Annotated in this window: 40 protein-coding genes (1 of these 40 only partly in view); 23 read left to right on the top strand and 17 right to left on the bottom strand. The window is 72.0% G+C overall.

Annotated features, from left to right (window positions below):
• Positions 1-92: 92 nt before the first annotated feature.
• A complete protein-coding gene (locus AC3A3J_RS03235) occupies positions 93-3,560 on the bottom strand; it encodes a bifunctional proline dehydrogenase/L-glutamate gamma-semialdehyde dehydrogenase (protein ID WP_487670914.1) in 3,468 nt (1,155 codons plus the stop codon).
• 131 nt (positions 3,561-3,691) lie between these two features.
• Here AC3A3J_RS03235 and AC3A3J_RS03230 point away from each other — a divergent pair, with 131 nt between their 5' ends.
• Together AC3A3J_RS03230 and AC3A3J_RS03225 are read left to right on the top strand one after the other, a co-directional pair.
• Positions 3,692-4,582 carry a LysR family transcriptional regulator gene (locus tag AC3A3J_RS03230; protein WP_487670919.1) on the top strand — a complete coding sequence of 297 codons (891 nt, stop codon included), beginning with the start codon at positions 3,692-3,694 and terminating at the stop codon, positions 4,580-4,582.
• Positions 4,583-4,689: 107 nt separating this feature from the next.
• Entirely contained in the window at positions 4,690-4,884 is a 195-nt protein-coding gene (locus AC3A3J_RS03225) for a CsbD family protein (protein ID WP_487670913.1), read from the top strand.
• 79 nt (positions 4,885-4,963) lie between these two features.
• On the opposite strand, the gene AC3A3J_RS03220 is transcribed toward AC3A3J_RS03225, so the two are convergent.
• The gene (locus tag AC3A3J_RS03220) at positions 4,964-5,128 is read right to left on the bottom strand and encodes a hypothetical protein (protein ID WP_487670912.1); all 165 of its coding nucleotides are present in this window, start codon (positions 5,126-5,128) and stop codon (positions 4,964-4,966) included.
• Between the two features lie 121 nt (positions 5,129-5,249).
• Between AC3A3J_RS03220 and AC3A3J_RS03215 the strand changes: the two genes are divergently transcribed.
• From AC3A3J_RS03215 to AC3A3J_RS03205, 3 genes are all read left to right on the top strand, one after another.
• Positions 5,250-5,516, top strand: coding sequence for a DUF7218 family protein (locus tag AC3A3J_RS03215; protein WP_314649561.1), 267 nt, complete (start codon positions 5,250-5,252; stop codon positions 5,514-5,516).
• Positions 5,517-5,526: 10 nt separating this feature from the next.
• Complete coding sequence (locus AC3A3J_RS03210) at positions 5,527-6,603, top strand: carboxylate-amine ligase (RefSeq protein ID WP_487670911.1); 1,077 nt, start codon at positions 5,527-5,529, stop codon at positions 6,601-6,603.
• A gap of 105 nt (positions 6,604-6,708) precedes the next feature.
• Entirely contained in the window at positions 6,709-8,097 is a 1,389-nt protein-coding gene (locus AC3A3J_RS03205) for an MFS transporter (RefSeq protein WP_487670910.1), read from the top strand.
• 199 nt (positions 8,098-8,296) lie between these two features.
• Here the strand turns inward: AC3A3J_RS03205 and AC3A3J_RS03200 are convergent, their stop codons facing one another.
• Both AC3A3J_RS03200 and AC3A3J_RS03195 read right to left on the bottom strand, forming a co-directional pair.
• Positions 8,297-10,483 (bottom strand): glycoside hydrolase family 10-like protein, encoded by a 2,187-nt coding sequence (locus AC3A3J_RS03200; protein ID WP_487670918.1) that lies wholly within the window; start codon positions 10,481-10,483, stop codon positions 8,297-8,299.
• Positions 10,484-10,614: 131 nt separating this feature from the next.
• Complete coding sequence (locus AC3A3J_RS03195; RefSeq protein WP_487670909.1) at positions 10,615-11,184, bottom strand: NADPH-dependent FMN reductase; 570 nt, start codon at positions 11,182-11,184, stop codon at positions 10,615-10,617.
• A 230-nt stretch (positions 11,185-11,414) separates the two neighbouring features.
• Here AC3A3J_RS03195 and AC3A3J_RS03190 point away from each other — a divergent pair, with 230 nt between their 5' ends.
• Positions 11,415-12,182, top strand: a complete 768-nt coding sequence (locus AC3A3J_RS03190; protein ID WP_487670917.1) for an endo alpha-1,4 polygalactosaminidase — start codon at positions 11,415-11,417, stop codon at positions 12,180-12,182.
• Between the two features lie 77 nt (positions 12,183-12,259).
• Positions 12,260-12,442 (top strand): hypothetical protein, encoded by a 183-nt coding sequence (locus AC3A3J_RS03185; protein WP_487670908.1) that lies wholly within the window; start codon positions 12,260-12,262, stop codon positions 12,440-12,442.
• 132 nt (positions 12,443-12,574) lie between these two features.
• Here AC3A3J_RS03185 and AC3A3J_RS03180 read toward each other — a convergent pair whose 3' ends face one another.
• Entirely contained in the window at positions 12,575-12,787 is a 213-nt protein-coding gene (locus AC3A3J_RS03180; protein WP_314649580.1) for a DUF6458 family protein, read from the bottom strand.
• A 176-nt stretch (positions 12,788-12,963) separates the two neighbouring features.
• On the opposite strand from AC3A3J_RS03180, the gene AC3A3J_RS03175 reads away from it, so the two are divergent.
• The gene (locus AC3A3J_RS03175) at positions 12,964-14,094 is read left to right on the top strand and encodes an iron-containing redox enzyme family protein (protein WP_487670907.1); all 1,131 of its coding nucleotides are present in this window, start codon (positions 12,964-12,966) and stop codon (positions 14,092-14,094) included.
• Positions 14,091-14,306, top strand: a complete 216-nt coding sequence (locus tag AC3A3J_RS03170) for a CDGSH iron-sulfur domain-containing protein (protein ID WP_487670906.1) — start codon at positions 14,091-14,093, stop codon at positions 14,304-14,306. The genes AC3A3J_RS03175 and AC3A3J_RS03170 overlap by 4 nt, the downstream gene beginning before the upstream one ends.
• Before the next feature lie 220 nt (positions 14,307-14,526).
• Here AC3A3J_RS03170 and AC3A3J_RS03165 read toward each other — a convergent pair whose 3' ends face one another.
• The 3 genes from AC3A3J_RS03165 to AC3A3J_RS03155 all read right to left on the bottom strand — a co-directional run bounded on the left by AC3A3J_RS03165 (position 14,527) and on the right by AC3A3J_RS03155 (position 16,792).
• Complete coding sequence (locus AC3A3J_RS03165) at positions 14,527-15,111, bottom strand: TetR/AcrR family transcriptional regulator (RefSeq protein ID WP_487670905.1); 585 nt, start codon at positions 15,109-15,111, stop codon at positions 14,527-14,529.
• A 4-nt stretch (positions 15,112-15,115) separates the two neighbouring features.
• Complete coding sequence (locus AC3A3J_RS03160; protein WP_487670904.1) at positions 15,116-15,664, bottom strand: hypothetical protein; 549 nt, start codon at positions 15,662-15,664, stop codon at positions 15,116-15,118.
• Between the two features lie 186 nt (positions 15,665-15,850).
• Positions 15,851-16,792: a LacI family DNA-binding transcriptional regulator gene (locus AC3A3J_RS03155; protein ID WP_487670903.1), complete on the bottom strand. Its 942-nt coding sequence runs from the start codon at positions 16,790-16,792 to the stop codon at positions 15,851-15,853.
• Between the two features lie 113 nt (positions 16,793-16,905).
• On the opposite strand from AC3A3J_RS03155, the gene AC3A3J_RS03150 reads away from it, so the two are divergent.
• From AC3A3J_RS03150 to manD, 4 genes are all read left to right on the top strand, one after another.
• The gene (locus AC3A3J_RS03150; protein WP_487670902.1) at positions 16,906-18,441 is read left to right on the top strand and encodes a mannitol dehydrogenase family protein; all 1,536 of its coding nucleotides are present in this window, start codon (positions 16,906-16,908) and stop codon (positions 18,439-18,441) included.
• Positions 18,441-19,445 carry an L-idonate 5-dehydrogenase gene (locus AC3A3J_RS03145; RefSeq protein WP_487670901.1) on the top strand — a complete coding sequence of 335 codons (1,005 nt, stop codon included), beginning with the start codon at positions 18,441-18,443 and terminating at the stop codon, positions 19,443-19,445. Before AC3A3J_RS03150 ends, AC3A3J_RS03145 begins: the two co-directional genes overlap by 1 nt.
• 55 nt (positions 19,446-19,500) lie before the next feature.
• A complete protein-coding gene (locus tag AC3A3J_RS03140; RefSeq protein ID WP_487670900.1) occupies positions 19,501-20,892 on the top strand; it encodes an MFS transporter in 1,392 nt (463 codons plus the stop codon).
• A gap of 71 nt (positions 20,893-20,963) precedes the next feature.
• A complete protein-coding gene (manD, locus tag AC3A3J_RS03135; protein WP_487670899.1) occupies positions 20,964-22,190 on the top strand; it encodes a D-mannonate dehydratase ManD in 1,227 nt (408 codons plus the stop codon).
• 61 nt (positions 22,191-22,251) lie between these two features.
• Here the strand turns inward: manD and AC3A3J_RS03130 are convergent, their stop codons facing one another.
• A complete protein-coding gene (locus AC3A3J_RS03130) occupies positions 22,252-22,566 on the bottom strand; it encodes a DUF7882 family protein (RefSeq protein WP_487670898.1) in 315 nt (104 codons plus the stop codon).
• A gap of 210 nt (positions 22,567-22,776) precedes the next feature.
• Between AC3A3J_RS03130 and AC3A3J_RS03125 the strand changes: the two genes are divergently transcribed.
• The 8 genes from AC3A3J_RS03125 (at position 22,777) to AC3A3J_RS03090 (ending at position 27,765) form a co-directional block, all read left to right on the top strand.
• Positions 22,777-23,115, top strand: a complete 339-nt coding sequence (locus tag AC3A3J_RS03125) for a DUF7882 family protein (RefSeq protein WP_487670897.1) — start codon at positions 22,777-22,779, stop codon at positions 23,113-23,115.
• Between the two features lie 105 nt (positions 23,116-23,220).
• Positions 23,221-23,475 (top strand): hypothetical protein, encoded by a 255-nt coding sequence (locus tag AC3A3J_RS03120; RefSeq protein ID WP_487670896.1) that lies wholly within the window; start codon positions 23,221-23,223, stop codon positions 23,473-23,475.
• Positions 23,476-23,506: 31 nt separating this feature from the next.
• Positions 23,507-24,310 (top strand): SDR family oxidoreductase, encoded by an 804-nt coding sequence (locus tag AC3A3J_RS03115; protein ID WP_487670895.1) that lies wholly within the window; start codon positions 23,507-23,509, stop codon positions 24,308-24,310.
• 17 nt (positions 24,311-24,327) lie between these two features.
• Positions 24,328-25,107 (top strand): glycosyltransferase family A protein, encoded by a 780-nt coding sequence (locus AC3A3J_RS03110; RefSeq protein WP_487670894.1) that lies wholly within the window; start codon positions 24,328-24,330, stop codon positions 25,105-25,107.
• On the top strand, positions 25,104-25,985 hold the full coding sequence (locus AC3A3J_RS03105) for an endonuclease/exonuclease/phosphatase family protein (protein ID WP_487670893.1): 882 nt from the start codon (positions 25,104-25,106) through the stop codon (positions 25,983-25,985). The genes AC3A3J_RS03110 and AC3A3J_RS03105 overlap by 4 nt, the downstream gene beginning before the upstream one ends.
• Positions 25,945-26,577, top strand: coding sequence for a DUF2238 domain-containing protein (locus tag AC3A3J_RS03100; RefSeq protein WP_487670892.1), 633 nt, complete (start codon positions 25,945-25,947; stop codon positions 26,575-26,577). The genes AC3A3J_RS03105 and AC3A3J_RS03100 overlap by 41 nt, the downstream gene beginning before the upstream one ends.
• 37 nt (positions 26,578-26,614) lie before the next feature.
• Entirely contained in the window at positions 26,615-26,887 is a 273-nt protein-coding gene (locus AC3A3J_RS03095) for a hypothetical protein (RefSeq protein WP_487670891.1), read from the top strand.
• A gap of 14 nt (positions 26,888-26,901) precedes the next feature.
• Positions 26,902-27,765: an FHA domain-containing protein gene (locus tag AC3A3J_RS03090; RefSeq protein ID WP_487670890.1), complete on the top strand. Its 864-nt coding sequence runs from the start codon at positions 26,902-26,904 to the stop codon at positions 27,763-27,765.
• Between the two features lie 13 nt (positions 27,766-27,778).
• Here the strand turns inward: AC3A3J_RS03090 and AC3A3J_RS03085 are convergent, their stop codons facing one another.
• The 4 genes from AC3A3J_RS03085 to AC3A3J_RS03070 all read right to left on the bottom strand — a co-directional run bounded on the left by AC3A3J_RS03085 (position 27,779) and on the right by AC3A3J_RS03070 (position 31,495).
• Positions 27,779-28,441, bottom strand: coding sequence for a response regulator (locus AC3A3J_RS03085; protein ID WP_487670889.1), 663 nt, complete (start codon positions 28,439-28,441; stop codon positions 27,779-27,781).
• Positions 28,438-29,616, bottom strand: coding sequence for a sensor histidine kinase (locus AC3A3J_RS03080; RefSeq protein ID WP_487670888.1), 1,179 nt, complete (start codon positions 29,614-29,616; stop codon positions 28,438-28,440). The genes AC3A3J_RS03085 and AC3A3J_RS03080 overlap by 4 nt, the downstream gene beginning before the upstream one ends.
• Positions 29,617-29,738: 122 nt before the next feature.
• The gene (locus AC3A3J_RS03075; protein WP_487670887.1) at positions 29,739-30,572 is read right to left on the bottom strand and encodes an ABC transporter permease subunit; all 834 of its coding nucleotides are present in this window, start codon (positions 30,570-30,572) and stop codon (positions 29,739-29,741) included.
• On the bottom strand, positions 30,569-31,495 hold the full coding sequence (locus tag AC3A3J_RS03070) for an ABC transporter ATP-binding protein (RefSeq protein WP_314649627.1): 927 nt from the start codon (positions 31,493-31,495) through the stop codon (positions 30,569-30,571). Before AC3A3J_RS03070 ends, AC3A3J_RS03075 begins: the two co-directional genes overlap by 4 nt.
• A 215-nt stretch (positions 31,496-31,710) precedes the next feature.
• Between AC3A3J_RS03070 and AC3A3J_RS03065 the strand changes: the two genes are divergently transcribed.
• On the top strand, positions 31,711-32,409 hold the full coding sequence (locus AC3A3J_RS03065; protein ID WP_487670886.1) for a DedA family protein: 699 nt from the start codon (positions 31,711-31,713) through the stop codon (positions 32,407-32,409).
• Positions 32,410-32,457: 48 nt separating this feature from the next.
• Here AC3A3J_RS03065 and AC3A3J_RS03060 read toward each other — a convergent pair whose 3' ends face one another.
• The 4 genes from AC3A3J_RS03060 to AC3A3J_RS03045 form a co-directional block, all read right to left on the bottom strand.
• Complete coding sequence (locus tag AC3A3J_RS03060) at positions 32,458-32,772, bottom strand: DUF2277 domain-containing protein (RefSeq protein WP_487670885.1); 315 nt, start codon at positions 32,770-32,772, stop codon at positions 32,458-32,460.
• A gap of 45 nt (positions 32,773-32,817) precedes the next feature.
• Entirely contained in the window at positions 32,818-35,616 is a 2,799-nt protein-coding gene (locus AC3A3J_RS03055; RefSeq protein WP_487670884.1) for a family 78 glycoside hydrolase catalytic domain, read from the bottom strand.
• Positions 35,613-36,572: an acetylxylan esterase gene (locus AC3A3J_RS03050; RefSeq protein ID WP_487670883.1), complete on the bottom strand. Its 960-nt coding sequence runs from the start codon at positions 36,570-36,572 to the stop codon at positions 35,613-35,615. The genes AC3A3J_RS03055 and AC3A3J_RS03050 overlap by 4 nt, the downstream gene beginning before the upstream one ends.
• A gap of 73 nt (positions 36,573-36,645) precedes the next feature.
• Positions 36,646-40,119 (bottom strand): sugar-binding protein, encoded by a 3,474-nt coding sequence (locus AC3A3J_RS03045; protein ID WP_487670882.1) that lies wholly within the window; start codon positions 40,117-40,119, stop codon positions 36,646-36,648.
• A 220-nt stretch (positions 40,120-40,339) separates the two neighbouring features.
• On the opposite strand from AC3A3J_RS03045, the gene AC3A3J_RS03040 reads away from it, so the two are divergent.
• Positions 40,340-41,037, top strand: partial view of an extracellular solute-binding protein gene (locus AC3A3J_RS03040; protein WP_487670881.1) — the 5' portion only. The gene runs 667 nt beyond the window's last position; the window shows 698 of its 1,365 coding nt (coding positions 1-698); it begins with the start codon at positions 40,340-40,342; its stop codon lies off the right edge, out of view.

Genomic DNA, 41,037 nt, shown 5'->3' with positions numbered 1-41,037 from the left:
GGCGCGGGGCGCAGGGCGCGGGGCGGGGGCGGGGCGGGACGCGCGAAGGCCCGCTCCGTGCGTGACGGGGCGGGCCTTCGGACGAGCGGTCGCTAGGCGGTCAGGGTGGGGACCTCGTAGCGACGCGGGGTGCCGAACCGGTGCGCCGAGATCGACACGGCCTGCTCGCGCAGGAAGGTCAGCATCTCGATGCGGCCAGCGCTGAGCACCGGGTTGCCGTAGACGGCGACGGCCGGGGAGCCGCCCGTGCGGGCCGAGGTGTCGGCGAGGTCGCCGCCGATGAGGCGGATGCGCCCGCCGGTCTGCGCGAGGCGTGCGGCGCGAGCCGTCCAGACCGTGTCGTTCTCGACGGCGACCGTGACGCCGGCGGCGCGCAGCCACGCGGTCACCGACGCCGGCAGCTCGCGGGCGGTGCTGACCGTGATCGACGCGCCCGTGCGCAGGCCGGCGGCGAGAACGCGGACCGCGTGCAGCGGAGCTGCGTCTTCGACGCGGACCGTGACCGGGACCGCCTGGTAGCGCAGAGCATTCTGCTCGGTCTCGAGGCCCGTCGCGTCGACCACCGCCCCGAACTCCGACTTCCATGCCGCGACATCGGTCGACAGGGCACCCGACAGCCAGGCGCGCTCGTCGTCGGAGACGTCGCCGGCGGCCCGGAGCGCCGCCTTCGACAGGGCGTCGGCGGGGGCATCCGCGCTGACCGGGGCGTCGACCCAGTGCGAGAGACCGATGAGGTAGCTCGGACCACCGGCCTTCGTCCCCGCGCCGACTGCCGCCTTCTTCCATCCGCCGAACGGCTGGCGCTGCACGATCGCGCCGGTGGTGCCGCGGTTGACGTAGAGGTTGCCGGCCTGCACGTTCGCGAGCCACTGGGCGACCTCGTCCTCGTCGAGCGAGTGCAGACCCGAGGTGAGGCCGTAGTCGATCGCGTTGACGAGGGCCGTGGCCTCGTCGAGGGTCTTCGCCGTCATGATGCCCAGCACCGGTCCGAAGTACTCGGTGAGGTGGAACGGGCTGCCGGCGGCGACGCCGTCGCGGATGCCGGGGCGCCAGTACTGTCCGGCGTCGTCGAGCTTCTCGGGCTTCAGCACCCAGCTCTCGCCCGACTCGAGGGTCGTGAGGGCGTGGAGCAGCTTGCCTTCGGCCGGTCCGATGAGCGGCCCGATGCGGCTGGAGCCGTCCCACGGCGCGCCGACCTTGTACGAGCCGACGGCGTCGACGAGCTGGCGACGGAACCGCTCGCTCTCGGCGACCGTTCCCACGAGGATCACGAGCGACGCCGCCGAGCACTTCTGGCCCGCGTGGCCGAACGCCGAGTAGGCGACGTCCTTCGCGGCGAGGTCGAGGTCGGCGCTCGGGGTGACGATGATGGCGTTCTTGCCGCTCGTCTCGGCGAGCAGCGGCAGGTCGTTGCGGAAGCCGCGGAACAGCTCGGCCGTCTCGTATCCGCCGGTGAGGATGACGCGCTCGACGGCCGGGTGGCTGATGAGCTGCGTGCCGAGCTGGCGCTCTTCGAGCTGCACGTACTGCAGGACCTCGCGGGGCACGCCCGCCTCCCACAGCGCCTCGACCATCACGGCACCCGAGCGCGCGGCCTGCGCGGCGGGCTTGATGACCACCGGCGACCCGGCGGCGAGGGCGGCGAGGGTCGATCCTGCGGGGATCGCGACGGGGAAGTTCCACGGCGGGGTGACGACCGTCAGGCCGACCGGACGGTGCTCCGCGCCGGGGATCTGCTCGGCGCGCTTCGCGTTCTCGGCGTAGTAGTGCGCGAAGTCGATCGCCTCGGAGACCTCGGGGTCGCCCTGCTCGAGCACCTTGCCGGCCTCGGAGCCCATGACCTCGAGCAGGTCGGCGCGGCGCGCCTCGAGCACGTCGCCCGCCCGGTGCAGGATCTCGGCGCGACCTGCGGCACCGAGCGCACGCCAGGCCTCGCCCGCGGCCACGGCCTCGTCGATCACGGCGTCGAGGGCCGCGGCATCCGACAGGGTGTGCGTGCGCACCGTCTCGGCACCCAGCGTCGACGCCTGCATGCGCGAACGGATGCCGTCGCCCCATGCGCGGTTCGCAGCGAGGCTCGGGTCGGTGTCGGGGGTGTTCTCGAAGCCGTCGCGCGGGGCCGGCGTGGGCGCCTGCGTGCGGTCCTGGGTGCGGTTCGGCCCGGGGACCTCGGTCGGCATGGAGGCGATCGAGGCGCGGAAACGGTCCCGCTCACGGGCGAACAGCTCGGGGTGCGTGTCGAGGTCGAACACGGCCGACATGAAGTTGTCGGTCGACGCGCCCTCCTCGAGACGGCGGATGAGGTACGCGATCGCGACGTCGAACTCGGCGGGGTGCACGACCGGCGTGTAGAGCAGGAGCGAGCCGACCGTGCGGCGCACGACCGCGGCCTGGGCCGACGCCATGCCGAGCAGCATCTCGAACTCGATGCCGGCGGTGGCACCGCGCTGCTCCGCGAGCAGCCAGGCGAGGGCGATGTCGAACAGGTTGTGGCCGGCGATGCCGATGCGCACGTTGCCGATGCGGTCGGCGTGTAGCGCGTAGTCGAGCACGGCCTTGTACGAGGCGTCCGACGCCTCCTTGCTGTGCCAGGTGGCGAGCGGCCAGTCGTGCGACTCGGCGTCGACGCGCTCCATGGGGAGGTTCGCGCCCTTCACGACGCGCACCTTGATCGGCGCTCCGCCGTCGGCCACGCGGGCCGCCGCCCACTCCTGCAGGCGGATCATGGCGCCGAGGGCATCCGGCAGGTAGGCCTGCAGCACGATGCCGGCCTCGAGCCCGCGGAACTCGGGGCGCTCGAGGATGGTGGTGAAGACCGCGATCGTGAGGTCGAGGTCCTTGTACTCCTCCATGTCGAGGTTGATGAACTTGCCGCGCTTCACGGCGATCGCGTACAGCGGGGCGAGGGCGTCGACCGCGTGCGCGACGGCGTCGTCGAAGGCCCACGGGCTGTGCGGCGCGACGGTCGACGAGACCTTGATCGAGACGTAGTCGACGTCGTCGCGCTCGAGCAGGCGGCGGGTGCCGGCGAGACGGCGGGCGGCCTCCTCCTCGCCGAGGATGGCCTCGCCGAGCAGGTTCACGTTGAGGTGCACGCCGTCGGTGGCCTTGATGCGGGCGATGGCCTTGCCGAGCTTGGCGTCGGTCGCGTCGACGATGAGGTGGCGCACCATGCCGCGCAGCACGCGACGGCTGATCGGCACGACTATGCCGGGGAAGGCCGGGGCGAGGGCGCCGCCCAGCTTGATGAGGCCGCGTAGCGCCCCGGGGAGGAACGCGGGGGTGAGCGGCACCAGGTCGCGGAGGTTCGCGGCGGCGACCTTCAGGTCTTCGGGGCGCACGACGCCGTCGACGAAGCCGACCGTGAAGTCGAGTCCGTGGGGATCGCTCAGCACGCCGGCGAGCCGCTTGGCGGCGGTGTCGGCGGGCACCTCGCGGCTCTCGACGAGCCAGCGCTGCACGAGCGCGACGGCGTCGTCTGCGAGGGCGGCGAGCTCGTCGTGCCCGGTGGGGACGGCCGCGGCGCCGGGAGCGCTCGGGGCGGGAGTGGTCTGCGTCATCGGGATCCTCTGCAGGTCGGGCGCGCTCGCGCGCGTGCGTCGAGTCTCAGTGTGCGCCCCGGCATCCATTATGAAAAGCGAACGTTTACGATGGATACCGTTCGGTCCTATCGATGAGTTGCGAGGTCAAGATGTTCGAGCTGCGCCGCCTGCGCCTGCTGCACGAACTGCGTCTGCGCGGCACGATCGCCGACGTCGCCGCGGCGCTCGCGTTCAGCCCGTCGACGGTGTCGCAGCAACTTGCGCAGCTCGAACGCGACGCCGGGGTCGCCCTGCTCGAACCGGACGGCCGCCGCGTTCGGCTCACCGCGCAAGGCCGGCTCCTCGCCGATCACGCGGCCCGCGCACTCGAGCTCGACGAGGCGGCACGCGCCGAGCTCTCGTCGTCGCAGCACGCCCCCAGCCGGGTGCGCATCGCCGTCATGCCGACGGCCGCCGAGGCTCTGGTGCCGGTCGCGCTCACGCTGCTGGACGAGCGGATGCCGGGGCTGCGCCTCGAGATGGTCGAACTGCCGCCCGAGATCGCGCTGTTCGAGCTGCAGGCCCGCGCCTTCGATCTGGTCGTCGCCGAGCAGTATCCGGGTCACTCGCGGGAGATCAGCGAGGGGGTCGACCGCACGCTGCTCGGGCGCGACCCGATCCGGCTCGCGGTGCCGCGCGACGACCGCGCCGACGGACTCGCCGATCTGCACGACCGGGCATGGGTGCTCGAGCCGCAGGGGGCGGCCGTGCGCCGGTGGGCCGTGCAGCAGTGCCGCGCCGCCGGTTTCGAGCCCGACGTGCGGTTCGAGGCGACCGACCTCGTCTCGCACGCGCGGCTCGTCGCCGCCGGCCACGCGGTCGCGATGCTTCCCGATCTGGTGTGGACGGCGGGGCGGTCGAGCGTGCGGCTGCTCGATCTGCCGGGATCGCCCGTGCGCGAGATCTTCGCCGCAACACGTTCGTCGTCGCGCGACAGCGCTGCGGTGGTCGCCGTGCGCGACGCCCTGGCCGACGCGCTGGCTCGGCACGACCCGCGCTGACAGCCGCCGCGGTTGTCACGGGCGACCCGCATTGTCAATCCCATCGCCCGCTCGACAGGCCGGTGCGAGGGTGGCACTCCACCGACCCACAGATGAAGGGAGATGCCATGAGCGGCACCGACGACATCAAGAACAACGCCGAGAAGCTGGCCGGAAAGGTCAAGGAGGGCGTGGGCAAGGCCACCGACAACGAGCGCCTCGAGGCCGAGGGCCACGCGGACCAGACCGACGCCTCCGTCAAGCAGGCGGGCGAGAACGTCAAGGACGCCGGCCGCAACGTGAAGGACGCGTTCGACCACTGATCCCCCGGGCTGCGCTCTTCGCGCAGCTGCGCCGGACACGGAGAAGGCCCGCCACTCGGGCGGGCCTTCTCTTCCGGCTCTAGCTGCGGCGGCTGCCGGTGATCGATCGGAGCAGCCACGCGATGACGGCGATCGCGAGGAGCACCAGACCCACCCACAGGAGGAACTGCAGCGACTGCACGAGTCCTCCGGTGATCGCGAGGATCACGGCGACGACGATGACGATGATGAGGAGGATGTTCATCGTTCTTCCCTTCTCTCCGAGGCGGGCGCCCCGATTGCTGTGACTGTCACGGTAACCATCGGAGCGGCCCGCAGCAGAGGGGGTTGACGAGGACACCTCGACGATGCCATGAGGAGGGATCATGCCCGGAGGGCGTAACAACTCGCTGAAGGACCCCGAGCTCTACGAGGAGCTCCGCGACGACGGAGCCTCGAAGGAGAAGGCCGCGCGCATCTCGAACGCGGCTGCGCGCGACGGGCGCAAGAAGGTCGGAGCGCGCGGCGGCAAGAGCGGCGACTACGACGACTGGACCGTCGACGAGCTCAGAAAGCGCGCCAAGGAACTCGGCATCACCGGGTACAGCGGCAAGCGCAAGGCGGAACTCATCTCGATGCTGCGGAACCACTAGGCGACCCCGGGTGGCGCGCTTCGGCATCGAAGAGGAGTTCGTGCTCCTCGACGAGGACACCCTCGTTCCCCTCGTCGTCGTCGACGGCATCCACCAGCGGCTGCAGGCGCCGACCGGTGGCGGCCGCGTGATGGCCGAGTTCCTCACCTCGCAGTTCGAGTGCGTCACCGATCCACTCACCACGACCGGCGAGGCACGTGCGCAGTTGCGCACGCTCCGCGGCCTGATGAGTGCGCAGGCCGCGCCGGAGCATGCGATCATCGCCGCCACCGGCACGCCGTTCGCGACCACACGACGCGTGTCGATCTCGCCGTCGCCGCACTACGACGTGGTCGCCGCGCAGCTCGCCCACATCACGCGCGGGCACGAGGTGAACGGCCTGCACGTGCACGTCGAGATCCCCGACGACGACGAACGCGTGCGCGCCCTCAATCGGGTGCGCGGGTGGCTGCCGGTCCTCTCTGCCCTCACCGGCAACAGCCCGTTCATCGAAGGGCTCCCCTCGGGATACGCGAGCTGGCGGAGCATCCTGATCCGCCGCTTGCCGACGTCGTGGTGCCCTCCGCTGGTCGCCGACATCGCCGACTACCACGCGCATGTCGACCGTCTCATCGCCCTGGGTGCGATCGCCGAGGCGTCGTCGCTGGGCTGGGCCGCCCGGCTCTCGGATCGCTACCCCACCGTCGAGGTGCGCGTGAGCGACACGCAGCTCGACGTCGACGACACGCTCTTCGCTGCGGCGCTCACCCGGGCGATCGTGCTGAGCGACGACGAGCGGGTGGCCCCCGGTGCGATCGACGGCATCGACGCGTCGCTCTGGATGGCCGCGCGCTACGGCATGGACGCCCGCCTCGTCGACCCGACGAGCGACGGCGTCGCGGATGCCTGGGCCATCGCCGAGCGCATGCTCGACGCCGCAGGCCCCGTGCTGCAGGAGCACGGCGACGCCGAGTTCGTGGCCGAGCACCTGGCGCGGATCCGCACCGACGGCACCGGAGCGCAGCGGCAGGAGAAGGCCTACGCCGACGGCGGCCTGGCCGGACTCCGGGCCCTGTATCACCAGGGGACGGCGGCGCGCGAGGAGTGATCGCCGGGACGGTGGCGTGAGGCATCCGACGGGCGGCCAGCGTCGCGGGCCGGGGGGCTGCGCGACTGCGGGCCGGGCGTCGGCGGCCGGGAGTAGTGTTCGCCTGTGAGCTCCTTCTCCCGCACGCAGCGTCTGGTCATCGCGATCGCGGTGCTCGCCTCGTTCGTGACGTTCCTCGACGGCACGGTCGTCAACGTCGCACTGCCGGCCATCAGCCGCGAGCTCGGCGGGGGCATCACCACCCAGCAGTGGGTAGTCGACGCGTACCTCATCACGTTGAGCGCGCTGATCCTGCTCGCCGGTTCCGTCTCCGACGCCTATGGGCGCGTGCTCGTCATGCGGGTGGGACTCATCGCGTTCGGTGTCGCGTCCGTCGCCGTCGCCGCCGCACCCGACCCGCTGGTGCTCATCATCGCGCGCGCCGCACAGGGCGCAGCGGGCGCGCTGCTCGTGCCCAGCTCGCTCGCCCTCATCACCGCGACCATGCGGTCCGACGTGCAGTCCCGCGCGATCGGCGTGTGGACCGCGTTCACCACGGCCGCGCAGCTGGTCGGGCCGCTGCTCGGCGGGGTGTTCGTCGACTTCCTGTCGTGGCGCTTCGTGTTCCTCATCAACGTGCTGCCGATCGCCGTCACTCTCGTGCTGCTCTCGCGGCTGCGGCTCGACGAGCATCCGAGCGGACGCGGCGTCGACTGGTGGAGCGGCGCCCTCTGCGCGACCGGGCTCGGAGCCGTGGTCTTCGCGCTCATCGAGCAGCCGAACTACGGGTGGGGGTCGCCGGTGATCTGGATCCCGGGCGCCGTCGGCGCGGTGCTGTTCGCCTGGTTCCTTCTGCGGCAGCGCGGTACAGGGTCGCCGCTCATGCCGCTGTCGCTGTTCCGCGTGCGCGACTTCGGCTGGGGCAACCTCGCCACCCTCTTCGTCTATGCCGCGCTCTCGCTCAACGGCTTCGTCGTGGGCGTGTACCTGCAGCAGGGCGCGGGGCTGAGCGCGACCGCCGCGGGGCTGGCGAGCCTGCCGATGACGGTGCTGATGATCCTCGTCAGCTCGCGCGCCGGGGCCTGGGCGGGGCGATGGGGCCCGCGCATCTTCATGACCGTAGGGCCGGCGATCATGGCCGTGGGCGCGCTCATGCTGCTGACCGTGTCGGCCGACTTCGACTACTGGTGGCAGGTGCTGCCGGCGATGATCGTGATGGGCCTCGGGCTCGCGCTCACCGTCGCGCCGCTCACGGCGGCGATCCTCGGGGCGATCGACCAGGAGCGCTCGGGCATCGCCTCGGCCGTCAACAACGCCGTCTCGCGGGTCGCGGGCCTTCTGGTCGTCGCGATGCTGTCGACGATCGTCGGCGGATCGCTCGACCTCGGCGGCTTCCACAACGCGGCGTGGGTGACCGCCACGCTGCTCGTGCTCGGAGCGCTCGTGTCGTGGATCGGCATCCGCCGCAACCCCGCCGAGGCCTCCACCCCCGCCGAGGACCCCACACCCGCCTGACCCGGACTCCCGCGCCCCCGCGCCCCCCGCGCTCCCCGCGCTCCCCGCGCTGCGGGATCGATATGTCACGTTCAGAGGGGCTGAGAGGTGCGATATCGATCCCGCAGCGGGGGTGGACCGAGGTGCGGGGCAGGGGGGGCAGGGGCGGGGCGCAGGGGCGCAGGGGCAGGGGTGCGCGCTGGCCCGGGTCGGGAAGGGGTCAGGAGCGGTGGCGGCGGCGCAGGGCTGCGACTCCGGCCGTGGCGGCTCCGGCGGCGACGAGGCCGCCCGCGAGCGCCAGCAGTCCGACGGGCACCGAGCCCCCGGTCGCGGCGAGGTCGTCGGATGCTCCGGCCGAGCCCGCGGCACCGCCGGCACCGTCGACACCGTTGCCCGCGCCGCCGCCCGGGGTGCCGGGGGTGCCCGGGGTACCCGGGGTGCCGGGGGTGCCGGGGGTCCCCGGGGTGCCCGGATCGACCGGCGTGCCGGGGTCGACGGCCGCCGCGACCGGCGCGCTCTCGACCGCCGCAGCGTCGAGTGCGGTCACCACCCACGTCTCGTCCGCGGCGGCGACCGCCACGGCATCCGCATCCGCCGCGTCAGCCGCACCCACGGCATCCGCCGCTTCCACGGGCAGCGTGAACGCGAGGTCGGCGGCGCCACCTGCCCATACCGTGTCGACGAGGGTGCCGTCGCCGGCGACGATCTCGTCGGCCGTTCCCGTGCCGCGGTAGATCGCGTACTGCCGCGCTTCCGCAGCGTCACCCGCCTGCCAGGTGAGGCGACCGTCGGCCATCGCGACGCCGGTCGGCGCCGCGACCTCGCCATCGGACAGCCACGGCTTCGCCGGCACGATGGTCGGATGCGCGAACGCCTCGGCGCGGAGCAGCTCGATCGCGCTGTTCTTCGCCTGGTTCTTCGGCTGCTGATCGGCGGGGAGCGCCGCGATGTTGCTCGGCTTCATGTCGTTGTAGCTGAAGAGCACGCTGCCGTCGATGCCGTCGAGCTTCTGGTTGAAGCGGATCTGGTTCGGCACCTCCTCGGGGTTCATCCACGCGGCCTCCCATCCGCCGTTGTTCACGTGCTTGTAGAGCGCGTGCCCGACGTACACCTGGGTGCGGCTCTCGGCGGCGGTGTCGCTCCACCACTGCGCGAGCTCGCCGTACGGTGCGGCCGCCTGGTCGAAGCTCCAGTAGATCTGCGGGGTGACGTAGTCGATCAACTCGTCCTGCACCCAGCCGCGGGTGTCGGCGAAGACCGCGCTGCTGTAGGTCTGCGACGAGCCGATCGGGGTGTTCGACCCGGCGGGGTTGAGAGCCTTGTGCTCCCAGATGCCGAACGGGCTGATGCCGAGCTGCACGGCCGTGCCCGCTTCGGCGTTGTGGGAGTCGATCGTGGCCGCGACCTGCTCCACGAGGCCGGTGATGTTGTCGCGGCGCCACGCCTCGATGCCCGCGGCGGTGTCGGGGTAGTCGGCGGTGAGGCCGAACTCCTCGAACGTGGCGCGGTCCTCTCCGGCCTGGCCGAAGAACACGTTCACGCCGTCGACGGTGATGCGGTACGGGTAGAAGTAGTCGTCGAAGTGGATGGCGTCGACGTCGTAGTTCTCGACGATCTCGGCGACCGAAGCCGCGACGTAGGCGGGAACCTCGGGCTGGCCGGGGTCGAGGAACAGCTTCTCCTCGAACGACAGCACCCAGTCGGGGTGCTGCACGGCGAAGTTGTCGTCGGCTAGGATGCCCGCCTCGTTCAATGCCGCGATGTAGGCGGGGATGGAGAGGGCCTTCACCTCGTCGGCCGTCATGCCCAGGGCGGTGAGGATGGCGGGCGCCGTCATTTTCGTGTTCGTAACGCGGTAGGGGTTGAGCCAGGCGTGGAACTCCATGCCGCGGGCGTGGGTGGCCTCGACCATCTTCTTCAGGGGGTCGTAGCCGGGGTCGGTGCCCTGCAGGCCGCCGAGGAACTCCGACCACGGGTTGAGCTCCGAGGGGTAGTACGCGTCGAGCAGCGGGCGCACCTGGAAGATCACGGCGTTCATGTTCCACGACTCGAAGTCCTCGAGCACGGTGGCGTACTTCGCGTCGAAGTCGGCGGCATCCGCGGGCTTGCCGAAGTTGAGGTTGCCGATCGTGCCGACCCACGCACTCGAGAAGCGGCGGTTCTCGGCCGCGAGCGCAGTGGGGATCGAGACCTGCTCCCCCGAACCGGGGTAGGTGTAGACCGGATCGGTGCCGTAGCCGTAGGCCCCGGCGGCGTCCTTCACGAACTTGTAGAGCGGCTCCTCGTCGGGAGCGGCGGCGGCAGCGGCGGTCGGGATGCCGAGCAGCAGGGCGGCGGCGGTCGCGGCGGCAAGGGTTCTTCTCGACATCGAGTCCTCGTTCACGTCGGTGTTCACGGCGATAATCATTTCCACCAAGCGCATTGTTAGTGGAATTAACTAACAGCGTGCCACAGCATCCGCGAGAAGGCCAGACCCCTGCCGCCGGCACGACGAAGGGGCCCCGACCATCCGGTCGAGACCCCTTCGGGACGTCGTCGTCAGCTGACGGGGCTGAGCGTCTTCGCGATGTGCGTGTGCACGGCGGTCAGCCACGAGAGCAGGAACTCGGTGGTGGACTCGTCGGTCACCTCGCCGTCCTCGGTGATGAGACCCTCGCGCATGTGCACGTAGGCCTCGGGCTGCGCCAGCTCGGGCGACGCGAGGAACGAGAGGATGGAGCGCAGGTGCTGCTGGGCGACGGCGGTGCCGATGGCGCCGATCGACGCACCGATCACGGCCGAGGGCTTGCCTGCGAAGCTGTTCTGACCCCAGGGACGACTCGCGGTGTCGAGGGCGTTCTTGAGCACGCCGGGCACGGAGCGGTTGTACTCGGGCGTGATCACGATGATGCCGTCGGCAGCCTCGATGGCCTGCTTGAAGGCGGCGGCCTCGGCGGGGATGGCGCCGTCGTTGTCGGCGGAGTAGAAGGGCAGGTCCGCGAGGGGGATCTCGGTGAGGTTCAGCCCGGCCTGCGGGGCGAGCTTCACGAGCGCCTTGGAGAGGCGGCGGTTGATCGAGGTCGACGAGATGCTGCCGACGAGGAATCCGACGTTGTAGGTGGTGGTCATGCGCGATCCTTCCGTTACATGCAGATGCATACACATTTAACCACTCCCACCCCCTCCCCTATTCCCCCGTCGGCTACTGTCCCCCTATGCCCTCCCTCGCCCCTCTGCGCTCCCGTCGCATTTTCTGTCGCCTTCCGCAGCGTCGAGCGACAGTTTTCGCGACGGGAGTGGTGGTTGGGGTGCTGGCGGTGGCGGGGCTGGTGGGGTGCGGGACCGGGGGCGAGGCGGGGATGCCGGGTGAGGCGGGGATGCCGGGTGAGGCGGGGATGCACGGCGGGTCGCGGATGCCGGGCGGGGCGCCGGACTACCAGCTCGGCGGCGCGTACGAACCGGCGGCGGGCGTGCGCATCGTGGGGCGCGACCGCGGCGCGGAGCCCGCCGAGGATGCCTGGTCGATATGCTACGTCAACGCCTTCCAGACGCAGCCGGGCGAACTCGATCTGTGGGACGACGACCTCCTGCTGCAGCGCGACGGGGCGCCGGTCATCGATCCGGACTGGCCGGACGAGGCGCTCGTCGACACGTCGGCACCCGAGAAGCGCGAGCGCATCGCCGCCCTCCTGACCCCGTGGATCGAGGGATGCGCGGATGCCGGCTTCGACGCGGTCGAGTTCGACAACCTCGACTCCTTCACGCGGTCGGACGGCGCGCTGACCCTCGACGACAACCTCGCCCTCGCGATCGTGCTCGTCGACGCGGCGCACGCGGCGGGGCTCGTCGCGGGGCAGAAGAACGCCGCCGAGCACGCCGAGGCCCTGCACGACCGCGCGGGCTTCGATTTCGCCGTCGTCGAGGAGTGCGCGGCGTACGAGGAGTGCGACGCGTACACCGACGTCTACGGCGACCAGGTGGTCGACATCGAGTACACCGACGAGCTGCCCCGGCCCTTCGCGGAGATGTGCGCCGACCCCGCGTCGCCGGACTCCATGGTGCTGCGCGACCGCGACCTGCGCACCCCCGACGACGAGGGCTACGTGTTCGAGGTGTGCGCCGACTGAGGCCCGCCGGGTTGTCAACCCGCAGACGGGAGGGCGACGGATGCCCCAGGCTGGAGCCTCCGACAGGAAGGACTCTCATGAGTGACGACAGCACGCCGGGCCCGAGCGCCTATCCCGACCAGCGTAGCCCGTACGACGCCGCCGCCGACGCGGCCGCCGAGCCCACGGACGACGACAAGGTCTTCACCCCGGACGACGGCGAGGACGCCGGCCCCGACGACACCGACGGTCTCGACCAGAGCCCCAGCCTCCGCCGCTAACCCCCTCCCCCCTAACCCCCCTCCCCCCCCCGCACGCACGGATGCGGGATCGATATGTCAGGCCCAGGGCCGTTTTAAGAAGACATATCGATCCCGCATCGCGGGGTGCCCGGGGGCCGGGCGGGGGGATGCTCAGATGCGGTCGTCTTCGACGACCGTCGTCGTGCCGCGGGTCCGGCTGCGACGCGAGACGAGCAGGATGATGCCGATGATCGCCGTGATGGCGCCCGCGGCCATCAGGATGTAGCCGACGAGGTCGAGGTTCACCCAGTCCACCTGCACATTGAGGGCGAACGCGAGGATCGCGCCGATGACGAACAGGACGATTCCGGTTCCGATGCTCATAGCGTGTTCTCCTTCCGGCGTCCCACGACGCCGTCGACCCATGGTGGCGCTCCCACCGCATTGTCAGGAAGGGGTTGACACGGCGGTATGGAGCATCCGCGCCGTCTCGTCAAGTCCCTTCAGGGGCGGCTCCGCGCGAGCGACACTGCGGCAGATCGATCCGACAGGAGCATGAGATGTCTGCACCCGCCCCCGCCCTCGATACCCGCACCGGCACCGACGCCGTGCGCCTCACCCCGCGCGGTCCGCTCAGTGCCGCCGTGCTGAACCGCCTCACCGATTCGGCGCACGCGGCTGCGCGCCACGGCATCCCCCTCGCCGTGCAGGCCGCCGACGCGCTCGACGCGGCCGACGAGGTCGTGCGCGACGACGACGTGCAGTTCGCCCTCTTCCTGCTCTACGCGTCGTCGTACGGGTCTCTCCCCCAGCTCGACGCCGAGCTCGAGTGGGACGCCGAGCTCATCGAGGCCCGTCGCGTGCTCGAAGCGGGATTCGAGAGCGAGCTGCGCGCGACCGTGCCGATGCCCGTACTCCCCGAGCCGACGGTGGATGCCGTGGGCCGCGCGCTCTTCGCCCTCGCCGCCGCCGACTCGGGCCCCAGCCTGTCGCGGTTCATCGCGAAGAAGGCGACGCGCGAGCAGGCGACCGAGATGCTCGTCCAGCGCTCGGTGTACACGCTGCGCGAGGCCGACCCGCACTCGTGGGCCATTCCGCGGCTCACCGGTCGGGCCAAGGCCGCGCTCGTCGAGATCCAGTCCGACGAGTACGGCGGCGGGCGGGCGGACCGCGTGCACCAGAACCTCTTCGCGGCGGCGATGCGCGCCGCCGGCCTCGACGCGACCTACGGCGCCTACGTCGACGACGTGCCGGCCATCACGCTCGCGTCGTTCAACCTCATGTCGTTGTTCGGCCTGAACCGTCGGCTCGTCGGCGCCATCGTCGGCCATCTCGCCGCATACGAGATGACCTCGTCGATCCCGTGCCGGCTGTACGCCGACGGGCTGCGCCGGCTCGGCTTCGATCAGGACGTCGTGGAGTACTTCGACGAGCACGTCGAGGCGGATGCCGTGCACGAGCAGATCGCCGGACGCGACCTCGCCGGCGCCCTGGCCGAGGATCACCCCGAACTGCTCGAGGACATCTTCTTCGGCGCCGCCGCCTGCCTCACGGTCGACGGCTGGATGGGCGGGCACGTGCTCGACGCCTGGACCGCCGGCGAGTCGTCGCTGCGCGGAGCGGGTGGTGCTGCGGGCGCGGGTGGTGCTGCGGGCGCGGGTGGTGCTGCGGGCGTCGGGAGCGCGTCATGAGCGCCGACCGCGAGCGCGCGACGGTCACGCCGTATCCCGACGGCCCGCTCCTGGTGCGCGGCGACATCGAGCTGCGTCGTGCCGACGGCGAGGTGATCGAGACGACGCGCCGCACGGTCGCCCTCTGCCGATGCGGCCTGTCGACCATCAAGCCCTTCTGCGACGGCACGCACAAGGCGTCGGGGTTCCGCACCGACGACGAGCTGCGGTAGTCCCGGCGGCGGGGCCGCGAGCGTCCGGTCCCGCGGGGAGCATCCGATCCCCCGGCCGGGAGCATCCGGTCCCCCGGCCCCGCCGCCCACCGGCGCCTGCACGGATTCTCCCCACCTGCACGGAGGATGAGACGGATGCTCCGTGCATCCGCGAGAAGTCCATGCAACTGGCCGCAGGGCCGGGAGGCCGCGGGGCGGGGACGGCGCGGACGGGAGGGCGTCAGCCGTCGAGCGTCGCCAGGTGCCGGTCGAGCACGGCGGCGACGCGCGCGGCCTCGTCGGGCTCGCGACTCCAGAGCAGCTGCAGAGCGAGACCGTCGAGCAGGGCGTGCAAGCGGTCGGCCTCGGCCTCGGCATCCGTCATCGCGCGCGCGGCACCCGACCGCGCCAGCTCGCCGAGCGCGAGAACGCACACCTGTCGCACCCCGTCGCTGAGCTGTCGCACCGAGTCCTGCAGCGAGGCGTCGGTCAACGCGAGACTGCCCAACTGCATCTGCACGATCATCTCGGCGCGCCGCGTCTCGTCGAGGGGCAGCACCTCCCGCAGAACAGCGCGCACGAGCGGAAGCCCCTCCCCGGAATGCGCACGGATGCGGCCACCCACCACCTGCTGGATCCGGTCGAGGCAGAACGAGCGTAGGGCGGCCTGGGTCGGGAACGCCCGGCGGAGCGACGCCGTCGCCAGCCCGGCCTCGTCGGCGACCTTGCGCACCGAGAGTCCGGCCACTCCCTCGCGGACGAGCACCCGCCACGCCGCGTCGCCGATCTCGCGGTCGCGCTCGGCGTGGTCGATCAGTCGGGGCATTCCCTCACCGTACCGGCACCGCCTGCGTGGTCGGCTTCTTCGGCCACAGGGTGTAGCTGATCGCCCAGATCAGGTCGATCGCCACGATGATCCCGAGGATGCGGAAGAACCCCAGCAGCTGCTCCGTGCGGGCCGGGTCGCCGACCACGAGGATGAGTCCCCCGAGGATGCCCGCGGCGATCGCGGCCGCCAGCAGGGTGCGCACGACGTCTTTCCAGCACGCCGCCGTGTACGCCCATCCGGTCAGTGGCGCACGCGGCGGGGCTCCGTCGAACCGGGTCGCGAACTTGGCGTCGAGCCACGCGATCATGCGGTGCCCGTAGGCGACGGAGATGCCGATGTAGAGCGCGGCCAGTCCGTGGTGCCACGACGCGGTCCCCCCGCCGAGCAGGTCGACGGCGACGAGCGCGAGCAGCACGAGGTCGATGACGGGGGCGGCGACGAGTAGCGCGGCGCCGAGCCGGGGCTTGCGGGCGATGTAGCGCACCGAGAGTCCGGCCACGAGCGCGAGCCAGAACCCGATCTCGCAGGCGATGATGGCGGCGAGGATCATGGGCGGATGCATCCGTTCGAGGTCATGCAGTCAAATTAGCACGCTCGTGCTAAAACGAATACATCGTGCATCTGCAGGCTCCGCCGCGATCTGCAGGCGCGATGCGGCGATACGCGTCTGCAGATGGTCGCGGCGCCTGCACATCGCGCACAGTCCACCCCCGCCACCCGGCGTGAGGGACGGGCGTCAGGCGCGCGCGGCCGCGGTCGAAGCCCGCACGATCAGCTGGGAGTTCAAGGTCGCGACGTCACCGAGGGCCGCCCCGCCGATCGCCTGCAGCAGCAGATCGACCGCGAGCGCCCCGCAGCGCTCGATCGGCATCTGCACCGTGGTGAGACCGGGGGTCACCGCGCCGGCCAGGTCGATGTCGTCGATGCCCACGATGCTGATGTCGTCGGGGCACGTCACCCCGAGTTCCGACATCCCCGCCTCGAGCCCGAGGGCGACGAGATCGTTGTAGGCGACGACGGCGGTCGCTCCACTGGCCGCGGCGAGCGCTGCGGCGGCGCGCCCTCCCTGGATCGATGCGGCGTGGTGGCTGAGCCGGGTGAGGCGGATGCCGTGGCGCTCGCAGGCCCGCGCGATGGTGTCGAAGCGCCGCACGTCGGCCCACGACCCGCGCGGCCCCGAGGCGTAGGCGATGTGCGCGTGGCCCAGCGCGACGAGGTGCTCGACGGCCTGGGTCGGGCCGTACTCGGTGTCCATGACGACGCAGGGAACCCCGTCGATCACGCGGTTGGCGATGACGGCGGGCGTGCGTCCGATCAGAGTGCGCACCTCGTCGTCGGGCAGTCGAGGGGAGCACAGCAGGATGCCGTCGAGCTTGCGGGCCTGCTCGATCTGCTCGCGCTCCCGCCGGAGGTCTTCATCGGCGTCGAACAGCACGATCCGGTGGCGACCGTGCCAGGCCTGCCCCTGGATCGCCTTGAGGAGCATGCCGTACACGGGGTTGGCGACGTCGGGCACGAGCACGCCGATCGTGCGGGTCGCGGCGGAGGTCTGCGCGCCGACGTATCCCAGCTCGCCCGCGGCGTCGAGCACGCGGCCGAGCGTGTCGGGGGCGAGGCGGTCGGGCTCTCCGAAGGCGCGCGAGGCCGTGGCGATCGAGACGCCTGCGCGCTTCGCCACGTCGGTCAGTGTCGCCGCCATTTTCAGCCCTCCGGTTCGCCGCAATCCTATGGCACGGCCTCTCCGATGAAAGCAAGTTGACAAGTTTGTACAAATCGCTCACACTGATTTTCATGACGATCAACGCCGATCTCCGGATCCTCGGCCGCGCCACCCCCGCCGCGGTGGCCCCGTCGGCCTCACCCACCGGTGCCGGCATCCTGCACCTCGGGCTCGGCAGCTTCCACCGCGCCCACCAGGCCGTGTACACCGCCGCAGCCCTGCAGCAGCAGCCGGGCGCCTGGGGCATCGTCGGCGTCGCCTCCCGCTCGCGCTCCATCGTCGACGGCCTGCACGCCCAGGACTTCCTCTACTCCGTCGCCACCATCTCCCCCGCCGGCACGACGCTCGCGATCCCCGGCGTGCACACCGACGCCTTCGTCGGCGCCGAGCAGCCCGACCGCGTCGTGGCGCAGCTCGCCGACCCGGGCATCCGCATCGTGACCCTGACCGTCACCGAGAACGGCTACAGCTACTCCGCCGCGACCGAGCGCCTCGACCTCGACGACACCGGCATCCGCGCCGATCTCGCGGGCGGCGCCCCGCGCACCACCATCGGCCAGCTGGCCCGCGGACTGCAGGCCAGGGCGGCGACCGGCGCGCCGGTCTCGGTGCTGAGCTGCGACAACCTCGCCTCGAACGGCACCCACACCGAGAAGCTCGTGCGGGAATTCCTGCAGGCGCTGCCGCACGGCGAGGGCGACGAGACGCTGGCGTTCCTCGACGCCGCCGTGACCTTCCCGTCGAGCATGGTCGACCGCATCGTGCCCGCGACCACGGCGGCGCTCCGCGACGAGGTCGACTCCCTGCTCGGCGCACGCGACAGCGTTCCCGTGCCGGCCGAGCCCTTCACCATGTGGGCGATCGAAGACCGCTTCGCCGTCGGCCGCCCGGCCTGGGAGGCGGGCGGCGCCGTGTTCACCGACGAGGTGGGCCGCTACGAGCAGATGAAGGTGCGGCTGCTGAACGGAACGCACTCGCTCATCGCCTACCTCGGCGCGCTGCGCGGCGCCGAGACGATTCCGGCCGCCATCGTGCAGACGCCCATCGCCGCGGCGGCCCGCGCGATCATCCGCGGCGAGTACGAGCCGTCGATCGAGATCCCGACCGGGGTCGACATCCGCGCGTACGAGAACGAGCTCTTCGAGCGCTGGGCGAACAGCGCGCTCGGTCACCGCACGAGCCAGGTCGGCTCCGACGGATCGGTCAAGCTGCGTCAGCGCATCCCCGAACCGGCGCTGCTCGCCCTGGGCCAGGGGCGGATGCCCCACCTCATCGCGCTCACGGTCGCCGGGTACCTGTCGTGCCTCGCCCCGCTCGCCGGCTTCGAGCCGGGACCGCACGCGGCGGCGATGACCGACCCCGCCCGCGAGCGGCTCGCCGCCTTCGCCGGCACGGTGCGCGACGGCGCCGAGCTCGCCCGCCGCGTGATCACAGACCTGCAGCTCTTCGGCTCGGCGCTGGCGCATCAGGACGCCTTCATCGCCCGTGTCGGTCAGCTCGTCGACACCATCCACCGCAGCGGCGCCGACGCCGCCCTCGCCGACGCCACCTCGGCCGCCGAAGAGGGCATGCTCGACACACGCACCCCCACGAAGGAGACCCGCTGATGAAGTCGCTCGTCATCCACGGCAAGGAAGACATCCGCTGGGAGGACCGGGACGCCCCGGAGCCCCGCGACGGCGAGGTGCGGCTGCGCGTCGGTTTCGTCGGCATCTGCGGCTCCGACCTGCACTACTACTTCCACGGCGCGAACGGCGAGTACACGATCCGCGAGCCCCTCGTGCCCGGCCACGAGCTCTCCGGCGTCGTCGACCTCGACCCCTCCGGTCGCCTCGCGCCCGGCACGCCCGTCACCGTGCACCCGGCCCGGTACGGCGCATCGGTGCCCGGCCTCGAAGAGCGCCCGCACCTGCGCCCCGGCGGCGACTACCTCGGCAGCGCCGCCGCCGACCCGCACCGCCAGGGCGGGGCATCCGAACTGCTCATCGTCGAAGACCACATGGTGCGCGTGCTGCCCGAGGGACTCCCCCTCGAGCGCGCCGCCCTCGCCGAGCCGCTCGCGGTCGCCCTGCACGCCGTCGGCCTCGCCGGCGACGTGACCGGTCGGCGCGTTCTGGTGATCGGGGCCGGCCCGATCGGCCTGCTCGTCGTCGCCGCCGCCGTCCACGCCGGAGCCGCGGTGGTCGGCGCGAGCGACGTGCGCGCCGAGCCGCTCGACCGCGCACAGGCGCTCGGCGCCGCCGAGGTCGCCCTCGTGGGCCGCGACACGATCGACCCCGAGTCGTACGACGTCGTCTTCGAGTGCTCCGGCGTCGGCGCCGCGCTGACCCAGGCGGTGCGCGCCGCCCGCCGTGCCGGCACGGTCGTGCAGGTCGGGATGCTGCCGAACGCCGAGATCGGCGTGAACCTCGCGCCGATGCTCGCCAAGGAGCTCACGATCCGCGGGGCCTTCCGCTTCTCGACCGAGATCGACGACGCCGTGCGCCTGCTCGCCGAGTCGGACGCCCTCGACCCCGTCGTCTCGCACGTGATCCCGGCATCCGATGCCGTGCGCGCCTTCGAGCTGGCCCGCGACTCGTCGGCCTCCGCGAAGGTCCTGCTCTCCCTCTAGCGTCACCCGCCGCCCCGCGGCACCCATCCGTTCCCCGGTCCGAAGGAGTACCCCCATGTCAGACGCCCAGACCACGGCCCCGGCGGTCGATCCCGCCGAGAAGAGGTCGATCCGCGACCTCGTGCGGGCCGCCATCTCCGGATGGCTCGGCACCGCGCTCGAGTTCATGGACTACCAGCTCTACTCGCTGGCGGCCGCGCTCGTGTTCGCCGACCTGTTCTTCTCGTCCGAGAACCCGGCGGTCGCGGTCGTCGCCGCGATGGCCACCTACGGCGTCGGCTACGTCGCCCGCCCGGTCGGCGCGTTCTTCTTCGCCCGCCTCGGCGACCGCACCGGCCGCACGAAGGTGCTGTTCTACACGATCCTGCTCATGGGCCTCGCGACCACCCTGATCGGCGTGCTCCCCACCTACTCGCAGGTCGGCATCCTCGCCCCGATCCTCCTCGTCCTGCTGCGCATCGCCCAGGGCTTCGGCGCGGGAGCCGAGATCTCCGGCGCCGGCGTGATGCTCGCCGAGTACGCCCCGGCCAAGCGCCGCGGCATCATCGCCTCGCTGGTCGCCCTCGGCACGAACTGCGGCACGCTGCTCGCCTCGGGCATCTGGGCCATCCTCCTCGTCGCCTTCAGCGAAGACGAGGTCATCGAGTGGGCCTGGCGCATCCCGTTCATCGCCAGCGCGGTCATCATGCTCTTCGCCATCTGGGTGCGTTTCAACCTCAAGGAGACCCCCGTCTTCGAGGAGCGCGACGACGTCGTCGACGGCAAGGCCCTGTCGAAGGAGGAAACGATCCGTCTCGCGACAGAGACGGGCGACATCCGCACGCTCGAGTCGATGCAGCGCAAACCGTGGAAGGCGTTCTCGATCGCGTTGCTGCTGCGCTTCGGTCAGGCCGGCAACTCGGGCATGATCCAGACGTACCTCATCAGCTACATCACCGTCGTGCTGCTGCTCGACCGCTCGATCGGCGTCAACGCCGTGATCGTCTCGTCGCTCGTGGCCTTCATCACGGTGCCGCTGTCCGGCTGGCTCGGCGACCGGTTCGGCCGCAAGCGCATGTACATGGTCTGGGCCGTCATCGCGCTCATCGTGATCGTCCCGACGATGCTCATGATCAGCAGCAAGGACACCCTGCAGGTGTTCGTCGGCTACGTGGTGCTGCACAACCTCGCCGTGATGAGCTTCGCGTCGCTCGAGAACCTCACGCTCCCCGAGATCTTCGGCGCCCGCAACCGCTACACCTACACCGCGATGGCCCGTGAGATCGCGGCGATCGTCGCCACCGGCGCGGGTCCCGTGATCGCCGCCGCCTGGGTGTCGGCCGTCACCGGCTCGTTCATCCCGATCATCCTCATGCTCGTGTTCTTCACGCTCTGCGCGCTCGTCGCGTCGATCTGGATGCCCGAGGTCGCCGGTCGCGACCTGACCGACCCGCGCGACGCCATCTGACCCGCACACACCACCACCCGGGGGCGGTCCGCGACACCGCGGACCGCCCCTCTCTCTTCGAGGAGGACGACATGGCCATCGCGCACGTCGACGTCATCATCACCAGTCCAGGGCGCAACTTCGTCACGCTCAAGATCACCACTACCGACGGGATCGTCGGCTGGGGCGACGCGACCCTCAACGGGCGCGAGCTCGCCGTCGCGTCGTACCTCTCCGACCACGTCGCCTCGACGCTCGTCGGCCGCGACGAGGACCGCATCGAAGACACCTGGCAGTACCTGTACCGCGGCCCCTACTGGCGCCGCGGCCCCGTCACGATGGCCGCGATCGCCGCCGTCGACATGGCACTGTGGGACATCAAGGCGAAGAAGGCAGGGATGCCCCTCTACCAGCTGCTGGGCGGCGCGAGCCGCGAGGGCGTGCGGGTGTACGCGCATGCTTCGGGCACCGACTACGCGGCGCTGAAGAACGCGATCGCCGGCTACCAGGAGCTGGGCTACACCGCGGTGCGCGTGCAGACCGGCGTGCCGGGCCTCGGCCAGATCTACGGCGTCTCGAACGCCGGGCCGGGCGTGCGCTACGACTACGAACCCGCCAAGCGCTCGGGCGACCGCCCCGCCGAGGAGCGCTGGGACACCCGCAACTACCTGAACCACATGCCGGGTGTGTTCGCGAGCATCCGCGAGGACTTCGGCACCGACCTGCGCATCCTGCACGACGGGCACCACCGCCTGTCGCCGATCGAGGCCGCGCGCTTCGCGAAGGACATCGAGCCCTACGACCTGTTCTGGCTCGAGGACTGCACCCCGGGCGAGGACCAGACGGCCCTGCGTCTCGTGCGCCAGCACTCGACGACCCCCCTGGCGATCGGCGAGGTGTTCAACTCGGTGCACGACTACCAGACCCTGATCACCGAGCGGCTGATCGACTACGTGCGCTCGGCGGTCACCCACACCGGCGGCATCACGGCGATGAAGAAGCTGCTCGACTTCGCGGCGATCTACGGCATCAAGTCGGGCATCCACGGCCCCACCGACATCTCCCCGGTCGGCATGGCCGCCGCCCTGCACCTCGATCTGGCGATCCACAACTTCGGCATCCAGGAGTACATGCCGCACAACGCGCAGACCCTCGAGGTCTTCCGCACCTCGTTCACGTTCGACCAGGGCTTCCTGCACCCGAGCGACCAGCCCGGTCTGGGCGTCGAGCTCGACGAGGAGGCCGCGGCCGGTCACGAGTACACCAAGGCGTACCTGCCGGTGAACCGTCTGCTCGACGGCACGGTGCACGACTGGTAGGACCCCGCGCAGACGTCGGCCCCGGCCGCGACCTCACGGTCGCCCCCGGGGCCGATGTGCGTCAGGATTCGGGGAGTTCGAGCACCTCGTCGGTGAGGGTGATGCCGCCGGACGAGTTGGCCGACATCATGAGCTGCTCGATCCACTTCACGTTGAGCTGCGGGGGTTCGGGGTCGTCGAAGACGAAGCGCAGCGGGATCGACGGGTGCAGCCAGATGGTCTCACGCCCGTGCTCGCCGTTCTCGGGGTCGCGCCACGACAGCGTGAAACTCTCGTTGCGGCGCAGCTTGGTCGCGATGGCGACCTTGAGGTGAGCGAGTGCGCGGTCCTCGATCGGAATGCCGTCGTTCGATCCGCCGTAGCGCAGAGTTCCCATGGGAGCACCCTAGCCCGGTCGTCGACGTGCGGTGACCCCGCTTCGCGACGGGGAGCCGTGCGCGCGCCCGATCCGATGACACCGGACGCAGAACCCCACGTCCGCGCTCATCGCGCGCGCACCCGGATGCGACGGTGGGAAGACCACGATGCGATCCACATGATCGCGCCTCATGACACGGGTTCCGGTGGCCGGAGTGAGGAGCCTCTCATGGGCAAGTTCATCTACGAGGGCAACGTCAAGACCGAGATCGAGGACCGCGCGCTCACGCACCTGCAGCTCGTGATCACCGCCAAGCTCCGCCGCGGCGAGCCCTTCGCCTTCACGTGGAAGGAAGACCCCAGCATCGGCGGCGGCCGCACCACCGTGTGGATCCACGCGGGCAGCGCGATCGTGTACAAGTACCACGGCAGCCGCCAGCCCTCGGTCAACCGCGAGTGGGTCGAAGCTCTCGCCTTCACGGCGAACGGCCCGAACGGTCTCTACCTCGTTCCCGAACCCGCCGAGGGCGTCGCGACCGAGCGACTGGGCCTGTCGACGCACGTCTGACGCCGCTGTCATCGCCATCGCTATCAAGCGCTCGGCGATGACACAACCCCCTCAGCGACGCCGACCCGATGGAGTTAGCGTCACCTTATGGACGGGGCGAGGACGATGGCACGGGCACACATCGAGATCGATGGCCACGACTTCCTGCTGGATCCCGATCGCGACCTCGTCGAGGTCATGGAACTGATCGAGAACGCCGCACGGTCGGAGCCGACGTTCGTCGACCTCTCCAGCGGTGAGGAACTCGTGAGCGTGCTCGTCTCGCCCGGCGCGAAGGTGATCGTCACGGTCGCCCACGAGAGCGTCGCCACCCCCGAGGAGGAGGCGCCCATCGCCCCCTTCTCGGACTGGGAACTCTGACCGGTCCGGTCGCCGACGAGAGGACAGCAGCGTGAGCATCGAGCAGGAGGCCCGTCGGGCCATCGTCACCGGGGCCGATTCGGGGATCGGCCGTGCGACCGCCGTCGCTCTGGCCGCGGCCGGCATCGACGTGGGCATCACCTGGCACAGCGATGAGCAGGGCGCGCACGAGACGGCCGAAGAGGTGCGCAGTCACGGCGCCCGCGCCGTCGTGGCGCGCCTCGACGCGGCCGACATCCCCGCCTGCGGCGACGTGGTCGACGCTCTCATCGCCGAGCTCGGCGGCGTCGACGTCTTCGTGAACAACGCCGGAACCGGCACCCAGACGCCCTTCCTCGACCTGACCCTCGAGCAGTGGAACCGCGTGGTCGACACCGACCTCACGGGCGCCTTCGTGTGTCTCCAGCGGGCCGCACGCGCCATGGTCGCGGCCGGTGGCGGGGGCCGCCTGATCTCGGTCACGAGCGTGCACGCCCACCAGCCGATGATGGGTTCGAGCGCGTACGACGCCGCGAAGCACGGACTCGACGGGCTCATGAAGAACCTGGCCCTCGAGCTCGGCGGCGCCGGCATCAGCGCCGTGAGCGTCGCCCCGGGCGAGATCGCGACCCCGATGACGGGGCAGACCGACGAAGACCCGCACGCCGCGGACCGCCCCGGCATCCCCCTCGGCCGCCCGGGCGACGCACGCGAGGTGGCCGCCCTCATCGCCTTCCTCGCCTCCCCCGAGGCCGCGTACATCTCCGGCGCCTCCATCGTCATCGACGGCGGGATGCTGCAGATGGGGCCGCAGGCCGGCGCGAGCATCACGTCGCACGACTGGCGCTCGGTCTGAGCGCCGCACGACCGTCGATGGACGCGCACCCCGGCGGCCTCACGACGACCGTCGTCATCCCCGTGAAGGACGATGCCGATCTGCTCGCCCGCTGCCTCGTCGCGCTCGCCGCGCAGACGCGCAGGCCCGACGAGATCGTGGTCGTCGACAACGGCTCGACGGATGCCTCGGCCGCCGTGGCGTTCGACGCCGGCGCGCGGGTGCTCGAATGCGCCGAACCGGGTATCGCGGCCGCATCGGCCACGGGCTACGACGTCGCCCGCGGCGATCTCATCCTGCGCCTCGACGCCGACTGCGTGCCCGACCCGAGCTGGGTGGCGGAGGTGCTGCGGGCCTTCGCCGACGAGCCGCACCTCGCGGCGGTCACGGGTCGCGCGCGCTTCACCGACGGCCCCGAGCGCCTGCGCGCCCCGCTCGCCGCGGTCTACCTCGGCGCATACACGCTCGTCACGGGCCTCGCCCTCGGGCATCGCCCGCTCTTCGGGTCGAACCTCGCGTTCCGCCGCGAGGCGTGGGTCGCGGTGCGCGACCGCATCCACCGCGACCCCGAGGTGCACGACGACCTCGACCTCGCCTTCCATCTCGGGGAGCACCACCGCATCGGGCTGCTGCCCGGCGACAGCATGGGCATGTCCATGCGGCCGTTCACGGCCGGTCGATTCGGGCGACGCGTGCACCGCGGGTTCCGCAGCGTCCTCGTGCACTGGCCCCGCGACTTCCCTCCTCTGCGGTGGACGCGGCTGCTCGCGCGGAGGGCGCGCCGCCCCGCCGCCGGCCCGATCCGCTCCCGCGCATGAGCGCGGCGGTGTCTCGGCTGCTCGGGCCGCCGGCGCGGGAGGACCTGCTCGTGACGACGTTCAACGTGCGCCGCGCGATGGAGGGACCTCTGGTCCGCCGACGCGACCGCTGGAGCCACCGCGCCCCGGCCGTCGCGGCGCTGCTGCGCACCGAGCGCCCGGCGGTGCTCGGCCTGCAGGAGGTGCGGCCGCGCATCCTGCCCGTGCTGCGCGACGCCCTCGGCCCCGAGTACCGGCGGATCGGCCGGGGGCGCGACGCCGACGGCGGCGGCGAGGGCAACCCGCTCTTCTTCGACGAGCGGCGGCTGTCTCTCGTCGACGCCGGGCAGCAGGCCCTCTCGCCGCGGCCCGATGAGCCGGGGTCGCTCGGCTGGGGCGCCCTCTTCCCCCGCACGGCCGTCTGGGGCGAGTTCGACGACCGCGTCACCGGCGCGCGCTTCCTCGCGGTCTGCACGCACCTCGATCCGTTCTCGCCGCGCGCCCGGCTGCGGTCGGCCGATGCACTGCGCTCCCTGGTGCACCGGCACGGCCTGCCGTCGGTGGTGATGGGCGACCTGAATGCGGGCGTCGACGCTCCGGCGGTGCGCGCACTGCTCGCCGACGGGATGCTGCGCGATGCGTGGGCCGTGGCCGAACGGCGCGCTACCCCGGCGTGGGGCACCTTCGCGGACTACCGGCCCCCGCGCGAGAACGGCCGCCGCATCGACCTCATCGCGGTGACGCCCGGCATCCGGGTTCGCGCCGCGGGCATCGATCCGCGTAGGTTCGAAGGACGCACGCCGTCTGACCATCTCGCCGTGCACACCCTCCTGCACCTCGCAGGTCGAGAGGACCCGCATGAAGGACGACTTCCTCCGGCCGCCCCGCACTCCCGCTGAGTGGGCGGCCGACGCTCTGCGCCTCCTCGGCGTGCTGGGCGTGGTCGCCGCCGCGATCTGGCTGCAGCCGACGGATGCGGGGATCGCCGCCCTCGCCCTGCCCGCACTCATGCTCCCCCGGATGCTCGGTCTCGCCGCCTGGTTCGACGTGGCCGCGTGCATCGTGGTGCTCGTGGCCGCATGGAGCAACGTGTTCGACCTCTACCGGTCGATCGCCGGGTGGGACCTGGTGCTGCACTTCGCCTGCACGGGCGTGCTCGCGATCGTCGCGGCGGTCATCCTGACCCGCACCCGCGTGGTGCCGCTCACCCGCGACGATGAGGTCCGCCGGCGCACGCCGATCGTGCTGCTGCCGCTCATCGCCCTGGCGATCAGCGCCGTGTGGGAGATGATCGAGTGGCTCGGCTGGGCGTTCATCAGCGACGACATCTACGTCACCTATCAGGACACCATCGGCGACATGGTGCTCGGCGGACTGGGCGGCGTCGCCGCGGGCATCCTGCTCGCCCTCGTGCGCGTCGGCCGACCCGCGGGCCGCGATTCGTGGACGCCGTCGAACAGCTCTGGACACGGTTCGAGGACGGGCGCATAATCTGATTCACCTACATGGATCGGCAAAGGAGCATCCCATGAGCGAATCGACGCAACCCTCGGAGCTGTTCTCGTCGGAATCCGGCCCGACCGGCGCATCCATCACCGACTGGACCGACCTCGGACGCGAGATGTGGGCGTACCTCACCGGCCGCGGCGCCGCCGTGAACTACACCTTCGAGGACATGACGGTCGAGGTGCCCCGCGACATCGGCCCCGACGCGCCGCGGGCGACGTGGAAGTTCAACGGCACCCTGCGCGTCACCACCAGCGACAGCGCCTCCGGCGCCGGATCCCCCGACCCGGCCTGAACCCGGCCACGACCATGATCCGCCTCGACATCGACCTGCAGATCGAGCAGCTCGGCCCCGACGGCGACACGGTGTCGCAGTTCGACGTGCAGGCCGCGGGGAACGAGGTCGTCGTCCGGCTCGGCGACACCACGCGACTCAGCGGCATGTCGCGTCACGACCTCGCCGCACTCGGACCCCTCGCCGACGGGCTCGCCCGACGGGGCATCCGCCTGCGCGTCGACGGCCCGAAGGGCACCCTCGTGCAGCTCGGCGACGTGAAGGCGGGACCGGTCGGGCGGGTCATCGCGGGGTCGCCGCACATCCGCCTCGGCAGTCCCGTCGCCCTCCTGACCGAGGCGCAGCGGCGCGACCGCGACGCCGGCTTCCGCATCCCGGCGCCCCCGGCGACTCCGCTCCCCCTCGTGCCGACCGTCGCGCGCCGGGTGCGGCGCCGCGTCACCACCACGCACTACATCCCCGGCTCCGGTCGTCCGCGGCTGATCTTCGCGGTGGGGGCGAGCGGCTGGGCCGGCAGCCGCCCGCGCGAGTTCGATCTGCTTCCCGACCGCACGCGCATCGGGTCAGGGCCCGACGCCGATCTGCGCCTGGAGGGGCTCGAGGCGATCCACGCCGAGATCCGCCACAACGAAGACGACGAGTACGTGCTGTACTCCTTCGCCCCCGTCGGCGGCGGCCGCCCCAATCTGCCGCACGGGTCGGACAACGCCCGCATCCTCCGCACGGGTTCGCGCATCGAGATCGGCACGTGGCGGCTCGCCTACTACCGCGAGGAGTTCGCCGACCACGGGCGCCCCTTCGGCGGGCGTCAAGGCGGCGAGTACGAGTTCCAGAAGCAGCAGCCGGTGCGACCGTACGGGTCGGGCGAGCTCGGCTGACGGCACGATCGCGTCAGGACCCCGCGACCCCGATCTCGTAGGCGAAGATCACCGCCTGTACCCGGTCGCGGAGTCCGAGGCCCCGCAGCACCTTGCCGACGTGGGTCTTCACGGTCGACTCCGACACGAACAGCCGCTCGGCGATCTCGGCGTTGCTCGCCCCCTCCGCCATCAGCAGGAACACCTCGCGTTCGCGCTCGCTCAGCACATCGAGGCGGCTCTCGTCGCGCGGTCGGCTGCGCGCGAGCGCCGGGGCGGCGAGCTGCACGAGGCGCGCGGTCACCCGCGGCGCCACCACCGCGTCGCCCCGGTGCACCGCCCGGATCGCATCGACGAGGTCGCTCGGCCGGGCGTCCTTGAGGAGGAACCCGCTCGCCCCCGCCTGCAGGCCGCCGAACGCGTACTCGTCGAGGTCGAACGTCGTCAGCACGATCACGCGGCACCCCGGCTGCATCGCCGTGATGAGCTCGGTGGCGCGGATGCCGTCCATGCCGGGCATCCGCACGTCCATCAGCACCACGTCGGGCCGCACGGCGCGCACGGCCTCGACCGCCTCTCGGCCGTCACCCGCCTCGCCGACGACCGTCAGGCCGTCCTCCGCGTCGAGCACCATGCGGAACCCCCGCCGCACCAGCTGCTGATCGTCGACCAGCAGCACCCGGATGTCGTCGGTCATCTCTCCCCCTCGCTTCGTAGGGCGATCGTGACGCCCCATCCTCCGCCGGGCCGCGGGCCCGCCTCCACCGTTCCGCCGTAGAGCGCCGCGCGCTCGCGCATGCCCACGAGCCCCCGGCCCGCCCCCTGAGAGGGCTGGCCGGCACCGGGGCCGTCGTCGGCCACCTCGATCGCGACGCCGTAGGCCGACCAGTGCACGTCGGCGCTCACCGTCGCGTCTCCCGCGTAGCGCAGGGCATTGGTGAGCGACTCCTGCAGCAGCCGGTACACGACGAGGCCGAGCGACGGGTCGGCGGTCGGCGTCCCCGTGGTGCGGAACGAGACCGCGAGACCAGCCGCACGGAAGCCGTCGACGAGCTCGGCCAGCTGATCGGCCCCCGGCTGCGGCATCCGTTCGGCCGGTCGGCCGTCATCCTCGTGCAGAACGCCGAGCAGGCGGCGCACCTCGGCGAGCGTGCGGCGACCGGTGTCGCCCACCTCGCGCATCGTCTCGGCCGCGGCATCGGGCCGGGCGCCGACCGCCGCGGCCGCCCCGTCGGACAGCGCGATCATCACGGTCACGCTGTGCGCGATGACGTCGTGCATCTCGCCCGCGATGCGGTTGCGCTCCTGCGCCGCGGCGATGACCGCCTGCTGGTCGCGCTCGAACGCGAGCCGCTCTGCGCGGTCGATCAGCGCCTGCGTGTAGCGGCGGCGCCCCCCGACGCTGGTGCCGATGAGCGTCGCGACGAGCAGCAGGATGACCATCGATCCCGCGCTGGTCAGGGATTCCCAGAAGCTCGGCGCCGGGCTGGCGGCGAAGAGCATCACCTGGGCGCGCGACCCGGTGAACGCGCCGACCACCCCGACCGCCGTCGCCACGCCGAAGCCGGTCCACGCCGCGCGCGACGACCGGTAGGCGCCGAGCGCGTACAGGCCGAACAGCAACGGCAGCAGCTCGGTCGCGGTCGGGATCGGCAACGGCACGAGCAGGTACGCGCATCCGACGACGACGAGCAGCCACGGCCGCGAACGCCGCAGCGCGACCGCGACCACGGCCAGCACGACGAGCGCGGCGGTGGGTACGACCCAGGCCTGCGGAACCGGCAGCCCCCACACCAGCGTGCGGTTCTCGGAGATCGAGTACCAGGAGGCCGCGACGCCGCCCGCGAGCGTCGGGATCGCGTAGACGAGCACGACGAACGTGTCGAAGAGCCGCGGATGCCGGTGCAGCCAACTGCGGAATCCTCCGGGCGGCTTGGGCAGGGGAAGGTCCCCGGTCGTCGCGACGACCGGGGACCTTCCTGCGCGGCGGATGCTCAGGCGTCCCGTCCCTTCAGTACGAAGGCACCGGCGACGAGCGGCACGGCGGCCCAGATCGCGAGCGTCAGCAGCGCGTCGGCGGTGCCGATCGCCGGATCGCCGAACATCGCGTTGCCCGGGATCGAGGTGAGCACCGACCCGGCGTTGGTCATGAGGTACGGCGACAGGTCGCCCACCCACTCGAGGAAGCCGCTCAGCAGCAGGAACACAGTCGGCAGCGCCAGCACGACGCCGACGACGATCGTGATGCCGCCGGCGCCCGAGCGCACGAGAGCGCCGATGCCGACGCCGAACAGCGCGACGAGGCCGACGAACAGCGGGGCGCCGAGCAGGGCCGTGAGCACCTCGATGTCGAACTGCGTCGCGTACCCCTTCGCGTCGAGGATCGCGGTCGCCGCCCCCCACGAGGCGAACACGCCGAGGAGGCTCACGAAGAACGTCCAGACGAACACCACGACCGACTTGGCCGCGAGCACCGGCAGGCGGCGCGGGACCGCGGCGAAGCTCGACCGGATCTGCCCGGTGGCGTACTCGCCCGAGAAGGCCAGCACGCCCTGGATGCCCGCGACGAGGATGCCGACCTGCACGCCGATCGTGGCGGGGAACACGGCGAGGTACTGACGCAGCTCCTCGCTCTCCGGCACCTCGCCGAACTCGGCGGTGCTCGCGAGCAGCACGGCGAGCCCCACCCACAGCACGAGGATGATCGCGGTGGTCCAGAACGTCGAACGCAGGCTGGTGAACTTGATCCACTCGGAGCGCAGCACGCCGGTGAGGCGCAGGCGGGCGTCGGAGCGGATGGACGCCGGGGCGGAAGCGATCGCGGTCATCGTGCACCTCCTGTCGTGGCCGGCACTCCGCCGGCGCGATACTCGACCTCGTCCTGCGTGAGAGCGAGGTACGCCTCCTCGAGCGAGCTCGAGACGGGCGTCAGTTCGTGCAGCGGGATGCCGGCATCGGCAGCCGCGTCGCCGATCTGCTCGGCCGAGACGCCCTGCAGGCTGATCGCTCCGTCGGGGAGCTGCGTGCCGACGATGCCGGGGAGCGCCGCGGCCAGGCGGTCGGGGTGCGGGGTGCGCACGCGCACGGTCTGGCCACCCGCCCCCGCGATGATCTCCGACACCGGGGCGTCGGCGAGCACCTGACCACGACCGAGCACGATGATGTGGTCGGCGGTCTGCGCCATCTCGCTCATCAGGTGCGACGACAGCAGCACGGTGCGCCCCTCGGCGGCGAGTCCGCGCACGAGGCGCCGCACCCAGGTGACGCCCTCGGGGTCGAGTCCGTTGACCGGCTCGTCGAGGATGAGGGTCTGCGGGTCTCCCAGCAGCGCCGACGCGATGCCGAGCCGCTGACCCATGCCGAGCGAGAAGCCGCCGACGCGCTTGCGCGCCACGCTCTCGAGCCCGGTGAGGGCGATGACCTCGTCGACGCGCTGCCGGCCGATGCCGTGCGTCGCTGCCTGGGCGCGCAGGTGGTTGTAGGCGGTGCGTCCCGTGTGCACGGCCTTCGCATCGAGCAGCACGCCGACCTCGCGCAGCGGGGCGCGGTGCTCGGCGTACGGCTTGCCGTTGACGGTGACCGTGCCGCTGGTCGGGCGGTCGAGTCCGACGATCATGCGCATGGTGGTCGACTTGCCGGCCCCGTTCGGGCCGAGGAATCCGGTGACGCGACCGGGCTGCACCGAGAAGTCGATGCCCCCGACCGCGGTCTTCGTGCCGTAGCGCTTCGTCAGCGCACGTGCCTCGATCATGTGTGTCCTCCACATCGGTGGTGGGAAGTTCCCCCCGTCCACACCACGCTAGAGACGGGCATCCCCCCTCCGCGTCCATCGCACGACGGAACCTGGAGGAAGCCAGTGGTACCTGGGTACCAGATGCCGGAGCCGTCGGGCCACTCGCAGGTGCATGCCAGGTGGGCGCGATAGCGTGCGGATGACCACCGCGATCCCCCACCGCAGAGGACACGATGAGCCACGCCCTCCCCCTTCCGGCCTCCGCCGCGACCTCGTCGTCCGAATACGAGGGCTTCGTCGGCTGGGTGCTCAGCCTGATCGAGTCGCTCGGCGAGCTCGGCGTCGGACTCGCGGTCTTCATCGAGACGTTCGTGCCGCCCATCCCCTCGGAGGCGATCCTGCCCGTGGCGGGCTTCCTCGCCTACGAGGGACGCATGAGCTTCTGGGGAGCCTGGGTCGCCTCGACCCTGGGCGCGCTGCTCGGCGCCCTGCTCTGGTACGCGATCGGGGCCGCGATCGGCCGCGACCGCACGCGACGCCTGGTGGGGCGCATCCCGCTGCTCGACCACGACGACTTCGACAAGGCCGAGGCCTTCTTCGACCGGTGGGGCGTGCGCGCGGTGCTGTTCGGACGCTGCGTGCCACTGGTGCGCTCGTTCATCTCGATCCCCGCGGGCATCGAGCGCATGCGGCTCTGGGCGTTCGCGCTCTACACCACGCTCGGTTCGGCGGTCTGGAACGGCATCTGGATCGGCCTGGGCTACGCGTTCGGCCCCGCCATCAAGCCGGTGCTCGAACAGTGGAGCGGCCTGATCTCGAACGTCGCCGTCGGGGCGATCGCGCTGCTCGTGCTGTGGTTCGTCGCCGCGCGCATCCGCCGCCGCCTGCGCGACCGCGCCGACGACCGCTCCCTGCAGCCCGACGCCGACTAGTCCCCCGGCTGCGTGCGCTCTGCCGCGTGAGGGGCCAAGGGTCAGGCGTCAGGTACCCCCGCGGGCGGCGCGCTTGGCCTCTTGGAAGACGCGGATGGCCTCGTAGCGTTCGGCGGAGCGCGCCTGGCGCTTGGCGGCCTGCTCGGCGCGGTCCTTGGGCGGCGCGCTGGTGACGAGGTCGTCGAGCAGGCGCCGTACCGACTGCTCGATCTCGGCCACGGCCCGGTCGAAGACGTCGCGGTTCGCTCGCGAGGGCGCGTTCGTGCCCGATATCTTGCGCACGAACTGCACCGCCGCGTCATGGCACTCGTCGTCGGTCGCGGGCGGGGCGAGGTTGTTCAGCGGGATGATGTTGCGGCACATGCCAGCCACGCTAGGCCCGTGACGCCAGGAGTCAAGAGCATCCCCTCACGCGGGCAGCGGAGCGCGAAGGGCGGCGTCGATGAGGTCCACGACGTCGGCGGGGGCGGCGACCGCGGCCAGTTCGGGGCGCAGCGCGCGACCGGGCACCCAGCGGATGTACGCGTCGAACTCGGTCGCCATCGCGGGCGAGTGCTCCGCGAGGATGCCCGAGACCAGAGCGCACGCACCCGGCAGATCGGCGAGCACCGCGAGGTCGGTGTCGACGCCGCCCGGACCACCGCCGCGGGAGGGCGGATGCACCGGCCCCGGCCCCGCCTCGACGACCCACTCGTGCGTGCCGGGGCCGACCGCGAACGGCGCGCGACCGGGCAGCACCACCTCGGCATCCGACCCGGTCGGCACCTCGGCCGTCACCCTCACCCGGTCGCCCTCGCGCCGCCAGGCCACCCGCGCGGGCCCGTACGGGGTCTCGTGCCGCACCTCGGCGTGCGCCAGCCGCGACGGGAACCACGGATGCACGCGCAGCCGCCGATACCCGGGCGCCGCCGGGGCGAGGCCCCCGATCCGCCGATGCAGCACATCGGCCACCGCGCCGAACGCGCAGTGGTTCAGCGACACCATGCCGGAGGGATGCAGCGTGCCGTCGGGGCGCACGGCATCCCACCGCTCCCACATCGTCGTCGCGCCCTGCGTCACGGGGTACAGCCACGACGGGCACATGGTCTGGAAGAGCAGCTGCTCGGCGGCGTGCTCCTGCCCGTTGTCGAGCAGGGCGTCGAGCACCACGGGCGTGCCGAGGAACCCGGTCGCCATGCGGTAGCCGCCGGCGCGCAGCAGGAAGGCGAGACGCTCGGCCATGGCCCTGCGCAGGCGGGCGGGAGCCAGGTCGAGGGCGAGCACGAGAGCGTACGCCGACGGGGCATCCGACATGAGCCGCCCCTCGGCCGTGAGGTACGCGCGCTCGAACGCCGCCGCGGCGCGCGTCGCGATGCCCGCAGCCTCGTCGGCTCCCGTCTCGTCGCCGGCCTGGCGCAGCGCCTCGGCGGCGAGCCGCGCGGAGGCCACGCGATACGCCCCGGCCACGAGGCCCGGGTCGGCCTTCGCCTTGTCGGGCCGGGGCGAGGTGGGGTCGAGCCAGTCGCCGTACTGGAAGCCGCGCTCCCAGAGCCCCCCGGCATCCGCCAGACCCTCGCATGCCGCGACCCAGGCCGCCATGGCGGGGGCGAGTCGCGCGCGCACGTCGTCGTCGCCGTAGCGTTCCCGCAGCAGGGTCGGCACGATCGTCACGGCATCGCCCCAGCCTGCCGCAGCGACCTCGGCGAACGCGCCGAGCGGATTGGGCACGACCGTCGGCACCACCCCACCGAGCGCGCGCTGCTCGAGGGCGAGGTCGTCGAGCCACGTCCCGTAGAGGGCGTCGACGTCGAAGACCGAGGCGGCCGCGGCCGCGAAGACCTGCGCGTCGCCGGTCCACCCGAGGCGTTCGTCGCGCTGCGGGCAGTCGGTCGGCACGGCGAGCAGATTGCCGCGCAGGCTCCACACGACGTTCTCGTGCAGCCGGTCGAGCAGCGGGTCGGACGAGGCGAACCATCCGGTACGACGCACGTCGCTGCCCAGCACGATCGCGCGCACGTCGGACGGATCGAGCGGATGCCCCAGCCCCGACACCTCGGCGTACCGGAAGCCGTGGAAGGTGAAGTCCGGTTCGATCTCGCGCGGTCCCGCACCGTCGCCGACGATGCGGTCGGTCGCCTCCGCGGCCCGCAACGGCCACGTGCACAGCTCGTCGCCGTCGAGCACCTCGGCATGGCGGACCACGACCTCGGCGCCCGCGGGCAGGTCGAGCCGCAGACGCAGGCGCCCGACGAGGTTCTGACCGAAGTCGATCACCGTACGACCGTCCGCCCGCGCATCCACCGATACCGGCGCGACCTCGGCGACGCGGCGCACCGGCTCGACGTCGAGCAGCTCGACCCGCACACCCGACGGCACGGGCGTCACGGATGCCGGGAGCCAGGCCGCGTCGTCGAAGCCCGGGAGCATCCACCCCGCGCTCTCGCGTCGGAGGTCGCGGTGCTCGCCCGCGTACAGCCCGCTCGCGACGAGCGGCGGCGCCGGATCGACCCGCCACCCGGTGTCATCGAGTTCGGTGATCCGGCCGTCGGCGTGCACCAGGCGCAGTCGCACCGAGACGGCGGGCTGATCGCCGTACACGCGGGCGGCGTTCGCGCCGAAGCCGTAGCGTTCGGTGAACCAGCCGCCGGCCGCCCGCACGGTCAGCGCGTGCACCCCCGGTGTCAGCGCCGTCGTCGCGTCGGCGACCTCGAGCGGCAGCCGGTCGCGGTACGAGGTCCAGCCCGGCTTCAGCACGTGATCGTCGACCTCGACGCCGTCGATCGCCACCTGGTGCACGCCGTGCCCCGTCGAGGCGAGCGTCGCCGACACCACGTCGTCCGGCACGTGCACCTCACGGCGCAGATGCAGCGGCGCCGCCGCGCCGGCGGGCGCCGGGTGTGCGAGCATCCCGCGGTCCCACGCGCCGTCGGCCAGGTGCACCGCGAAGGGCAGCGCGGGGCTCCACGCCGTCCAGCGACCGTCGTCGCCCTGCACGCGCACGGCCACCGTGTGCGACGTCCCGTCGATCAGGGGCGCGAAGGGCCACCGCACGAGCACCGAATCGGCGTCGAGCATCCGCTCCTCGGCGTCGTCGAGACGCAGCTCGGCGCGCAGGGGACGCCACCCGGGCGGCCCCTCGACGGTCCACGAGACCGCCGGGGTCGGCACGACGGCGACCGAGAGATCGCGCCGGCGCCCGAGCCGCAGCCCGGTGACGACGGGGGTCACGCGAGGCGTTCCCGCAGCCAGCGGATGCCTCGTTCGTCCTGCACGGCGCCACCGCCCTCGTGACCGTTGTCGGGGTAGATGACGATGTCCTTGTCGGTGCCGCCGTGGCGGTGGAACGCGGCGAACACGGTCGACGGCGGGCACACCGCGTCGAGCAGCGCCACCGAGAACAGCGCGGGGCAGGTCGCCATCGGGGCGAGGTTCGCCACATCGCTGTACGACAGGGTGCGCAGGGCCTGCTCGCGCAGGGTGCGCTGCGAGGCGAAGAACCGCGGCAGCTCGTCGTACGGACTGGTCGAGGCGAGGTCGAGTGCGCGCGGCAGATCGGTGAGGAAGGGCACGTCGACCGTGGCGGCGGCGACGGCCGGGTGCAGGGCGGCCGCGGCGAGCGCGAGCGCTCCGCCCTGGCTGCCGCCGCGCACGGCGGCGCGAGTCGCACCGGTGAGGGCGAGCGCGGCGTCGACCGCCAGCACCGCGTCGGCGAGCAGGCGGCGGTAGTAGTGGTCTTCGGGGCTGGCGAGCCCGCGCGTGAGGAAGCCGGGGGCCGAGGGGCCCGAGCCGACGGGATCGGGGGTGTCGCCCACGGCGTGCACACCGCCCTGCCCGCGGTTGTCCATCACGAGGGTCGTGAAGCCCGCGTGCACCTCGAGCGGGATCTCGTGCGCGAGGCCGCGTCCCGATCCGTAGCCCTGGTAGCGCACGACCACGGCCGAGGTGTCTCCCTCACGGGGCGTGTGGAGCCACGCGCGGATCGGGTGTCCGCCGAACCCGCTGAACTCCACGTCGCGCGTGCGCACCCCGCGCACGACCGTGTCGACCGCCGTCGCCCGGGGCGGGGCGGCGAGGGCGCGCGACTCGTCGAGCGTGCGGCGCCAGAACTCGGCGAGGTCTGCGGGCGGTTCGGAGACCGCGCGGTAGGCGTACAGCTGCGCGAGCGGCAGGTCGAACAGGGGCATGGGGTCTCCGTTCCGGGAAGGGGGATGCCCGGTGCCGCCGCCGAGAGGCGACGACGGCACCGGGCAGGGGGGATCAGCGGGCTGCGTGGGCCCGGCGCCGGCGCGCCGCGAGCACGCCGCCGCCCAGCAGGAGCGCGAGGCTCAGCAGGGCGAGCGCGATCGGGGCGGATGCTCCGGTCTGCGCGAGCGGGTCGGCGGCGGCCGCTCCGGTACCGGTTCCGGCGCCGCCGGTGCCGGTGCCCGTGCCGCCACCCGTGCCGCCACCCGTGCCCGGGGTTCCGGGGTCATCGACGGCGGCGAGCAGGCGCACGGGCAGGAACTGCGTCGAGTCCTTCTCGGCCGCGATGCCGCCACCCCAGGCGAGGTAGCCGTCTCGGCCGGCGCCGTCGGCCTCGTTCACGATGAGCGCGCTGCTCACGAGGGCCGAGTCGGGGTTCACGCCCCCGAGCCGCACCCACGGCACCGCCGCCTCGTACACGGTGGTGCGGGCATCCTCATCGCGCTGCACCGCCACCTGCGACCCGGCGACCGTGCCCGGGCCGTCGCCCACCGCCAGCCAGCGGTACAGCTGCGGGCCGACGGGCGTGAGCGCGAGGCCCAGCTCGTGCCAGGCCGTCGCCGCGCCGGGGGCGCCGCCCGCGACGGTGAACTGCACCGAGTCGCCCTGCCAGATGTTCGCACCGGCGGCGGGCTGGTCGTGCACGTCGTCGGTCACCTCGACGCTGACGTAGAGGTTGTCGTCGTCCCACGTGTACCAGAACCGCGCCGACTGGTCGTCGGACGCGGCGAGCGCCGCGAGGGCGCCGGCCTCGGCATCCTGCCCGGCGAGCACGACGGGGGTGAGGTCGTCGAGGTCGTCGAGCACGCCGTCGACCACGATGGTGCGGTGGGCGGCGTCGAGCGCGGCGTCGACGTCGAGCGGGGCCACGGCGCCGGATGCCCGGAGCTCGCGGTCGCCGATCGTGGCCGTCGCCGTCCACGCCGTGCGGGCGGCGAGGCCGTCGAGCGGCACGTCGACCGTGAGCGCCTTGTGGGGTGCGACCTGCTCGTCCTCTGCGAGGGTGCTCGCCGCCTCGCCCAGCACCGCGGTGAGGGAGTCGACGGTCAGCGCGGCGTCGGAGGCGTTGCGCAGGGTCAGCCGCAGCACGGATGCCCCGTCGGCGGTGATGGTCTGATCGCCGCTGAGGGTCACCGGCTCGCTGACCGTGGTCGACGCCGTGAGGGCGCCGAGGAAGGTCGTGCCGCGGTACAGGTCGGCGTCGACGACGTACTCGCCGAGCGCCGTGGCCGCGGGCAGCGTGAAGTCGACCGTGGCCGACGCTCCCGCGGCGACCGTCTGGGCGACCTCCTGGCCGTCGGCGAACACGAGGCGGTAGTCGCCCGCCGCGGTGCCCGCGGCGTTGTCCATCGTCCAGTGCGCATCGATCGGCTGACCGAGGTACGCGGGGTCGAGCGTGAGCGTCGTGGCGTTGGCGGCCACGCCGGTCAGCTCGCCCTGCACGTACACCGGGCCCTCGCGGAGGTCGAGCACGACGCTCGCGCCCGTGCCCGCAGCGACCTGACGCGAGCCGCCGTACATGTCGACGAGGGTCACGTCGCCCTTCAGCTCGACCGTGATCGAGCGGGCCCAGGTCGACCACAGCGCGGTCACCGGGCCCGACGGGGTCGTGAACGCCACATTCCACAGGTCGGCGATCGAGGTGTCGCGGCCGGCGAAGGTCGCCCCCGCGAGCACGTCGGCCGCGGTCGAGTACGACGCGAAGGCGGGCTTCGGGGTGAAGGCGCCGAACGGGTCGCGCGGGTTGTGCAGCAGGCCGAAGTTCTCCTCGGTCTCGTTCGCGTTCACGCCGTCGTTGACGAGGTCGTAGACGTAGTACCGCTCGACGTCGTGCATGGCCGTGATGACGGCCGACTTTGCGATGTTCGCCGCCTGGCTCTGCTCGCTGATCGCGCGGGCGTTGGTGCCGGTCGGCCACCCGTGCTCGGTGATCCACAGCGGAATCGACTCGCCGTCGTTGTACTCACGCACGAGCGCGTCGATGCGGTTGAGGGTCTCGTCGAGGGCCTCGGCTCCCACGGGGTAGCTGTACGGGTGCAGCACGATGCCGTCGAGGTAGTCGAGTGCGCCCAGGCGGAAGGTGTTCTCGAGCCAGTCGGTGTTCAGGTTGGCGATGGCCGGGCCGATGACGGGCAGGTCGGGGTCGACCGCCTTCACCGCGGGCGACGCCGACTTCAGCAGGTTGACGTAGTGCTCGGGGGCGACGTTCGTGTTGCCGCCGAGGCCCAGGTCCCACTCGTTCCAGATCTCGATGCCGGTCGACATGTCGCCGAACTGCTCCGCCATCTCGGCGGCGTAGGCCGAGTAGGCGGCGACGGCCTCGGGGCTGACCGGGCCGTTGCCGCCGTCGTACAGCGGGTTGCCGTAGCCGGCGAGCAGCAGCGGCTTCACGCCGGTGGCGCGGGCGCGGTCGAGGAACTCGGCGCGGGCGAGCGACCAGTCGTACACCCCGGGGGTCTTCTCGACCTCGCTCCAGTAGACCTCGTCGCGGAACTGCGCGACGCCGCCGAGCTCGAGCGCCTGCATCGAGGCGGGATCCCAGTTCTGCCCGTAGTGGGTCGCCGCGCCGTAGCGGCCGTTCGCCGTCTGGGCGACGTCGGTGTCGGCGAGCACCGCGAAGGTGGTCTGCGCACCGCCGATGCGCGCCCCGTCCTGGTAGGCGTCGACGGTCAGCGTCGCCCATCCGCGGCTCGCGCCCGCGAGCACGAGCGAGCCGTCGTTCTGCTCCTCGCCGCTCGCGAGGGTGCGGCCGTCGGCCGAGGTGGTGCGCCAGCGCACGGTGTCGGCCGTGGTGTCGTACGGGAAGGCGACGGTGTCGCCCGCGGTGAAGAGGTTGCCGAACGTTCCGGAGCCCAGGGTGAAGGCGGGCTCCTCGGCCTCCGCCGAGACGACGATGTCGTCGACGAGCACGGTCGCGGTGGGGAGCGAGGCATCCGGCCGCGCCCAGCCGTTCACGACGAAGCCGATCTGCTGCGCGGGTCCGTGCCACTCGCCGTCGCCCGCCCCGCCCCAGGCGCTGTGGCTGGGCTCGCCGGTGACCGAGGGAAGGCTGATCTGCTGCCAGCCGTCGACCTCGGGCACGGGAAGGAAGCTCTGGTGGGTCTGACCGGTGACGTCGACGAGCTGCACCCCGATCGTGTGCAGGTTGTCGGCGTCGACCCAGAACGAGACGCTGTCGAGGTCGGTGTTCGACAGGGCGCGCACGCCCATCTCCCATCCGTCGACGCCGCGGACGGCGGTGTCGAGCTGGATCTGCACCGACGAGGCGCCGGTGTGGCCGCGGTCCGCGGCGGTCACGGTGCTCGGCGCGACGGTGGTGCCGTCGAAGGCCACCGCCGACCAGCCGTCGAGGTTCTCCACCGCGATGGGGGTGTCGGCGGCGACCGCCGCCGACGGGAGGGCGAGCGTGCCGACGACGAGCAATGCCGCCCCCGCGCTCAGGGTCCGCCCACGTCGCGCGGGGCGCGGCAGGTGCGTTCGTGATCTCACTGGTGTCTCCTCTTCGAGCCGGATATCGCGAAAATCGGGAAATCGTTTTCCCTCCGGCATCCTTGCGAGCGGAGTGCGCCCGTGTCAAGCGCGTTCTTCGCGGTGAAACACCAATCGGAGCATCCGTAGAATTGCTTTTGACGAACCGGGCGCGCACCTGGTAGACATCGGTAGAGCAATCGCTTTTCCCGATACTCAGCACCCGAACGAAGGAGTTCCCATGTCGAATCGCATCCGCGCAGCAGCGGCTCTGCTCGCGCTCGGCGGCCTCACCGCCGGCGTCGCGGGCTGCGCGTCCTCCGACCAGCCCGCCGATTCCGACGGCGGCCAGGTCACGATCCAGATCGGCGACCGCCCGTCGTCCGACCGCCCCGAAGACCGCAAGTACTTCGACGAGCGCGTCGAGGCGTTCGAGAAGGCCAACCCCGACATCGACCTTGAGGCGGTCGAGACCGGATACGACGCCACCACCTTCCAGGCGCTCGCCGCCGGCGGCACCCTGCCCGACGTGCTGAGCGTGCCGCTCACCGAGCCGCAGGGCCTCATCGCCCGCGGCCAGGCCGCCGACATCACCGACGCGCTCAAGGACGAAGGCCTGCTCGACTCGCTCAACCCGTCGATCCTCGACCTCGCGTCCGACGACGACGGCAAGGTCTACGCCGTTCCGACCAACGCCTACTCGTTCGGCCTGGTCTACAACCGTTCGCTCTTCACCGCCGCGGGCCTCGACCCCGACGCCCCGCCCACGACGTGGGAAGAGGTGCGCGAGGCCGCGAAGCAGATCAACGAGAAGACCGGCGCCGCCGGGTTCTCGGTGCTCACCACCGCCAACACCGGCGGATGGCAGTTCACCGGCATGACCTACTCGTTCGGCGGCACCGTCGAGAACGAAGACGGCTCGAAGGCCACGTTCGACGA

This window comes from Microbacterium sp. Soil_N32 (assembly GCF_057655505.1).
This window is presented reverse-complemented; position numbering and strand designations above follow the sequence as displayed.

Excerpts from the sequence above, each read along its gene's own strand:
- AC3A3J_RS03235 (WP_487670914.1), bottom strand. The coding sequence starts at position 3,560 with ATGACGCAGACCACTCCCGCCCCGAGCGCTCCCGGCGCCGCGGCCGTC.
- AC3A3J_RS03230 (WP_487670919.1), top strand. The coding sequence starts at position 3,692 with ATGTTCGAGCTGCGCCGCCTGCGCCTGCTGCACGAACTGCGTCTGCGC.
- AC3A3J_RS03225 (WP_487670913.1), top strand. The coding sequence starts at position 4,690 with ATGAGCGGCACCGACGACATCAAGAACAACGCCGAGAAGCTGGCCGGA.
- AC3A3J_RS03220 (WP_487670912.1), bottom strand. The coding sequence starts at position 5,128 with ATGAACATCCTCCTCATCATCGTCATCGTCGTCGCCGTGATCCTCGCG.
- AC3A3J_RS03215 (WP_314649561.1), top strand. The coding sequence starts at position 5,250 with ATGCCCGGAGGGCGTAACAACTCGCTGAAGGACCCCGAGCTCTACGAG.
- AC3A3J_RS03200 (WP_487670918.1), bottom strand. The coding sequence starts at position 10,483 with ATGATTATCGCCGTGAACACCGACGTGAACGAGGACTCGATGTCGAGA.
- AC3A3J_RS03195 (WP_487670909.1), bottom strand. The coding sequence starts at position 11,184 with ATGACCACCACCTACAACGTCGGATTCCTCGTCGGCAGCATCTCGTCG.
- AC3A3J_RS03190 (WP_487670917.1), top strand. The coding sequence starts at position 11,415 with ATGCCGGGTGAGGCGGGGATGCCGGGTGAGGCGGGGATGCACGGCGGG.
- AC3A3J_RS03185 (WP_487670908.1), top strand. The coding sequence starts at position 12,260 with ATGAGTGACGACAGCACGCCGGGCCCGAGCGCCTATCCCGACCAGCGT.
- AC3A3J_RS03180 (WP_314649580.1), bottom strand. The coding sequence starts at position 12,787 with ATGAGCATCGGAACCGGAATCGTCCTGTTCGTCATCGGCGCGATCCTC.
- AC3A3J_RS03175 (WP_487670907.1), top strand. The coding sequence starts at position 12,964 with ATGTCTGCACCCGCCCCCGCCCTCGATACCCGCACCGGCACCGACGCC.
- AC3A3J_RS03170 (WP_487670906.1), top strand. The coding sequence starts at position 14,091 with ATGAGCGCCGACCGCGAGCGCGCGACGGTCACGCCGTATCCCGACGGC.
- AC3A3J_RS03165 (WP_487670905.1), bottom strand. The coding sequence starts at position 15,111 with ATGCCCCGACTGATCGACCACGCCGAGCGCGACCGCGAGATCGGCGAC.
- AC3A3J_RS03160 (WP_487670904.1), bottom strand. The coding sequence starts at position 15,664 with ATGATCCTCGCCGCCATCATCGCCTGCGAGATCGGGTTCTGGCTCGCG.
- AC3A3J_RS03150 (WP_487670902.1), top strand. The coding sequence starts at position 16,906 with ATGACGATCAACGCCGATCTCCGGATCCTCGGCCGCGCCACCCCCGCC.
- AC3A3J_RS03145 (WP_487670901.1), top strand. The coding sequence starts at position 18,441 with ATGAAGTCGCTCGTCATCCACGGCAAGGAAGACATCCGCTGGGAGGAC.
- AC3A3J_RS03140 (WP_487670900.1), top strand. The coding sequence starts at position 19,501 with ATGTCAGACGCCCAGACCACGGCCCCGGCGGTCGATCCCGCCGAGAAG.
- manD (WP_487670899.1), top strand. The coding sequence starts at position 20,964 with ATGGCCATCGCGCACGTCGACGTCATCATCACCAGTCCAGGGCGCAAC.
- AC3A3J_RS03130 (WP_487670898.1), bottom strand. The coding sequence starts at position 22,566 with ATGGGAACTCTGCGCTACGGCGGATCGAACGACGGCATTCCGATCGAG.
- AC3A3J_RS03125 (WP_487670897.1), top strand. The coding sequence starts at position 22,777 with ATGGGCAAGTTCATCTACGAGGGCAACGTCAAGACCGAGATCGAGGAC.
- AC3A3J_RS03120 (WP_487670896.1), top strand. The coding sequence starts at position 23,221 with ATGGCACGGGCACACATCGAGATCGATGGCCACGACTTCCTGCTGGAT.
- AC3A3J_RS03110 (WP_487670894.1), top strand. The coding sequence starts at position 24,328 with ATGGACGCGCACCCCGGCGGCCTCACGACGACCGTCGTCATCCCCGTG.
- AC3A3J_RS03105 (WP_487670893.1), top strand. The coding sequence starts at position 25,104 with ATGAGCGCGGCGGTGTCTCGGCTGCTCGGGCCGCCGGCGCGGGAGGAC.
- AC3A3J_RS03100 (WP_487670892.1), top strand. The coding sequence starts at position 25,945 with ATGAAGGACGACTTCCTCCGGCCGCCCCGCACTCCCGCTGAGTGGGCG.
- AC3A3J_RS03095 (WP_487670891.1), top strand. The coding sequence starts at position 26,615 with ATGAGCGAATCGACGCAACCCTCGGAGCTGTTCTCGTCGGAATCCGGC.
- AC3A3J_RS03090 (WP_487670890.1), top strand. The coding sequence starts at position 26,902 with ATGATCCGCCTCGACATCGACCTGCAGATCGAGCAGCTCGGCCCCGAC.
- AC3A3J_RS03085 (WP_487670889.1), bottom strand. The coding sequence starts at position 28,441 with ATGACCGACGACATCCGGGTGCTGCTGGTCGACGATCAGCAGCTGGTG.
- AC3A3J_RS03075 (WP_487670887.1), bottom strand. The coding sequence starts at position 30,572 with ATGACCGCGATCGCTTCCGCCCCGGCGTCCATCCGCTCCGACGCCCGC.
- AC3A3J_RS03070 (WP_314649627.1), bottom strand. The coding sequence starts at position 31,495 with ATGATCGAGGCACGTGCGCTGACGAAGCGCTACGGCACGAAGACCGCG.
- AC3A3J_RS03065 (WP_487670886.1), top strand. The coding sequence starts at position 31,711 with ATGAGCCACGCCCTCCCCCTTCCGGCCTCCGCCGCGACCTCGTCGTCC.
- AC3A3J_RS03060 (WP_487670885.1), bottom strand. The coding sequence starts at position 32,772 with ATGTGCCGCAACATCATCCCGCTGAACAACCTCGCCCCGCCCGCGACC.
- AC3A3J_RS03050 (WP_487670883.1), bottom strand. The coding sequence starts at position 36,572 with ATGCCCCTGTTCGACCTGCCGCTCGCGCAGCTGTACGCCTACCGCGCG.